The following is a 56,035-nucleotide window of genomic DNA, read 5'->3' on the forward strand; positions in this document are numbered from 1 at the left end:
CAACGCCGCGACCGGTGAGTACGTCGACATGATCGCCGAGGGCATCATCGACCCGGCGAAGGTGACGCGCTCCGCGCTTCAGAACGCGGCGTCCATCGCCGCGCTCTTCCTCACCACCGAGGCCGTCATCGCCGACAAGCCGGAGAAGGCCGCGGCCGGCGCCGGCGCCGGTGGCGGCATGCCGGGCGGTGACATGGACTTCTGATCGACCCCGGTCGATCACCGTCCTTCGTTCCGAGGGCGGCACCCTTCTCCTTACAAGGAGGGTGCCGCCCTCGGGCGTTTGCGGGACCATTGACGGGTGCTGTTCGGGGGAACTGGCGGAAGACGCGGCAGTCGGTACGGAGGGGGACCCGGGGGTCCCGGCCAACCGGGGCCGCCTCCCGAGCCCGCGCCCGAGACGTCGCTGCCGGAGCGGGCGCCGCTCAAGGGGCGGGGGGTTCATACGGCGTTCGTGGGTGGGGGAGTGGGGCTGGCGGGGCTGGTCTTTCTCTTCCTCACGGTGCAGGGGCCGGGTGGGGGCATGTCCGCGGGCGCCCCGCCGGACCCGGGCGGCGGCCCGGCCGTGACCGCTTCGCCGGTGCGGCCGACGGCGGGCGATGGGGCCGGGGGAGCCGGGGGAGCCGGGGTGACGGCTCTGCCGACCGTGGAGGGGACCGGCCGCGACACCGTGGACGCGTCCCCCCGGCCCAGCGGTGAACCGCCTTCTCCCCAGGACCCGGTCCCCGTGACCTGGGTGCCCTTCTTCTCGGGTGACGTGACGCTGGACGAGTCCCCGCTCGACCTCGACCGGGCCCCGCCCCGGCCGGGCAGCGCCGGTGACGCGCTGGCGGGCGTGGCCGAAGGCCAGGTGTACGTCGGGGTCGGGCGGGCCCAGTCGCTGGCGAAAGCGGTGCCCGGCTCGACGGTCTCCTCGCCGGAGGACTGTGTCGACCTGTTCTGGGCGACCAGGCCGACCCCGGACCGCGTACCGGTGGCGGCGGACGACAACCTCTGTCTCGTCACCGACGAGGAGCGCGTCGTTCTCCTCTACATCACGGCCACGTCGGCCCCGGCGGGCACCGTGGCGGCGGCCGTGGAGGTGTGGGAGCAGTCGGCGGACTGACCTCGGTCCCACCCGCGCAGTGGCCCGGATCACAGTGAGTCGTGCCCGGGCGCCGGAATGAGCGGACGCTCAGCGGTAGTTGATGCACATGCATGCACAAGGCGCAGCCATGTGCGTCGACCGCACCTCCGCTCGTTTCCTGTCCCCTCCCCGAGGAGTCCCCACGTGACAGCCCCCGCCTCCACCCACACCTCCCGCGCGGCCCGGATCCTCTCCCGGCCCCTCGCGATCAACGGTCTGACCGTGTCCAACCGGATCGTGATGGCGCCGATGACGCGCAGCTTCTCGCCCGGGGGTGTGCCCGGCGACGACGTGGCCTCGTACTACTCGCGTCGGGCCGGTGCGGGAGTCGGCCTGATCGTCACCGAGGGGACGTACGTCGGGCACGACTCCGCCGGGCAGAGCGACAGCATCCCCCGTTTCCACGGCGAGGAACAGCTCGCGGGGTGGGCGAAGGTCGCCGAGGCCGTGCACGCGGCGGGCGGGAAGATCGTGCCGCAGCTGTGGCACATCGGCATGACCAGGGAGGCCGGGCAGCCCCCGTACGCCGACGCCCCGCCCGTCGGCCCGTCCGGGCTGCGCCTTGACGGCACCCCCGGTACCGGCGGCAAGGCGATGACGCAGGACGACCTGGACGACGTCATCGACGCGTTCGTCGAGGCCGCGGTGGCCGCCGAGCGCATCGGCTTCGACGGGGTCGAACTGCACGGCGCCCACGGCTATCTGATCGACCAGTTCCTGTGGGCCGGCACCAACCGCCGCACGGACGCGTACGGGGGTGACCCGGTCGCCCGTACGAAGTTCGCGGCGGAGATCGTGGCCGCCGTACGCGAGGCCGTGTCCGCGGGCTTCCCGATCATCTTCCGGTACTCCCAGTGGAAGGGCGCCCTCTACGACGCCCGCATCGCCGGGACCCCCGAGGAGCTGGAGTCGATCCTGACCCCGCTCGCGGCGGCCGGTGTCGACGCCTTCCACGCCTCCACGCGCCGTTACTGGCTCCCGGAGTTCGACGGCTCCGACCTCAACCTGGCCGGCTGGACGAAGAAGCTCACCGGCAGGCCGACCGTCACCGTCGGCTCGGTCGGCCTCGACGGCGACTTCATGCGGGGCTTCGCGGGCGAGGGTGCGCCGCTCAAGAGCATCGACGACCTCCTGGACCGCCTGGAGGACGAGGAGTTCGACCTGGTCGCGGTCGGCCGCGCGCTGCTCCAGGACCCGGAGTGGGCGGCGAAGGTGCTGGAGGGCAGGACCGGTGAGCTGAAGGCGTACGACGCGGCGGCGCTGGGTTCGCTGAGCTGAACCAGGCCCGCCCGGCAGGGTGAACCGATCGCCCGCGGAGACGGTCCGATACCGTCCGCAAGATTCCGCCAAAATTGCTGACAATTTTGTGGGCGATTGGTTCGCTTTGCTGGCCGCTTGTCGGCCACCCGCCTCCCCCTTCACCGGAGACACACAGAAAACCTTAAGAAACGGCTGTTGAACTGTGCGGCGTCCGAACGAGCCGCGAAGACAGGAGACAGCGATGAAGCGCAGGTCAGTGGTCATGGGAGTCACCGCTGCGGCCGCCGCGATCCCCACGGTCGGATTCGCTTCCAGTGCCCGTGCCGCGTCCGTGGCAGCCGCGTCCCTGGTCTTCGACCCGGCCGCCCACACCGAGCAGACGGTCACCGTCACCGACACCACCGGTACCGCCCACGAGGTGGTCTACCGCTTCTACAAGGTCGCCTCCTACGTGGCGAACCCCGTCGACGCGACCTACCAGTCCCTGAACGTCTGCGAGCCGGTGCGGATAGACGGCGCGGCGGTCGACGCGAGCGGGGCTCCGATCCTCCTCGCCAACGCCGTCGGCGGCTACATGCCGTCCTCGGTGTCGGCCAGGACCGGGATCACCGCCACCGGAATGGGCGGCACCACCACCCGCCAGGCGCTCGCGCTGGCCGCCGGGTACGTGGTCGTGGAACCGGGTGCGCGGGGCCGTACCCTCGTCGACGCGACGACGGGCGTCTACTACGGTGTCGCGCCGGCCGCGATCGTCGATCTCAAGGCCGCCGTACGGTACTTGAAGTCCAACAAGGGCCGGGTGCCCGGGAACGTGCACCGGATCTTCTCGTCGGGTGTCAGCGCGGGCGGGGCGTTGTCGTCACTGCTGGGCGCGTCCGGGGACAGCCCGCTGTACGAGCCGTACCTGGAGGCGATCGGGGCGGCCGACGCGAGCGACGCGATCTTCGGGACCGGGGCGTGGTGTCCGATCACGGACCTCGAACACGCGGACATGGCGTACGAGTGGTGCTGGGGGACGAATCCGCTGGGCAGCGGAGCCCAGGTGGACCAGACGCTGTCGGCCGAGCTGAGGACGGCGTCCGGCGAGCATGTGGCGTCGCTGGGCCTGCGGGCGAAGGGGTACGGCAGACTCACCGCCCGCAACCTCGACGACTACCTCCTCAGGACGTTCATGGAACCGTCGGCGACGAAGTACCTGACGGCCCTGTCGGACGAGGCCCGCGCGGCCTATCTGGCCGCGAACCCGTTCATCACCTGGTCCGGGGGCAGGGCCCGCTTCACCTGGGCGGACTTCCTCACCCACGTGGGCGCGCGGAAGAAGAACGTGCCCTCCTTCGACACCTTCGACATGGCCAGCCCCGAGAACAACCTCTTCGGTACGGGAACCACCCGGGCCCGCCACTTCACCCTCTGGAGCCTCCGTCACGAGAGCGGCGACAGTGCCCGCCTCGACGCGGACATCCCCGAGAAGCTCGCCCTGATGAACCCGATGCACCACCTCGCCGACAAAGCCAACGACAAGCGCTCCAAGCACTGGTGGATCCGCCTCGGCACGAACGACACGGACACGTCCCACACGGTCGCGGGCAACCTGCACGCACGGCTGGAGCAGCTGGGGGACGACGTCGACACGTCGTACTACTGGGACGCGGGGCATGGGGCGGATCAGGATCCGGGGGACTTCGTGACGTGGATCGGGGAGGTGTCGGGTTACTCGAAGGGGCGGGGCGCCGGGGCGAGTTGAGGAAGCGGGCTCAGTAGGTTCGACAGGCCCGTCGTCGGTCGGCCGCCCGCCCTGCTGATGCGCGGGGCCGGATCAGCGTCGCAGCCACTCGTCGAGAAGCGCGGCCTCGCCTTTGCTGAGGCTGGGCAGTTCCGGCAGGAGGGTGCGGAAGGCCGCGACGACGGCCGCCGGGTCCTGGGTGGGGACGGCGGGCTCGTCCGTGAGGATGGCGCGGGCGATCGCGTCGAAGGCGGCGTCGGCCAGGTGCGGGTCGCCTTGCTCCGGTGGCAGGGTCAGCAGGGTGTGGACGGTTCCGATGCCCGCCGAGCGGATGAGGTTGACGGCGCGTTCCTCGCTCACGCGAAGCCGCCCGGCGGCGGCGATTCTGTGGACACGCTCGGCGAGGATCAGCACACCCTTGGCCTGTGCCGGGGTGTCGCGTGCGCGGGCCGGGTCGAGCAACAGGCCGTAGACGTACGGGTTGGCCAGGCCGAAACTGATCTGCGTGTTCCAGCCGGCGCGGAGATCTTCCACAGGGTCGTCCGAGGGCGCGGTGGTCTGCTTGCTCGCCACATGTTCGGCGAAGAGACGCTCCGCGGTGGCGTTCAGCAGGTCGTCCTTGTCCTGGAAGAAGCGGTAGAGGGCGGGAGGCTGTAGCCCGGCCTCCTGGGCCACGCGGCGGGTGGTCACCGCGGCCGGCCCCTGGTCGCGCAGCAGGTCGGCCGCGGTCTTCAGGATGCGGTCCCGGGTGATGTCCCGCCGCTGCGTGGTCGATGCCATGGAGACGATGGTATCGCTGATACCGGCAAGCCTTCCTCGGTCAACCCATGGATGAGTGTACGCCGATGCATCCAATGGAACTATCAGTGTTACCGTTATTTCCGTTCCGTTGGAAACAACCTCCTGGAGTCACCGATGCTGATCGTCACGGGAGCCACCGGCCACCTCGGGTCGCTGATCGTCAACCGTCTGCTCAAGCGGGTACCGGCCGACAGGATCGGCGTCAGCGTGCGCGACGTGGGCAAGGCCGCCGACCTTGCCGAGCGCGGCGTCCGGGTCCGAGCGGGAGACTTCACCGAACCCGACAGCCTGAAGCACGCCTTCGAGGATGCCGAGCGTGTCCTGGTCGTCTCCGCGGCCATTCGAGGCGACGGCGCGCCGGCCGCCAACAGGGCCGCCATCGACGCGGCACGGGAAGCGGGCGCCCGACGCATCCTGTACACCAGCCACCAGGCCGCCTCTCCCGTGTCGCTCTTCCCGCCGCAGAAGGTCCACGCGGCCACCGAGGAGCACCTCAAGCGGCAAGGAGTCCCCTACACCGCTCTTCGCAACGGGTTCTACGCCTCCACCCTGGGCCACTACATCGGCGCGGCGCTGGAGACCGGCACGCTCGCCGTGCCGCAGGACGGCCCGGTGTCCTGGACGGCCCACGAGGACCTGGCGGAAGCCGCGGCCCTCGCCCTGACCGAGGACGGAGCACTCGACGGGATCACGCCGCCGCTGACAGCGCCCCACACACTGGACTTCGCCGACGTCGCCGAAATCCTCAGCCGCATCACCGGCCGGACCATCACCCGGGTCGTCATGGACGACGACGAGTGGACATCGGCGGCGGTCGCCGGCGGGATGCCGCGGCCGGCTGCGGAGTTCTCCTTGACGATGTTCGCGGCATCGCGCACAGGCGAGTTCAACGCCACCGATCCCACCCTGGAAACCGTCATCGGTCACCCCGCGAAGACCGTCCACGAGGTCTTGGAGGCCGCCTTGCGCTCCCGGTGAACGTTCCTGGTCAAGGTGCTGGCGGCCAGTCAGTCGGCATAGTTCTTGAGCTGCTCGGTGTGCAGGGTGATGCCAACGGGGTGGGGGATCGCCGCGGTGGCTCCCCAGGGGTAGGACGGGGCCTGCTGGTACCGGCCGTCCTTCGGGTCGCTGAACACGGTGACGGTGTTGTTGCCGCGGTCGATGAGGAGGTACACGGGGATGTCGGCCGCCGCGTAGCCGGGGGGCTTGTCGATGCGGTCGCGCTGGTCGGTGTTCCTGTCGTGGGAGGTGATTTCCACGGCCATGAGGGCGCCGTCGGGGTTGGACCACTCGCGGTGGCCCGTGAAGTGGTCCACGGGAGCCAGGAAACCGTCGGTGCGGGCGCGGCCCTTGCGGTAGGCCTCGGCTTTGACGCCCCGTTCGGGCGCGAGGTCGAGGTCGGGGCGCTGCTGCATGCACTGGCGGAGCAGCCACATGAAGATCGACGTGTGGGTGCCGTCGGGTATGGCCTTGACCTTTACTTTTCCGTTGATGTACTCCAGCCGCACGGTTTCGGGAGCGACGGCGGCAAGCTCCTCGAATTCGTCCACGTCGAGCGGGCCGTGGCGGATGCACAGCCTCCCGCCGAGGAACTCCAGCCGGTTCCGCAGCTCTCGCGGGGCCCTGCGGACGAGTTCTTCGAAGTCCTCGACGGACATCTGCGGGCGGTCAGCGGTGTCAGGGGTCATGGCGTTGCCTCCTTCCTCACATCGTGCCCTGGAGTGACCTTGGCGGACCGTTGGAGCCGTCATGCGAGTGTCCTTTCTTGCCGCTTATGGGCCATCGCAGCGCGGATTTCCGCAGCACGGGCGTGGATTGCCGGTGCGGGCAGGGGCGCATCGCGGTGAGCGGGAGCGTACTCGCCCCGGCACTCCCCGCACACGCCCCCGGCCAGCACCTCCGCCCGCCCCGGCACCCTGCACTTCGCGCACTCCAGCATCCGCAGCGGCGGCCGTACGGCGGTGGGTTCCGGGGGCATCTTGGTGGTGAGGCGTCTGCGGATCAGGGCGGCCGGGTGGTGGACCGGGGTCGGCAGGCCTGCGGTCAGGGCGTGTCGTACGGAATCCTCGTCCGCGCCTCGCTCGAACCACTCCGCGACCAGCGGGGCCAGCGACGCGCAGTCCGCCTCGGGGAGGGACAGGGCGGGGGTGCTACGGCCGAGAGCGGCGAGCAGGATGAACGCGCGGGAGCGGATTGGGCGGCCCTGCCGCTCCGGGGACTCCTTCGGTACGTCTCCCCGTGTGAACGTCGCCCACCAGTCGTCGTCCCGTGCCGTGCGCGTGAACCACGTTCGGGTGATCCAGAGTTGGCTTCCTGTGCCGGTCAGGTGTTCGCGGCCCCGGCGCAGGTGGCCTGCTCGCTGGAGGTTGTTGAGGGCCGTGCGGAGGGCGCATTGGCCGTACGGGAGGTGCTTGGCCAGCGTCTTCACGCTGACGTCGGCCCCGCTGGGCAGCCGGTCGATGTACGCGGCCACCGCTGCCTCGCGGGGCGGGAGATGCGCGAAGTCGTGGTTCGTGCGGGGGCGTTGGTCGGGGGCGTCGCGTTTGCCGTACCCCGGATTGGCCATCGGGTGGGGCGGGGTCGCGTGCGCGGGCGGGACGGCAGCACTAAAGTTGGCTTCAGCCACGGGATCGCCTGTTTCCGATCTCGAAGGTCAGGCCCCCGCAGGTGTTCCAGCACCTAGCGGGGGTTCGTTATTTGGGCACGCTAGCTCCTCGTGACTCTGCGTGGCAAGCCGAACGCGTCAAGTCAACACGCGGGGTGGGAGGGCGGGTTGAGGCCCGCCTCCCATTCCTCAGAAAGAGGGCTCGGGGCTCGCCGTTTGAGCTTCGGGGCGGCGGAAGGTCAGGCGTGCTTGAGATTCTCGACGAAGGCTGTCCATGGCTCCGCCCGGAACGCGAGCTTCGGGCCTTGGGGGTTCTTGGAGTCGCGGACGGGGACGAGGGTGGGGTGGCCGTCCGCGACTTCCAGGCAGTCGCCGCCGCTGCCGCCGCTGTGCGTCGACTTGCGCCAGCGGGCCATTTCCAGGCAGTTGCCGCCATCGCCGCCGCTGTACGACGACTTGTGCCAGCGGGCGACCTCAAGGCAATCCCCGCCCTGGCCGCCGCTGTACGACGACTTGTGCCAGGTGGCCGTGCTCAGGGCGTGCTCAAGCGTGCTCTTCTCCATGTTCGTAATCGTGCGCCACCGATTCGATGAGGGCCAGTGAATCTTGAGGCGAAAGTGCTGTGGCCTGGAGGAGGTTGAACAACAGGGTGTGTCGGCTGACCGTTGCCGGGTCGTCCAGCAGCTTCCCCATGTCCGGCGCCTCGACGAAGGAGAGCGGAGGGGCGTCCTCGAACTCCATGATTTTCAGGGGGCCGTCCATCGCCGCATGCGCCCCGGCGCCGAACGGCAGCACCTGCACGATGATCCGGTGCCGTCGGATCAGCGCGGCCACGTGCCGCAATGCCTCCGCCATCACCGCCGGGCTGCCGACCACTCGCCGGAGCACCGCCTCGTCCAGAACCGACCACAACAACGGGGTTGTTGGGTTGTCGAGGAGACGGGCTCGGTCGAGCCGGTTCGTCACGTCCTCGTCGATCTCGGCGTCCTGCGCCAGTGGCTTGTACGCGCGGAACACCGCCTCCGCGTACGCCTTGGTCTGGAGCAGCCCTGGGATGAGGAGTTGGGCGTACTGCCTGATGGCCGTCGCGATCGCTTCCGCCTCCGCCGCCTCGGCGAAGTGGTCGGGATACTTCGACTTGGCGAGAGCCGCACAGTTGCGCTCGAAGAAGTCCTTCGTGTCCAGGATCCTGTCGAACTGGACGGCGTACTCGTGCATCATCCGCCGTGTACCGGCCTCCAGTTGGCCGATGAACGAGCCGCTCACGAAGAGCGGTCCGCCCAGTTCCTCCTGGCTCAGGCCCGCCGCCTCGCGGGCGTGGCGCAGCTCGGAGCCTAGGAAGGCGCGGGGTGAGGAGGAGGGGTCGAGGTCCTTCGGTCCTGCCATGGCAGCAACTCCCTCTTGAACACATGGGGTTGTTGGGGGTCCGGCTCTGGCCAGGTTAGACACCCGCCCGCCACGCTGTGTGGAGAACGCGAACACTCAGAGTGGAGAGGAACGGGCACGATGGAGCTGCTGTCGACCGAGGAAATCGTGGTGCGATTGCGGGCGGCCTTGAAAGGCGTCGGCGTCGCCCTGCCGTCGCTGGGCGTCGACCCCGTGAGCGGTGCGAGCGACGAACCCTTCGCGCTGGTGCTCCTCGGGCGCTGCAACGTCCGTACGGCGACGCGGCTGGCCGCCGTGCTGGAGGGCCTGGCCTCGGGTGGCGACGAAACGTGAGTGACGTGTCGTACGCCCTTGATGTGCGCGACGGGCGCGTCGGCGAGGTCATGGGGCGCGAGGGCGGGTACGTGCAGCTGCGGCCCGTGGGCGGTGGGCGCGAGTGGGACTGTCCGCCGGAGGCGTTGGAGGAGGCGGCACCCGGGGATGTGTTGCGGGCGCGGGTGCGGCGGGTGAATCGGGAGGGGCGGTTGCCCTGAAGCGGTCGGCCCGGGTGAGGCCGGGCCGACCGGCTCAGGTCGGGGTCAGCAGAGGCGGCCGACGTAGAACGCGCCGTCGATCTTGCTGCTGCTGCCGAGCCAGGTGTCGCCGGGGCCCACGCACTTCTCGTAGTTCGGGCCGAACACCTCCACCTCGATGACGATGCGGGAGCCGTCGCTCGTGCAGTGGTTGTAGTACGCGTCGCTGCCCGTCTCGTAGAACCCGCAGGGGTTCGCGGCGGCGGTGGCCGCCGGTGCGGCGACGGCGAGGAGGAGGGCGCTGGTCAGGGGGGTGATGGCGGCGAGGGTGGTGGTGAGGACGCGGCGGACGTTCAAGGCCTTCAAGGACGTTCTCCCGGAGAAGGAAAGGAAGGGATCGGACATCGGCAGCATTGACGATCAAGGCGTGGCGATCCGGCACTTTCCCCGGACGGGGTGCGTGGTTCACCCGGTCGTGTGGATCAAGGTTTGCGGGCGGGGCCGCATGGTCATTGCTGGCTGACCCGGTAGCGCAGGTGCAGTACCCGGTCGCCCTGGATCACCGTGTGCGGGTCGTCCAGGAGGTGCTGGGTGTCCGTCGATCCGAAGTAGCGCTTGCCCGCGCCGAAGACGACCGGTACGACGTCCATCGCCACCTCGTCCACCAGGCCGAGCGCGAACGCCTGGCCGCCGACCTCGCCCGCCGCCACGCCGACATTGCGGTCCCCGGCGAGTTCCCTGGCCTTCGCGATCGCCCGCGTCACGTCGTCGACGAAGTGGAACGGGGCCTCGGGATGCCAGCCGTCGGGCCTGGGCCGGTGCGAGACGACCACGATGTGGTCGCCGGCCGGGGGCTTGCCCTCCCAGCCATTGGTGATGTCGAAGACGTGGCGTCCGACGACCAGCGCGCCGATGCTCGCCAGCATCGGCGCGACGTACGCGGCCGAGACCTTCGAGACCTTGGCGTACTCGTTGAGTTCCGTGTCGCCGTTGCCGTACCAGTCGAACAGGGGGCCGACCTGGTCGTCCGCGTCGGCGATGAAGCCGTCCACGGAAACGACGTTGTGCATCACCACGGTGGTCATCACAGCTCCTGGGGGTGTCCGGGGCGCGTGCTCCTCGTATCCGTACCTCTCCATAGACCTGGCGCGGTCCCGAAACTCATCGCGGGATCCGCGCATGGGTCTCCTGGAGCATGTTCCGCATCGCCATGCGGAAGATCTCGGCCTCGTGGTCGCCGAGGAAGTCGGTGTGGCCGAACACCTGGAGGATGACCAGGCCGTGGAGGTGTCCCCACGCGCTGAGGAAGAGCGCGGTCGCGGGGGGTGGGACGGCTGTTTCCGGGCTGTCCGGCGGCATCTGTTCCAGATGGGCCCGGAGTGCCGGTGAGAGCGGGGGGACGTCGGCCGCGGCGAGCTGTTCCGTGGTGAATCCGCCGAACAGCTCGCGCTGGAAGGTCGCGGCCATCCGGCGGACCGCCTGGGTGGTCGGGCCGTCCTGGGGGGCCTCGTAGTACCGCAACGGCGTTCCGTAGAGGAGCTGGAACCGCTCGGGGTTGTCGAGGGCCCATCGGCGGTAGCCCTCGGCCGCGACCACCGTGCCCGGTAGCGGTGTGCCGTCCGGCTCGGTCGCCCCGGTGTCCACGGCGGTCTGCACGGCGTCGGCCAGGTCGTCGTACGCCTTGGTGATCAGTGCCGTGACCAGGGCGTCCCGGTTCGGGAAGTAGTGGTAGAGCGCCTGCACGGTCATGCCCAGGCTCCGGGCGACCGCGCGCAGGGACAGGGCGTGCGGCCCGTGCTCGGCGAGGTGGACCTCGGCGGCGTCCAGGATCTCCCGGGCTGCTGCCGCCCGGCGCCGCTCCCGCAGGGAGGGAGAAGCCGTTGGGTTGTGTGTGGGCATGAAGAAAATCTAACACTGCCAAATCTTTTTGCCTCCCGCTAACTTCGTCTGTGGCGCGCCAGTCAACTCCTTTCCCTCGCTCTCAACTCCCTTCCTGTCAAAGGAGAACGGTCATGTTCGACCGCATAGCCGAGCTGGCGATCCGCCGGTCCCGGCTGGTCCTCGTCGTCGCCGTCGTGGCCACGGCCCTCATGGGTGTCCTGGGCGCCGGCGCGTTCGGCAAACTGCTCGGGGGCGGCTTCGACGACCCGGCCTCGCAGTCCACCCGGGCCGCGCAGGTCATCGACGAGAAGTTCGGCGGCGAGACGAACCTGGTTCTGCTGGTCCGGGCCTCGGACGGGCGTGTCGATGCCTCGGCCGCCACGCGGAGCGGCCGGGAACTGGTGGCCGACCTGCGGGCGGAGAAGAGCCTCGCGAACGTCGTCTCGTACTGGGACACGGACACCGGCATCGCTGATCTCCGCTCCCGGGACGGCCGCGAGGCCATCGTGCTCGCCCATGTGAAGGGCGACGAGACCGAGCAGCAGGAGAACGCCCGCGCCCTCATCGACGCCTACACGGGGACGTACGAGGACGCGCTCACCGTCCGGGCCGGGGGCGGCGCCGCCGTCGGCGGTGACATGTCGAAGCAGGTGGTCGACGATCTCGTCCTCGCCGAGGCCATCGCCGTGCCGCTGACCCTCGTACTGCTCCTGTTCGTCTTCGGCAGTGTGGTCGCGGCCCTGCTGCCGCTCGTCATCGCGGTCATCGCCATCCTGGGCTCGTTCGCCCAGCTCTCGCTCCTCGGGAGCGTCACCGACGTCTCCGTCTCGGCGACCAACCTCACCACGGCGCTGGGCCTCGGCCTGGGCATCGACTACGCCCTGCTGATGATCAGCCGGTTCCGCGAGCAGCTCGCGACGGGGGCGAGCGTGGACGATGCCGTACGTCGGACGGTGCACACGGCGGGCCGTACGGTCGCGTTCTCCGCCGCGACCGTCGCCGCCGCGCTCGCCGCGCTCCTGGTGTTCCCGCAGTACTTCCTCCGCTCGTTCGGCTACGCCGGAGTCGGCGTCGTCGCCGTCGCGGCCGTCGGCACGCTGTTCGTGATGCCGGCGCTGTTCGTGGTCCTGGGGCACCGGGTGAACAGCGGGCGGCTGCCGTGGTTGAAGGCGAAGCGGGCCACTGCTTGTACGTCCCGTACTTCCATGTGGGGACGGCTGGCCCGTACCGTCATGCGGCGGCCCGCGCTCACCGCGCTGCCCGTGCTCGCGGTCCTGCTGGTCGCGGCGAGCCCGCTGCTGGGCATCACCTTCGGCACCCCGGACGAACGCGTCCTGCCGACGGTCGCTGAGAGCCGCCAGGTCTCCGTGGCCCTGCGCGAGAACTTCAACGGCAACGACGAGTCGGCCCTTCATGTCGTCATCGACGGGCCGGTCGCGCAGGCTCCGTTGAGCGCGTACGCGGCCGAACTGTCCGGACTTGAGGGTGTCGTGCGGGTCGAGAGCAGTGCCGGTACTTATGCGGGTGGGCAGCAGTCTGCCGCCTCCGCCGCCTCCGCCCTCGGGCGGCCCGGTGCCCAACGGATCAGCGTGGTGAGCGACCTGGTGCCTCGGTCGGACGAGGCGCAGGACCTGGTCCGTGAGGTGCGGGCGGTCGACCCGCCCGCCGGATCAGCCCCGCTGGTGGGCGGTGTCGACGCCGTACTGGTCGACTCCAAGGACTCCATCAGCGGCCGGCTCCCGATCGCCGTGGCCCTGGTCGCCCTCACCACCTTCGTCCTGCTCTTCCTGTTCACGGGGAGCGTGGTCCAGCCCCTGCGTGCCCTGCTCCTCAACGTGATCAGCCTGGGCGCGACCCTCGGGGTCATGACCTGGATCTTCCAGGACGGGCACTTCTCCTCGCTGCTCGGCTTCTCGGCGCAGCCGATGGAGGTGTCGATGACCGTGCTGATGTTCTGCATCGCCTTCGGTCTGTCGATGGACTACGAGGTGTTCGTCACCAGCCGCATCAAGGAACTCCACGACCTGGGCGAGGACAACGAGTCCGCCGTGGCCAACGGCCTCGGGCACACCGGCCGTATCGTCACCGCGGCGGCCTGCCTCCTCGCCGTGAGCTTCTTCGCCTTCGGCACGTCCAAGATCAGCTTCATGCAGATGTTCGGCCTGGGGAGTGGGCTGGCGATTCTCATCGACGCTGTGGCTGTACGGGGGGTTCTTGTCCCTGCGGCGATGCGCCTGCTCGGCCGCACGGCCTGGTACGCGCCCGGGTTCCTGCGGACGGTGCATGGGCGGTTCGGCCTCAGCGAGGAGGGACCGGCGGCTGCCTCAGTGGCTGCGCCGGGGGCCGAGGCGGAGTCTCCGTACGCGAAGAACTCGACGGGGGTCTGACCCCGGACCGCGCACGCGAGAGACCACCGGGCTCTGGTGTCAGGGCTCGGGGTTCTCCGCGAGGCCGTCCAGCCTCTCCACGTGCGCCGGAGTCAGCTCGACCCGGCCCGCCGCCACGTTCTCCTCCAGGTGCGGGAGCCTTGCCGTGCCCGGGATCGGGAGGATCGCCGGGGAGTGGTGGAGGAGCCAGGCCAGGGCTATCTGGGTGGGGGTGGCGTCGAGTTCGTGGGCGATGGCGGCGATCGTCGCCTGTTCGCCCGTCGAGCCCCAGGCCACCGGGCGCCACGGCAGGAACGCGATCCCCGCCGCCTCGCAGGCCCTGAGCACGGGCTCGTGCTCGCGGTCGAGCAGGTTGTACCGGTTCTGGACGCTCGCGATGTCGACGATCTCGCGGGCGTCGGCCAGTTCCGCGACCGTCACCTCCGAGAGGCCTATGCGGGCGACCTTGCCCGCCGCCCGCAACTCCCGCAGCGCGCCCAGCTGTTCGGGGAGCGGGACCTCCGGGTCCAGACGGTGGAGCTGGAGGAGTTCGAGGCGTTCGACGCGCAGCCGGCGCAGGGCCTCGTCCACCTGCGTACGGAGGCTGTCCGGGCGGCCGTCGTTGCGCCACTCGCCGGAGGGCTGGGAGCGGGTGAAGCCGACCTTCGTGGTGATCAGCAGGTCGTCAGGGTAGGGGTGCAGGGCCTCGGCGAGCAGCTCCTCGTTGGCCCCTCCGCCGTAGAGGTGGGCCGTGTCGATGAGGGTGACGCCCAGTTCGACCGCCCGCCGGGCCACCGCGAGGGCGTTCGCGCGGTCGGCGGCCGGTTCGGCGGGCAGATGCATGGCGCCGAAGCCGAGCCTGCCGACCTCCAGGGCCCTGCCCCTTTGGCCTCCGCCGATTCGGAACGTGCTGAACGTGCTCACAGGTTGCCCATCGGCTCGATGTCCACCTTCACCGGTGTACCCCAGATTCGCAGCACCTCGTAGTCGGTGAACTCGTGGACCAGGCGGTAGGCGATGCCCGGGCGGGCGCCCCGGCGTTCGGCGGAGAGGTAGCGCTCGGCCTCCAGGCGGTCGCGGCGTGGGGTGCCGCAGAGCTGCCAGACCTGGCCCGTCCAGACCTCGGGGAGCCAGCGCTGCTGGGGCTGGGGGCGGTCGGCGCGGACGCCGTAACGGGACATCGTGCGTTCGGGAGTCGCCGATTCCGGGTCCGTGGGACGGTGGTGCTGCCCGTAGTCGCCGTTCTGCCGGCTGCGGCGGGCGCTGCGGCGGCGCGTCTCGCAGAGCAGGCACAGGTCGACCGCGCTCTCGTCCACCGGGCCGTTCGGATGCTCGCCGCAGCGGGTCGTGGGCGCCGACCCGGACACCGTGTCCTCCAGGATCGCCAGGGCCCGCTTCAGGTCGGCCTTGACCTCCTGAAGTTTCGCGTCGGGGGTGTCGGAGCCGAGCGCGTCCCCGTGCTCGCCGAGGACGCGCAGGGCTCGCCCGAGGGCGGTCAGCTGGGCGTGGTTCACGGTGGTCGTCCCTTCGGTGTACCGGGTACTCCCAACCGTCGCACACGCCACTGACAACGCGGGCGCGAGCGCGGGTATGCCTACGGAGGCGGGCCTACGCCTCGAACTCCGTCAGGTCGATCGCGTGGACGATCAGCTGATGACCGTACACAGGGTGTGTCGTCTGCCGTTCCTCCGTCAGGCCCAGCTTGCGGATGACGTTCTCGGAGGCGTCGTCGCCCGCCCTGCTGATGCTGATCACCCGGTCGAGACCCCGGTCCTGGAGCGCGAACTCCAGGGTCGCGTGGGCGGCCTCGGAGGCGTACCCCTGGCCCCAGAACTGCGAGCCGAGCAGCCAGCCGATCGCCACGTCGGACGCGACCTCCGGCAGGAACTCGGGCACGGACAGGCCGACCGCGCCCGCCAGTTCGCCCGAGGCGAGCAGTTCGACGGCGAAGATGCCGAAGCCCTCCTCGTCCCACTCCTCCTCCCACCGCTCGATCGCCTCGGCCGTGTACTCCAGGTCGCGCACCGAGCCGTCGTCGATCCAGCGCATCACCTGGGAGTCCGCGTGGATCTCCGACAGGGGCACGAGGTCGTCGTCGGTCCAGCGGCGGAGGAGGAGGCGGGGGGTGTGGATCTCGGTCATGGCGCCCATCCTGCCCGACGGCCGAGCCCCTCAGTACCTCAGTGGTACCTCAGTCGTACCTCAGCGGGGTGCTGCTGACAGGGCCGCCCGCAGATGGCCGTCGTTCTCCGCGAGGAGCCGGGCCGCCGTCGGGCCGTCCACCCCGCCCAGCACGACGAGGATCGCGTTCTTCGTCTCCCCGTCCGTCGCCGCGAGCGCCGCCTCGATCTCCTCGTCGCCCGCCCCGGTCGCCAGGGCGACGATCCGCCGCGAACGGGCCCGCAGCTTCTCGTTCGACGCCCGTACGTCGACCATCAGATTCCCGTACGTCTTGCCGAGCCGGATCATCGTGATCGTCGACAGCATGTTGAGGACGAGTTTCTGTGCCGTGCCCGCCTTGAGGCGGGTGGACCCGGTGAGCAACTCGGGTCCTACGACGATCTCGATGCCGTGGTCGGCGGCGGACGCGAGCGCGCTGTGCGCGTTGCAGGACAGCCCGATCGTCAACGCGCCCTGCGCGCGGGCGTGTTCGACGGCACCGATCGCGTACGGCGTACGGCCCGACGCCGAGACGCCGACCACCGTGTCCAGGGCGGTGACACCGAGCGCGTCGAGGTCTGCGGCGGCCAGCTCCTTGGAGTCCTCGGCGCCCTCGACCGAGGTGACCATGGCCTCGGGGCCGCCCGCGATCACGCCCGTGACCTGCGCGGGGTCGGTGTTGAAGGTGGGCGGGCACTCGGACGCGTCCAGCACACCGAGCCGGCCGGGCGTCCCCGCGCCCGCGTAGACCAGCCGTCCGCCGCGTGCCATACGGGCCGCCACGGCGTCGATCGCGGCGGCGATCTCCGGGATCCGTTCGGCGACGGCGGCCGGGACGGTGGTGTCCTCGGCGTTCATCAGCCGGGCGATGTCGAGGGTGGGCAGCTGGTCGATGTCGGCCAGCTCCGGGCGGAACGCCTCGGTCGTCAGCGACTCCAACTCCTCTTTCAGGGCGCGGTTGTTGGAGGAGGCGTCAGCGGTGGAGGTCATGGCGTGCTGCTCTTTCCGATCTAACGGTCCAACGGTCTTTCGGTCCAACGGTCTTTCGGCGCTATCGGCGAGATGTCGTGCTGCTGTTGCTGCTGCGGGGGGTGTGGCGGTGGGCCAGGGCCTCGTAGGAGGCGGAGAGGGCGGGCGCGGCGGTCTCGTACGTCTTCTGCGCCACGCCTATGAACAGGCAGTCCACGACGAGGAGCTGGCTGGTACGGGACGACATGGCCGCCGGGCGCAGCTCGCTCTCGCGGGCCGTGGAGGTGGTCAGGATGTGGTCGGCGTATTGGGTGACCGGGCCGTCGGGGCGTCCGGTGATCGCGACGGTGGTGGCCCCCCGTTCGAACGCGACCCTGAGTGGCTCGATCACATCACCCGTGGACCCCGAGTGCGTGATCGCGATGGCGACGTCCTTCGCGCGCAGCTGCACGGCGTTGGTGACGGCGAGATGCGGGTCGCTGTGGGCGTGCGCTATCAGCCCTATGCGCAGCAGCTTCTGGGTGAGGTCCTGGGCGACCAGACCGGAGGCACCGACGCCGTAGATGTCGATGCGACGGGCGGCGGCGAGCGCGCTGACGGCGGCCGACAGCTGGACGACATCGAGCCCGGCGGCCGTGTCGACGAGGGTCTGCTGCTCGTCGTACGCCAGTTTCGCCACCACGTCGGCGAGCGGGTCGTCGACGGCGATGTCGGCGGTCACGGCGGGGGAGCGCCCCGACTGCTGCTGGGCGGCGAGCCCGGCGAGCGCGAGGCGCAGATCGCGGTACCCGGGGTAGCCGAGCAGCCGCGCCGTACGGACGACCGTCGCCTCGCTCGTGCCGGTCAGTTCGGCGAGGCCGGTGACCGTGAGGGCCGCGCAGCCGGCCGGATCGGCGGCGACCGCCTCGGCGACACGCTGCATGGAGCGGGTCATCGAGGGCGCCAGCGTCCGCACCTTGGCGGCGAGGGCGGCGGGCGCGGGTGGGGTGACACCGAGTCCACCGGGCACGGCGGCCGCTGATCCGAAAATTTCCTTCACGTCTTGGGTCACATGATGAAAGATATTTTCCATTCGGACGTACGGTCAAGAGTGCGCACAATGGGTGCATGACCCCCATCACCCCCTTGGAGCAGGCGCTGCACTCGGCCCGCGCCCTCGTGCTCGCCGACCTGGTCGCGGGCGAGGTCGCCGAGGCGGATGTGGTCTCGATGGTCGAGGAGTCGGTCGTACAGCGCCGGTGGTGGGTCGAGCAGTGGCCGGAGGGTTCCGGGTACGTGGCGGGCCTGGTCGCCCAGGACGTTCAGGACGCCCTCCTGGAGAGCTACGGCCGCTGGCCCCTGTGCCCGGTCTGCGGCGCAGGCGATCCACACGCCCTGGAGGTGGAGCCCGAGTTGGGCCCCGACCCGCACTGGGTGTGCCACAAGGCGGGGGTACGGGTGGCGGAGCTGGGCTCGCTGGGCGGCGCCACGGGCGGGACCGTCTCGTCGTGACCGTCTACATAGACCCGCCGGTCTGGCCGGGGCACGGGCGGCTGTGGTCCCACCTCGTGAGCGACGTCTCGTACGACGAACTGCACGCGTTCGCCGATGAGTTGGGGGTGCCTCGGCGGGCCTTCGAGCGCGACCACTACGACATTCCGTCGCATCGGTACGGGGATGTGGTGGCGGCCGGGGCGGTGGAGGTCAGCAGCCGCGAGGTCGTACGGCTGCTGCACGGGGCGGGGCTGCGCAGACGGAAGGCGCCGGGCCGGACCGACAGTCCGGGGCGTCAGCCGCGCAACTCGTAGGCCTGGAGCCCCTCTTCGTCGAGTTCCTCGCTGACGCGCACGAATCCGGCGCGGGCGATCACCGCCTGGGACGGGGTGTTGCCCGGCTCGATGGTCGCGAACAGGGACCGTACGTCGTCCCGGGCCCCCAGCGCCCACTCCTTCAGGGCGAGCAGCGCCTCCGTCGCGTAGCCGTTGCCGCGAGCCGCCTCCGCGAGGTCGTAGCCGACCTCGGCCTTGCCGTCCTCGTCGGGGACGCCGTGGAAGCCGATGCCGCCGACCGCGCGGTCGTCCTCACGGCGTACGAGGACGTACAGGCCGAACTCCGGGCGGTGTACGCCCGCTTCGTACGACTTGACCACCATCCCGGCGGCCTCGCGCGTGCCGTCGAAGGGGCCGCCCTCGATCCAGTCGAAGCCGCCGGTGCCGCCCGTGCTCAGGTCGGCCGCGGCGGCCGGGGTGACGCCCTCCAGACGGAGGCGTTCGGTGTCGAGGACGTGGTTGTTCGTCCATTGCCACTCGGTGAGCCGGGCGCGGCCGGGGAGGTCGGCGCGGCCGGTCGCCCAGAGCAGGTTCCGCCAGTGGTCGGGGCCCGGCCGGACCTCCGGGAAGATCCGGGCGAGGACGAACTCGGCCAGCTGCGCGGGTGGTTCGTACGGCAGCCCGAGTCCCTCGGCGATGTCGTGGGTGTGCAGCAGTACTTCGGCGATGCCCATCGCGGCGAAGCCCTCACGGTTCGCGCTGCGGAAGGGGAGCGGGTGGAAGGCCCGTGTGTCGCGGGGTGCGGTGCGGATGGCGGCGCCGAGCAGGGCGCCGGTCGCGGCGATGACGTCGAGGAGGTCCGTGTTGTCGGCGGCGTTCAGGCCGTCCTCGCTCGTGAAGCTGATCCTGAGGGGGAGGTAGCCGTGCTCTGCCCGGCCCGCCAGCCGGGTGGCGTACGCGACGAAGTCGGCGACGATGTGCTCGGCGGTCCGCCGGCAACTCCACTCCAGCCCACCGGCGTTGACGCCTGTCCAGTCCCGGTCCACGGCCGGCCGCAGCAGCGCCACCACGCTCGCGACGGCCTCGTCCAGTTCGTCCGCACCCATGCTCAGCATGCGGCGAGGATAGGTGGTCGGGTGGGAGTACGGACACGGAATTAAAGGGGATCAAAGCGGCCCGGGTGCGGCTTCGAGCCGCTTCAGCTCCGCCGCGACATTGGCCCGCGCCGGCTCCTCCCACACCTGTGCTCCGTACGGCGTCCGGAACAGCCGTGGCAGGGCGAGGAGTTGGCGCAGTACCGCTGCCCGGCCCTCCCGGAAGGCGTCCTCCGGGACGAAGCCGTACTCCTCGCGGACGGCGGCCGTGTAGGCGGCGTACGTCTCCTGGGGCGCGGCCAGGATCGCGAGGTCCGCGTCGCACAGGGTCTGGCCGTTGTGGTCGTGGGGCGCCGGGGCGTGGGTGACGGTCAGGCGGACCAGGCGGGCCACCTCGGCCGTGTCCGTCGCCGATACGCCGGCCTCGGGGAGCGCGCGCTCGGCGAGACGGGCGGAGCGCTCCTCGTTCTCGGAGCGGTCGGGGGCGTACACGGCGTCGTGGAACCAGGCGGCGAGGCGGACCAGGCCGGGGTCGGGGGCGTACCCGGCCTCGGCCTGCTCCAGGACGTCGATGTGGTCCAGGACCGCGGTGAGGTGGGTGAGGGTGTGGTAGCGGCGCTGGGGTTCCTGGTAGCGGGTGAGGAGGTTGTCGGCGTAGGGGGTGGGGTCGGCGGGGGGCCGGTGGGAGGTGGTGGCTTGGGCTGATTTCAGGGCTTGGGCCCAGCGGGTGCGGAGGGCGTCGAGGGCGCCGAGGGTGTCTGGATCGGCTTGATCGGGCATGGGGGCATTCTCCCGGTCGGCCGCTTCCGCCCCTAGCGTGGGAGGCATGACGTCTTCTGCCGATGTAAGTGATGTACGTGACCCCGAGCTGCCCGGGCGGCTCCTGATCGTTGAGCGCGACGCGCTGATACCGCTGTTGCGGGCCCGGTCCGAGTCCGACTTCGGGATCGTGACCGCGGGGTGTCCGGAGTGGACCGTGCGGGATGTGCTCGCGCACTGTTCGGCCGTGCTGCTGAGGGTGGTGGAGGGGCGGCTGGAGAAGGGGGCCTTCTCGCCCGAGTCCAACGCCCGGGACATCGCCGAGCGGGGCGACTGGACGAACGCGCAGGTCGTGGACGAGCTGGAGCGGGTGATGGGTGAGGCGGGGGATGCGATCGCCAGGGCCGGCGGGAGGCTGGACGGGGCCGCGCTGGGGGAGTGGGTGCACGCCGGTGACGTACGGGAGGCCCTTGGCGAGCCGGGGGCGTACGAGGGGCCCGGGCTGGCGTACGCGCTGCCGCTGCTCGCGCGGCTGAGCCGGGAGCGTGGGCTGGTGCCGCTGCATGCCGATGTCGATGAGCTGGACGAGCCCTTGCGGTTGGGGGATGCGTCGGGGGTGCGGACGCCGGGGCGGTTCATCGGGGGTGCGGCTTCGCTTGTACGGCTGTATGCGGGGCGGTCGGTGTCAGGGGCGGGGGCCGGGGAGTTCGAACTGGTGGGGGTGGAGGCGGGGGAGCTGAACATGTTCGGGGGGTGAGGGACGGGGGCGGACCTCATGGGCGTACGCTTGGATTGGACTAGACCTGTAGTGCTCCAAGGGCGACCAAGGGAAGGGGTCCGATGGGCCAGCGTGCAGTCCTGGAGGTGATCGCCCTCGGTGTCGAGGACGCCGTCGCCGCCCAGGCCGGAGGTGCGGACCGGCTGGAACTGGTCACCGACATGGCGGCCGACGGGCTCACCCCGACGGTCGCGGCCTTCGCGGAGATCCGGGCGGCTGTCGACATTCCGTTGCGGGTGATGCTGCGGTTGGCGGACGGGTTTGCCGCCGGGGACGTCGACCGGGTGGTGCGGGTGGCTCGGGAGCTGCGGGGGGCCGGGGCCGATCAGTTCGTGCTCGGGTTTCTCGACGCCGAGGGCGGGGTCGATCTCCGTGCCGTCGAGCGGGTCGTCGGTGTGCTCGACGGGTGCCCGTGGACGTTTCACCGGGCGCTCGACCATGCCGTCGACCGGGACGCCGTGCGCAAGCAGCTCGACGGTCTGCCCGGGCTCGACACCTACCTCACCGCCGGCTCGCCTGTCGGCGTCGACGACGGGCTCGCCACGTTGCTCGCCGAGGCGGCGAGGTGTGGGGAGCCCGGGTATGAGCAGCGGCTTCTTGTGGGTGGGGGGTTGCGGCTCGACCATGTGCCGGGGTTGCGGGCGGCTGGGGTGGACGCGTTTCACATCGGTGGGGCGGCTCGGCCGGAGGGGTGGGGGCGGCCGGTGTCTGCGGGGGCGGTGGAGGGGTGGCGGGAGGCGTTGGACGCGGGCTGAGCGCGGTTTTCCTTCGCCCCCGCCGCCCCTACCCGTCCCATCCCTGAGGGCTGCGCCCCCAGACCCCCTTTGTCCTCAAACGCCGGACGGGCTGAAAAACCTAGCCTCTCCGGCGTTTGAGGAGCGGGGGTTCGGGGGCGGAGCCCCCGAGGGACGGGAACGGGTAGGGGCGGCGGGGGCGAGAAACCTTCCCGCGCCGACGTCAGGCCAGTTCCTCCGGCAATGGCGCCGCATGCGTCACGATCAACCCCGACACCGCCCGGGTCAGGCCCACGTACAGGCGCCGCAGGCCCGTGCGTTCGTCGGGCTCGCCGTCCACCACCGCCCGGGGCTCGTCCAGGACCACGTAGTCGTACTCCAGGCCCTTCGCCAACGACGCCGGGACCAGGGTCAGGCGGGTCTCCTGTGTCGTCTCCTCGCCGGGGGACAGGAACCCGATGCCCGCCTCCCCCAGCGCCTCCGCCAGCGCCGGGATTCGCGCGTCCGCCGCGATCAGGCCCGTCGAGCCCTCGTTGCGCAGCAACTCCTCGCAGGCGCTCACCACTTCGGGCGTATCGCCGATCTCCCTCACCTCGAAGAAGCCCGGGTTCTCGCGGACCGACGCCACCGGGGTCAGGCCCGGTGCGATGTGCGGGAGCAGGCGGGAGGCGTACGTGATCACGTCCGTCGGGACTCGGAAGCCCGCCGTCAGCTCCTCCACCACCGCGTCACCCTTGCCCAAGTGACCGAGCGCCTCCTCCCAACTCCGCGTCGCCCAGGGCGTGGTGCCCTGTGCCAGGTCGCCCAGGACCGTCGCCGAGCCCGTCGTGCAGCGGCGGCCCACCGCCCGGTACTGCATCGGCGAGAGGTCCTGCGCCTCGTCCAGGACGACATGCCCGAGCGAGTGCGTGCGCTGGACCAGGTCGGTCGTCTCGTCGATCAACACGGCGTCCGCGGCTGACCACTTGGCCGACTTCACCGACCGGACCGGCTTCGCCCAGAGGATCTCCTTCTGCTCGTCCTCGTCGAGGATCCCCGCCGCGTGGACGGCCAGGAAATCGGCGTCGGTCAGGAGGCGCAGGACCAGTTTCGCGGGGTCGACCGGCGGCCAGAGCGTCTTCACCGCCGCCTTCACCGCCGTGTTGCGGGCCACGGCGTCCTGGACACGGTCGTCGGGCGCCTCACCCGACCGTTCCATCTGCACCAGCACCGCGTGCGCGATGCGCTGTGGCAGGGCCTCGCGGGCGGCGCCGTACCGGATGCCCCGGTCCAGCAACTCCCGGACGATGACTTCGAGTTCGTATGCCGGGACTCGCCAGCGGCGTGAGCCCCGTACCACGACCACGGGTTCCGTCGGCAGGCTCACATGGGAGTACACCGCTCTGCGGAGCACCTCCGCCATCCTCGCGTCGCCCTTGATGACGGCCGCCGTCGCGTCGTCCGTGCCGCGCACCTCCACGTGGGCCACCAGGTCGTCGACCGTCGCCTGCTTGACCTCCAACTCGCCCAGGGCGGGCAGTACTTGCTCGATGTAGTGGAGGAAGGAGCTGTTCGGGCCGATGACGAGGGTGCCGGTGCGGGCCAGTCGCTCGCGATGGGCGTACAACAGGTATGCGACTCGGTGCAGGCCGACGGCCGTCTTCCCCGTACCCGGACCCCCCTGCACGCACACCGAGCCGCTCAGCCCGCTGCGTACGATCTCGTCCTGCTCGGGCTGGATGGTCGCCACGATGTCGCGCATCGGGCCCACGCGCGGGCGCTCGATCTCCTGCTGGAGCAGCTTGCTGGTGGCCGCCGCCTCGGCGGGGTCGGAGAGGTGTTCGTCCTCGTAGGCCGTGAGGTCGCCGCCGGTGTACCCGAAACGGCGGCGCAGTCCGATGTCCATCGGGGCGTTCTTGGACGCCCGGTAGAACGGCTGGGACACCGGGGCACGCCAGTCGATGACCATGGGGTCGCCGTCGGCGTCGTGGACGTGCCGGCGCCCGATGTAGAACCGTTCCCCGTCCGCGCCCTCGGCCTGCTCGGCGCCGGGAGCGTGGAGGTAGTCGAGGCGGCCGAAGAACAGGGGGGTGTGGCTCAGGTCGGCGAGGGCCTTGATCCGCTCCTCGATCTGGTGGGAGAGCACCGCCGCGTTGACCCAGTTCGCGGTGACGTCCTTGATGTCGAGGGCCTCCGCGTCCTCACGCATGGCCCGGAGGGCCGCCCGGGAGTCGGAGAGATGGGAACGTTCGCGGCCCAGGGGGTCGTCGGTGGAGCTGGACAAGGGGGTGCCTCCGGATACCTGCTGCGTATCTGCTGCTGGGGTGTGACATCGAGAGCCACCCGGTTTCCGTCCGGGCGGCGGCACTCCGTGAGCGGGAGGCGGGCAAGAGCGGAGATTTTAGGGGAGGTGAGGAGGCGGAGGCCAATCAATTTCGACGCCTCCGGCACGCGCGCCCCCGGCTACGTCATCCGCAGTCCCCTAGGGGGCAGGCTCCACCTTCTTATAGAGGAGACGTCCACCCGGAGTCGTACGGCGATACGACCGAGGTTCGCCCCGCAGACCGATGGCATCGCGGGCCCCGGCGGCAACCATGGATACATGAGCGCAGCAACCTTCACCCCCGCGTCCGTGTCCTCCAGCCGCCCCGGCGCCACCGCCGCGAAGGGCGGCCACAGCCACCGCCTCGGCGACGCCCTCCGCGCCGTCAAGGTCTTCACCGGCGCCGCCCTGAGCGTCGTACTCCTCGGCGAATACGGGGAGGAGGCGGGCGTGCGCCGCAGGTGAGCGGCGCTCCGCCAGGAGCACCGGTCAGCCCGTCAGCTCTCGTCCGAAGCCAACAGCTCGTCCGCGTCCACGATCCGGTACGCGTACCCCTGCTCCGCCAGGAACCGCTGGCGGTGTGCCGCGAAGTCCTGGTCGATCGTGTCCCGGGCGACCACCGAGTAGAAGTGCGCCTTGTGGCCGTCGGCCTTCGGGCGCAGTACCCGGCCCAGGCGCTGGGCCTCCTCCTGGCGTGAACCGAACGTGCCCGAGACCTGGATGGCGACCGTCGCCTCCGGCAGGTCGATCGAGAAGTTCGCGACCTTCGACACCACCAGCACGCTGATCTCGCCCTGCCGGAACGCCTCGAAGAGCTTCTCGCGCTGCGAGTTCGGGGTCTCGCCCTTGATGACGGGCGCGTTCAGGTGCTCGCCCAGTTCGTCCAGTTGGTCGATGTACTGGCCGATGACGAGGATCTGCTGCCCGGCGAAGCGGCGCACGATCGCCTCCGTGACCTTGCGCTTGGTCGCGGTGGTCGCACAGAAGCGGTACTTCTCCTCCGTCTCGGCGGTGGCGTACGCGAGCCGCTCCGACTCGGTCAGGTTCACCCGCACCTCCACGCAGTCCGCCGGCGCGATGTAGCCCTGCGCCTCGATCTCCTTCCACGGCGCGTCGAAACGCTTCGGGCCGATGAGGGAGAACACGTCCGACTCGCGGCCGTCCTCGCGGACCAGGGTCGCCGTGAGACCGAGTCGTCGCCTCGCCTGTAGGTCCGCCGTGAACTTGAAGACCGGGGCCGGCAGCAGGTGCACCTCGTCGTACACGATCAGGCCCCAGTCGCGGGAGTCGAACAGCTCCAGGTGCGGGTAGACGCCCTTCCGGCGGGTCGTCAGCACCTGGTACGTCGCGATCGTGACCGGGCGGATCTCCTTCTTCGTGCCGCTGTACTCGCCGATCTCCTCCTCGGTCAGCGACGTCCGCTTCACCAGCTCGTGCTTCCACTGGCGGGCCGAGACCGTGTTCGTGACGAGGATCAGCGTCGTCGCCTTCGCCTCGGCCATCGCACCGGCTCCGACCAGCGTCTTTCCCGCGCCGCAGGGGAGGACCACCACTCCGCTGCCGCCGTGCCAGAAGTTCTCCACGGCCTGCTGCTGGTACGGGCGCAGCGCCCAGCCGTCCTCCGCCAGCTCGATCGGGTGTGCCTCGCCGTCGACGTACCCGGCGAGGTCCTCGGCCGGCCAGCCCAGCTTCAGCAGCACCTGCTTGATCTGCCCGCGCTCGGAGGGGTGCACGGCCACGGTGTCCGGGTCGAGGCGGGCGCCGACGAGCGGGGTGATCCGCTTCGACCGCAGGATCTCTTCGAGGATCGGACGGTCGGTGGTCGTGAGGACCAGCCCGTGCGCCGGATGCTTGCTCAGCGTCAGCCGTCCGTAGCGGTCCATCGTCTCGGCGATGTCGACGAGCAGCGCGTGCGGCACGGGATAGCGGCTGTACTGCACGAGCGCGTCGACGACCTGCTCGGCGTCGTGCCCCGCCGCCCGCGCGTTCCACAGGCCCAGCGGGGTCACCCGGTAGGTGTGGATGTGCTCGGGGGCGCGCTCCAGCTCGGCGAACGGCGCGATGGCCCGACGGCAGTCGCCGGCCTGCTCGTGGTCGACCTCCAGGAGCAGGGTCTTGTCCGACTGGACGATGAGTGGACCATTCACGTACGTACACATCCCTTCCGTACGGTCAAACGTCCAGTGTGCCCCATCGCGGGGGTGACCCCGGGGGCGGCGTCGGCTACGAAAGGCTGTGCGGAGGTTACGGAGTGGGGGGTTGTTCTGGATCAGGCGTCCCAGTCCCGATACGCTGCGTCCGGTTTCGCGTGCCATGGACCTCGACAGCGCACGCGTATGTGCGAAGGATGCCGATGGACGCTAGCGCCCGGATCGACTCATGTCTGCTCGACGTCTCAGACCTGAGTATGGACGCGCTGGACGAACTGCTCGAAAAGCTGCCGGACAACGTGCTGGGAGCGATGCTGCGACGTGTGGCCGACGAGGCGGTCAATCCGGTCGGGGTGCCGTACGCGGCCTTCGAATCCTCGATCTGACATCGGAGCGGTATTCGGGATCGGGTCGGGCAGCTTGAGCCGGTACCGCTCTGGGTATGACCATGACCCGGACGTGCACCGGCATACAGGCGGCATGCCGTCAAGTCGGCCCGGGAGGTATCGGGGGGCGCTTTGGTTCAGGAGCCGTACTTCTTCCTCAGCTATGCGCGGAAGGACGATCGCGACGAGTTCGTGAAGCGGTTCTACGACGATCTCGCACTGGAGCTGCGCCGCATCGGCGCCGATCCGTCCGCACAGCCGCCGTTCCGGGACGTCGAGCGCCTCGGCCTCGGCGCGGACTGGGCGCGGGTGCTCGGCGGGGCCGTCGGGCACTGCCGTGCGTTCGTCGCGCTGTACTCCCCCTCCTATCTGAGCAGCGAGTACTGCGGCAAGGAGTGGACGGCGTTCCGGGAGCGGCTGGACAAGTACCGCCAGGAGACCGAGATCGACGTGCCGGCCCTCGTCCCGGTGCTGTGGGCTCCCATGGAGGGCGAGCTGCCCGACGGGATCGCCCGTTATCAGTACAACGAGGCCGGGATGGGTCAGGACTACGCCACCCACGGGCTGATGCACATCCTGCGCACCGACCCGACGGGCCCGGTGTACCGCACGGTCGTCGAGAAGGTCGCCGCCCGGGTGCGGATGGCCGCGGACCGCTTCCGGCTGCCGCTCACCCCCGGCCTCGATCTGAGTGAGGTGCGCGGGCTGTTCCCGGTGGCCGAGCAGCAGCGGCCCGCGGAACCCGGCACCGGGCACGTCCAGGTCTTCCTGGCCGCCGGGGTCGCCGACCCGCTGCCGGAGGGGCGGCAGCGGCCCGAGTACTACGGGCGCTCCCCGCGCGAGTGGACGCCGTACCACCCGCCCAAGTACCCCACGGTCGCCCACCGGGCGCAGAAGGTGATCGTGGAGGAGGGGTACACCAGCAACATCGAGGTCGTCGACGCCGGTCTGAGCGGGCGCCTCGACGAGACGATGGTGAACAACCAGACGAGCATCCTGCTGGTCGACCCGTGGGCCGTGCGCTCCGAGGCCTACCGGGACGTGCTCGCCGAGTACGACGGCCAGTACCGCCCGGCCACCGGCGTCCTGGTGCCCTGCCACGACGCCGACGAGGAGTCCGTCGGCGAGGGCATATGGCAGGACCTGAGCCAGGTGCTGTGGCGCAACTGGCGTCGGCGCAACGACCCGCACGACCCGCTGTTCCGGGTGCGTGTGGACGCCGACGAGTTCGACGACCGGCTCGCCGTGATGCTGACGGTGGCGCAGAACCGGCTGATGGAGATGGAGAGCGTCACCCCCTTCCGGCTCCCGGTGGGCCCGCCCCCGCCGCCGCTGCACGGCCTCACCATCCCGGGCCCGGCGCCCTCGGCTCCGCAGGAGCCGCCCCGGGACTTCGGCGGACACGACCCCGACGACCCCTACGACTCCGAGGAACCCGGCGGACCGCCCGCGCCTCGCTACTAAGGACACACGACGATGACCACTAGGCCTACCGGACCGGGCAAGATCGTCACGTTCTACTCGTACAAGGGCGGCACCGGTCGCACCATGGCGCTGGCCAACGTCGGCTGGATCCTCGCCAGCGCCGGCCACCGGGTCCTGCTGGTCGACTGGGACCTGGAGGCGCCCGGCCTGCACCGCTATCTGCACCCGCTGCTGGTCGACCCCGAGCTGCGCTCCTCCAACGGTCTGATCAACATGGTGCAGTCGTACGTACGGACCGTGCTGAGCCCCCAGGAGCCGGCCGTCCGTGCCACGCCCGCCGGGGGCGGTCCGGAGCAGCCCCGCCCGGCCGCCACCGCCACGGCCGACGACTGGCTGCGGACCGCCGCCGACCTGTCGCCGTACACGATCGGACTGCTCCTGGAGCTGCCCTCCGGCGGCCGGCTCGACTTCGTGCCCGCCGGGCGCCAGTCGGCCGCCTACTCCGCCGCCGTCACCAGCTTCAACTGGCACACCTTCTACGACCAGCGCGGCGGCGGGCACTTCCTCCAGGCCCTGCGCGAGGAGATGATCTCCAAGTACGACTATGTGCTGATCGACAGCCGGACCGGTGTCAGTGACACCTCCGGCATCTGTACGATCCTGCTCCCCGACATCCTCGTCGACTGCTTCACCATGAGCGTCCAGAGCATCCGGGGCGGGGTCGACGCGGCAGCCGCCGTACAGCGCACCGCGCCCCGGCCCATCAGGGTGCTGCCGGTACCCATGCGGGTCGAGGAGGCCGAGACCGAACGGCTTGAGGCAGGACGGGACTTCTGCCGCACCGAGTTCGGGCCCTTCCTGTCCTGGCTGGGCGAGGAGGAGCACGCCCGCTACTGGGGCGAGATCGAGATCCCGTACAAGGCGTTCTACGCCTACGAGGAGATACCCGCCACGGTCGCCGACCGGCCGCGCCAGGAACGCTCGCTGCTCACCGCGTTCGAGCGGCTCACCGAATGGATCTCGGAGGGCCAGGTGCGCCGCCTCGCCCCGCTGCCCCCGGAGCGCCGCGCCGAACTGCGCAGCGCCTATCTGCGCGTCCCCCGCGCCCTGCCCACCCAGATCTACGTCAGCTACGCACCGCTGGGCCGTATGTGGGCCGAGTGGGCGGCGGAGGCCCTGGAGTCGGTCGGCTACCAGGTCTCCCTGCACAGCACCGTCGGCCCGGTCGGCGGCGTGCTTCCCGAGGTGGCCGGCACCCTGAACGGCCAGGGGCGCCTGCTGGCCCTGCTGTCCCCCGAGTACGCGGCCCAGCCCCGGGCCGCCGCGATCCGCTTCCAGCTCGCCGGGCACGAGACCGTCGACGGCCCCGGCATGCTCGCGGTCCGCATCCAGGACCTCGAACCGGCCGCCGCCGAGGCCTACCTCGACACCACGGCCGCCGACCTCGGCCGCAGCGGCCCGGCCGAGGCCTTCGACCAGCTCGTCGCCGTACTCGGAGTGCCCCCGGGCCGCCGACTCCCGGACGGCTCGACCCCGGCCGTCGGCACCACCCTGCCCAGCTTCCCCGGCTCCATACCGGGGGCCCAGCGCCTGCCCTCCCGCAACCTCACCTTCACCGGACGCGGCCCCCTCCTGGAACGGCTGCGCGACCACTTCACCGCCGGACCCGCCGCCGCCGTACCCAGCCAGGTGCTGTACGGCCTCGGCGGCATGGGCAAGACCCAGACCGCCCTGGAGTACGCCCACCGCTACAAGTCCGCCTACGACGTGGTCTGGTGGATCGACGCCGCCCAGCCCGGCTACATCCGCTCCGCCCTCGCCGACCTCGCCCCCTACCTCGACCTGGAGGAGGGCGAGGACGTGCGCGGCACCGCCGAGGCCGTGCTGCGCGCGCTCGGACAGGGACGGCCGTACAAACGCTGGCTGCTGGTGTACGACAACGCGGGCAGCCCCACCGAACTGGAGGGCCTGCTGCCCGAGGGGCCGCCCGGCGGGCATGTGCTCGTCACCTCCCGCGACCGGGCCTGGGTCAACAGCGTCGGCCGGGCCGAGGTGGAGGTGTTCACCCGCGCGGAGAGCGTCGAACTCCTCAACAGGTTCAGCCCGTTGCTCGCCGTCGAGGACGCCGAGCAGGTCGCCCACGAACTCGGCGACCTGCCGCTCGCGGTCGGCCAGGCGGCGGTCTGGCTCAGCCAGAGCAGCATGCCCGTCGAGATGTACCTCGCCCGGCTGCGCGACCGGCCCACCGACATCCTCGACGACACCTCGCTGCCGCCCAGGGAGTACCCCACCTCCGCCGCCATGACCTGGAAGCTGGCGGTGGACGAGCTGCGCGAGCGCAACCAGGCGGCCGTCGAGATGCTGGAGATCTGCTCCTTCTTCGGCCCCGACCCGATTCCCATGCGGCTGCTCTACAGCCGTGCCGTCACCAGCGCCCTCACCATGGACGCCGACGACCCCCGCGACGAGATGGTCGTCGCCAAGCTGCTGCGTGCTCTCAGCAGGTTCGGGCTGGCCCGCAGCGACCAGGGCAGCGAGACCCTGACCGTCCACCGGCTGGTCCAGGCGGTCATCCGGGACGGCGTCGGCGCACAGCGCTGGAAGGAGCTGCGCGGGGTGGTGCACACGGCACTGGCGGACGCCAACCCCGGCAAGCCGGAAGCCACCAGCGACTGGGACGAGTACGACGAACTCCTGCCGCACCTGGAACCGTCGCGCGCCTCGGCCGACCCCAACCCCGAGGTCCGCAGACTGATCATCGACTCGGTGCGCTACCTGTGGAAGCGCAGTCTCTACCCCACGGCCCACGATCTCGCCGTCCGCACCCTGGAACGCTGGGGGCGGCCGGGCTTCCCGGGCAGCGGCTCCGACGACGTGCTCACCCTGCAACTCCGCACCCAGCTGGGCAACGTACTGCGCTCGCAGGGCAGACTCGCGGAGGCGTACGAACTCGACTCCGACGTGCTGCGGAGGTTCACCGCGACCAAGGGCGCCGAGTTCCCCGCCACCCTTGCCGCGGCCGGCAACGTCGGCGCCGACCTGAGGGCCCTCGGCCGCTACCAGGAGGCCCGCGAACTCGACCGGAACACCTGCGAGGTGGCGCTCCGGGAACTCGGCGAGGACCATCAGCGGACCCTGATGTACATCAACAACCTCGGTATGTCCGAGTATCTGGCCGGCGACCGCCGGGCCGCCCTGGAACTGCACCGGTCGGCCTACGAACGGCAGCGCCAGAACCAGGGCAGCATGAAGCCGCTCACCCTGAGCATGGCCAACAACTACGCCCGCGACCTGCGCGAGGCAGGCGAACTGGCGGAGGCGCTGCGCCTGTTGGAGACGACCACCCGCCTCTACCAGCAGATCCTCGGCGACGGACACAGCGACACCCTGCGGGCCCGCAAGAACCTGGCCGTCGCCCTGCGCCGGGACGGCCGCTACGGCGAGGCCCACGACATCGACCAGGACATCTACAACCGCCTCCTCCTCGCCCATGGCGCCGACCACTACGACACCCTCGCCGCCGCCTGCAACCTGGCCAGCGACTTCGCCGCGCTCGGCGAGATCGGCCAGGCGCTGGAGCTGGCCGAGCGGGCGCTGGGCCGCTACAAGGACTACCTGGGGGAGGAGCACCCGGTCACGCTGGTCTGCGCCAGCAACATGGCGGTGTACCTGCGGCTGCTGGGCCGCGTGGAGGAGGCGCTCGCGTTCTCGGGCCGCACCACGGAGCAACTCCGGGCCGTGCTCGGGGAGTCGCACCTGTACACGTACAGCTGCATGCTCAACCACGCCAACGACCTGGTGACGGCGGGCCGGACCGAGGAGGCCGTCGCCCTGGAGACCGCCGTACGGGACGGACTGCTGCCGGTCCTCGGGCCCGACCACTACGACGTCATCGGCTGCACCTCCAACCTGTCACTGAGCCTGCGCGCCCTGAACCGCACGACGGAGGCGGACGACCTGCACAACGACGCGCTGGAGAGGGCCAGGCGAACCCTGGGCCCGGACCATCCGACGGCCCGGGCGATCGCGGAGGGGATACGCCTGGACTCGGACATCGAGCCGCCGACGACGTGAGCGGGCGTCAGGTGACCGGGTCCGCCCGGCAACTGACAGACGGTAGGCTGCGGCCACCCGCAAGCCGCACCCCCTGATCCAGCGAGGCCGGACCATGGTTCCCTTCCGGCAGTTCCTGCTGAAGATCCACAGCCGTTGCAATCTCGCGTGCGACTACTGCTACGTCTACGAGTCGGCCGACCAGAGCTGGCGCGACCGCCCCCGGACCATGGACCTGGCGACGGTCCGCCGCGCCGCCGCCCTCATCGCCGAGCACGCCCGCGCCCACGCCCTGGCCGAGGTCCAGGTCATCCTGCACGGCGGCGAGCCCCTGCTGGTGGGCGCGGCGCGGCTGGAGGCCCTGCTGCGGGTGCTGGTCGACGCCCTGGACGGGGTGGCGGCCCTCCGGCTCACGCTCCAGACGAACGGCCTGCGACTGGCGGAGGACCCGGCGCTGTTACCGGTCCTGGCCCGGTACGGCGTACGGATCGGCGTCAGCCTGGACGGCACCCCGGCCAGCCACGACAGACACCGCAGGCGCCCGGACGGCCGCGGCAGCCACGCGGGAGTCGCCAGGGCGCTGCGCCTCCTCGCCGACGGCCCGTACCGCCCCCTGTACGCGGGCGTACTGTGCGCGATCGACCTGACGGCCGACCCGGTGGAGACGTACGAGGCACTGCTGGAGTTCGCCCCGCCCCGCCTGGACCTGCTCCTGCCGCACGCCACCTGGCACACCCCGCCACCCGGTCTGCCCGGCCGCACCACCCCGCCCTCGGCTCCGCCCGGCGTGGACCCCGAGGAGCCGGTGCCGTACGCGCGCTGGCTCTGCACGGTGTTCGACCACTGGTACGAAGCCCCGAGCCGGCGGACCGGCATCCGGCTCTTCGAGGAGATCTCGGTCCTGCTGCTGGGCGGCACGGCCCGCAGCGAGTCGGTCGGACTCGCCCCGGTGGACCTGGTGGTGGTGGAAACCGACGGCACGATCGAACAGGCAGACTCCCTCAAGGTCACCTACCCGGGCGCCCCGGCCACCGGCCTGGACGTCTTCGCCCACACCTTCGCGGACGCGGCCCGCCACGAGGCGTTCCGGGCCCGCCAGCGCGGCAGGGCCGGCCTCGCCCCGGTCTGCACGGCCTGCCCCCGAGCAGAGGTCTGCGGCGGCGGCCTGTACGCCCACCGCTACCGCCCCGGCGCGACACCGACCCCCTTCGCGGCCCCGTCCGTCTACTGCCCGGACCTGGCAGTCCTCGTCGACCACATCGCCGCCCGCCTGAGCCGTGATGTCCCGGCCGTCGTGGCGTCGGCGCGGTCGGTGTCGGGGTGAGGGCGGGACGGCCGGTGCGGGGATGTTGGCGGCCACGGCCGGTTCCGAGATGACGGCGGCGCCCCGCGCCCGCCTCGACCCGCGAGGAGCAAGCCCCCGTGTCCGACCCAGCCCCGCTCCGGCCTTCCGGCCCGCCTCCTGACACCCCCTCCGCCCTCAGCCCCCTCGCCCCCCACGACCTCGACCCCGACCTGTTCGACGCCATCGCCCGCGCCCGGGGCGGTGCCGACGCCGTCGCGGTGTTGCGCCGGGGCCAGTTGGGCAAGCGGATGTTGCTGGCGGTGGCCGTGCGTCGGGCGTTGCCCCCCGATGCCGGCTTCGAGGAGCCGTACCGGCGGCTGTCCGAGATGCACCGTGAGGATCCGGAGCGTTGGCGGCGGACGATGCTCTATCCCTACCTGGACGAGGGGCTGGCCCGTGCGTTGGGTGAGTCGGCTCAGGGTGGGCGGCCCGATCTTGGCTGGTTCGGTGAACTGGTTCGGGGTGGGGCGGACGTGCTGTCCGGGGCGCGGGTGCTGTCCGCCGAGTGTGACGGCTTCGTACTGCGTGTCCGGCTGGATGACCGTGGGCCGTTCCGGGCCGTCCACGGTCATCTGCCCGCCGGGCCGCAGACCGGGGACGAGGTCCGTGAGTGGCAGCGGTTGCTGGACGGTGCCTGGCGGGTTCTCGTGCGCCGGCATCCCTGGCATGCCCGGGCCGTCGCCGCCTGTCTGACCACCCTGGTGCCGCTGCACCCCGCCCCCGGCGGTACGGCGGTCAGTTCGGCCGCCCGCCGGGCCTACGGCGCCGTCGCCCTCTCCCCGCCCGGCGACCCCGTGCTCCTCGCGCTGACCCTGGTCCACGAGTTCCTGCACGTCCAGCTCGGCGCCCTGCTCGACCTGGTCCCGCTGTACGGCCCGCCCTCCCCGGCCCGCTACGACGCCCCCTGGCGCCCCGACCCGCGGCCGCTCGACGCGCTCCTCCAGGGGACCTACGCCCACCTGGGCGTCTGCGACTTCTGGCACACCGAACGGGCCGCCGCTCCGCCCGACCCCCGGGCCGAGCAGGAGCACACCACCTGGTACGGCCACACCCGCCGCGCCGTCGACACGCTCCTCGGCAGCGGCGAACTCCTGCCCCCCGGCCGCCGCTTCACCGAGGAGATGCGCCGCGCCCTCGCACGCTCGCGCGAATTCCCCGGCAACCTTGGGCACCTTCCGACCGTCTGAACGGGCGGACCCGCGCGGTGCGCACGGGCCGGAAGGAGTCGGCGGTGACGTCCACACGCTTCTGGGCATCCGGTGTCGGAGCCGCGGCGGTACTGGTGGCCACGGGGGCGTGGGTGCTGTGGCCGACGGGGGTCGATGCCCGCCTGTGGGGCGAGGTACGGCCCGTGATCGAGAGCCGGCTCGTGGCCGACTCCCGGGGCAGCGGTTACGAGGAGACCGTGCCCGGCAGCGGGGTGCGGTGGTTCTGCCGGGCGGAGCCGCTCGAACTCCGTGCGGACGGCGACGGATTCGTACGGGCCGGTGTCAACACCCTGTGCATGGCGTACGGGACCCGCGCGGGCGCTCTCGTGGAGTGCGGCGGCTCCAGCCACCCGCAGGTCGTGCGGCTGGAGCGGGACGACGACGCCCCCGGCGGCTACCGCGTCGTGTCGCGGGAGGAGCCGCCGGACGGCGCGGGCCACGCGGAGTGGACGGAGGACCACTTCAGCTTCCTCACCGAGTCCGACGCCGACGACACCCTCTCGTCCACCGCCCTGGAGACCGCCGCCCGAGCCCACTTCGGCCTGCCCTCGGACGCCCGGATCGCGGCCTGCTGACCCGCCCGGCTACTTCAGGAGCGGCAGGTTGAGGTTGTTGACCAGCGGTCCTTCGATGGTGACGCCCTCGGTGACCAGGGACTCGACACCCGGCAACGGCAGCGGGAGCACGGACGTCGCCGCCGAGGACTCGGGCGCGAGTACGGCGACGAGGGCCGCCGCGGAGAGCAGCACGGCGGCGGCGGTCAGGACGACGACGGAACGGGTGCGGGCGGGGGGTTTGGCACGCATGGGGACTTCGGAAGCCTTTCCGGCAGAGATAGAGATCAGAGATAGGGATGCAGCAAGGGGGGAGGGGCGGGCCGGGCCCGGGGCGGGCCCGGCGCCCGCGTCAGATGGCCGGGGTCTCGATGACCAGGCCGGCGATGTCGATGCCGATGGCCGCGGCCTGGGTGGTGAAGGCGCCGAGCAGCAGGGCGGTGGCGGCCAGGAGGGTGGCGACACGACGGGCAGAACGCATGGGACGGGACTTCCTTCCACTGCACTTGATCAGGACGTTCCGTGGCTGCCCAGCGGTCCGTTCAGGGATGCGGAACAGGCCCGAAGCTCCCTCGTGCGTGGGAAGTCTCCGGCGTGGCGCGCATGGATTCGGGGCGCCACCCGTACGAGTGACGGCGGCGGTCACGGCTGGTCGTCCGCCAGCTCCGCCACGCCCGTGACCCGGTGCAACGGGTACGTCCGTACCTCGTCCGCGGTGTGGTCGTACGCCGTCACGAAGCCGCCCTCCACGCGGATCGGCGCGATGACGCGTTGACTGGCGGAGCCCTCCGCGTTGACGTACCCGATCCACACCGCCTCGCCGGTCATCACGGCGGCCTGCATGGTGGCCAGGGTCTCGGCGGAGCTGGTGCGCGGGAGGTCGCCGTTCGAGGCCGGGGTCTCCGTCGGCTTGCGCGGGGCCGTCGAGGCCAGGTCGCCCGCCCTGATCGCCCGGATCGCCGCCGAGAGGAGCGTGCCGTCGGGCGCCGGCGGGCCGTCCGGCACCGGGTCCGGGGCCGTGCGCGGCGGGGTGCGGTGGGCGTGGGCCCGGGTGATCAGGACGTCGCCCTCGGCGGACTCGGCGGCCGGCGCGAAGCCCATCGCGCGCAGGCCGTCGAGGAGCGAGGCCGGGTCGGTCTGGGCCGCCAGCACCGTCGGCGCCAGGCGCCGCAGCCGCAGATTCGCGGACCGCTTGTCGGCGAGGATCTCGCTGAGCACCGCGTCGTCGTCGCAGCGCACGTACGCCGAGGCCGCGCCGATCCGCAGATGCCCGTGTCTGCGGGCCACGTCGTCGATGAGGTAGGCGAGGGGCTGCGGGACCGGCGTACGGGAGTGGGCGGTCAGGAAGTCGTGCAGGTCGGAGGCGGAGCGGCCGGCGTCCAGGGCACGGCGTACGGAGCCCGGGGTGAAGCGGTAGACCGTCGCGCCGCCCTTCGACTCGACGTCCGCGAGCACGTCGAGCATCTCGGCCAGCGGGCGCTTGAGCGGGCCCGGGGCCACCGCCGTCAGGTCCGCCTGGAGCAGGACGTGGTCGAGCGGCTCGGGGAGGAGCGGGGCGAGGAGACGGGCGGCCGTCGCGGAGGCGGTGGCCTGTTCGGGGGCGGTGAGGGGTTCCGGGGCGGGATGCCGGTGATGGTGCACCGGGAGCTTGTCGCCGGGGCCCGTCGGCTCGGGCGCCTTCGACGGAGCCGCGGGGAGGCCCAGCAGGGCCCGGCCCTGTGCGGAGAGCGCGCCCCGGCCCGTGACGCCCAGCGACTCGGCCTCGGAGAGGGTCCAGCGGGCGAGCCGGGTACGCAGATCCTCGTCACCGCCGTCCCTCTCCTGCTGCGGGCCGCGCGTCGGACGCTCCCAGTGCAGCCGGGCCAGCACCGACTCGACGGTCGGTGAGGTGCCCTCCGGGAGGGCCGCCAGCAGGATCAGCACCCGGTGCCGTACCTCCGGCGCCGCCGACCGGTCCAGGCCGGGCCCGAGCGCGGACAGCGTCCGGTCCTTGGTGTCCCGGCCGCCGATCACCCCGGCCGTCCGGGTCGCCGTCAGCCACGCCTCCGCGAGCCGCGCCCAGCGTGTGGCGGCGGGCAGCTCCAGCCACTCGTCGTACGCCGGGGTCGCCGCGTACCGCTCGTCGGCCTCGCCGTCGGACGCCAACAGGCCCGCCGCGTAGGCGAGTTCGACCCAGAAGGCGGCCACCGGCTCGGAGAGGTCGAGGGCGACGGCGGTCCGCTTGAGATCACGGACACTCAGCCCACCGGCCCGCAACACCGCCGGGCCGCCCTCGTCCCACTCCTTCAGCAGCTCTTCGACGGTCGCGAGCGCGGTGTACGCCTGCCCGGCCGCCGCGTTGTCCACAACCTGTGGACGATGCGTCGCGGCCGGCTCGACACCCGGCGGCAACGGCTCGGTCGTACGGTGCGCCCGGCCCTCGCGCAGATGCAGGGCCACTTCGCGCGGCAGTACGACGGTGCCGGGCGCCGTGGGCAGCAGGAGCCCCCGGTCCAGCAACAGGCGCAGATGCGCGGCCGGTTCGGCGGTGACCTGGCCGTACGGCGGCCCCCAGACCAGCCGCCGCAGTACGTCGACGGAGTCCGGGGAGGTGGAGTCGAGCAGCGCGGCCATCCGCTTGCGGTCCGTGAACAGCGCGGTCAGCGAGGCCACCGCGCTCACCGAGTCGTGCGTCGACGTGAGCCCCGCCGCCGTCACGATCTCCTGGATCCGCCCCGGCGACATGCCCGCCGTCGCCTCCGCGACCGTCGGGCCGAGTCCCGTCGGGGACGGATGCTGCGGCGAGGGCGAGAGAAGTTCACGCGCGGTACGGACGAGGCGGAGGCGGTCCGTCCCGCCCCACACCAGGGCCTGCTCGCGCAGCACGGTCAGGGCACGCGGGAGGGCGGCGGCGACGGCGGGATCGGCCGCGTCGCCGGCGAGCAGCGCCAGCAGATCCTCGTACGCCGCCGGGTCCGGGGCGACGGCCAGCGCCTGTGCGGTCTGGAGGGTGAACCTGTCCAGGCGCTCCAGGGCGCGTACGACCGACGCGCGCGTGCCCGCCCGGGTGGCCAGCTGGGTGAGGTCGGTCGGGACGGGGGTGATGAGGTCGGGACGGCTGCGCAGCAGCGCGGCCAGGGACGCGTCGTCCCGCGCGCGAAGCGCTTCCGCGAGCGAACGCGGCGCCGGTGTCTCCTCGGTGCTCATCCTGACCACGGTAGCGGGTGGTGCGGGTGGGCGGGGGTGCGCGCCGTTGGGGTTCGCCCCCGCCGCCCCTACCCGTCCCATCCCTGGGGGCTGTGCCCCCAGACCCCCCTTTGTCCTCAAACGCCGGACGGGCTGACTATCCAGCCTCTCCGGCGTTTGAGGAGCGGGGGTTCGGGGGCGGAGCCCCCGAGGATGGGACGGGTAGGGGCGGCGGGGGCGAGGAAAGGTGGTCCGGCCGGTAACGTCTGGGTTCGTGGGTATCGAGAGCGATCAGGTCGTCTACGAGTATCTGAGCAAGGTCGGAGACCTGGCCCAGCAGCGCCAGTTGCCGTCCGGCGACCGCATGCGCCTCGTCTCGGGGCTGCGGGACGAGATCGACCGCCGCCGCGCCAAGGCCCCGGTCGACAGCCCCGCCTCCGTACGCCGCATCCTCGACCGCATCGGCACCCCCGACGAGGTCGTCGCAGGCATCGGCGGCGGCGCCCCCGAAGCACCGCGCGCCTCCGTCCCCGTACAACGCGATCGCGACGAGCCCCAGCGCAAGGGCAAGGGGCTCGGCCGCCTCGTACCGCGCCCGCGCCCCGCGGAGACGGGGACCGAGACCGAGACCGAGGTGTTCGCTCCCTTTCCCTCCGAAGGAGACCCCGCCCCGCTCCAGCTCACCGGCACCGACGAACCCGGCGACACGGACTGGTGGTTGGCAGGCAGCGGTAGCGGCAGGGGCTCGCTCACGGACACCGACAGCCTCCCGGCAGGCTTCGTCGGCGGCGTCGAGATCCCCGACCTGCTCAAGCCATCGCGACCAAGACTCGACAAGCCGCAGGCCAAGCCCGCCGACGAGCCCGTCGCGCAGGCGGTCGAGTCCGACGAGGCCGAGAAGGGCGCTCCCCGGCGGCGTCTCCGGCTGCGCCTCCCCGTCCCCTCCGGCCGCTGGACCAACCCCCTGCTCCTCCTCGCCGCCGGCCTCCTCGTCGCGGGAGCGGTCCTCGGCAACCTCTACGCCCTGCTCATCGGGTGGGCCATCGCCTACGCCTCGCGCCGGCTCTCCCAGGCCGAGACCAAGTGGGCGGTCGTCTACCTCCCGGGCGCGGCGGTCGCCGCCGGTGCCGGGTGGCTGTGGGGGCGTACGCAGGGCCGCTGGGGCGATCCCATCGCCGAGGGGCACATGAACGAGGCCATCGGCCAGACCTGGCCCTGGGTCGTCCGGGGAGCCGCCGTCGCCTCCGCCCTCTTCCTGGTCTGGCGGTCCCAGCGCCCCCGCTGAGGGCTCCCGCACAATGGTGCATATGACATCCACACCCCCCGGCCCGCCCACCGTCGGGTTCGACCTCGACATGACCCTCATCGACTCCCGGCCCGGCATCCACGCCTGCTATGTGGCGCTTGCCGAGCGGACGGGCACGTTCATCGACGCCGATCTGGCCATCACGCGCCTCGGACCGCCGCTCGCGGACGAACTCGTGCACTGGTTTCCGGCCGATCGCATCGCGGAGATGAGCGACCTCTACCGGGAGATGTATCCGGCCATCGCCATCACCGCGACCCCCGCGATGACCGGCGCCCGTGAGGCGATAGCGGCCGTACGGGAGTCCGGTGGGCGCGCGATCGTCGTCACCGCGAAGTACGAACCGAACGCCAAGCTGCACCTCGCGCACCTCGGGATCGAGCCCGACGCGGTCATCGGGAACCTCTGGGCCGAGCAGAAGGCGGTGGCGCTGCGCGAGCACGGCGCGAGCGTGTACGTCGGCGACCACGTGGGGGACGTACGCGGCGCACGCACCGCGGGTGCCCTGTCCGTGGCCGTGCCCACCGGGCCCTGCGACGCCGCTGAGCTGCGCGAGGCGGGCGCGGACGTCGTCCTCGACGACCTCACCCACTTCCCGGCCTGGCTGGCCGCCTACAGCGGCGTGGACGCGCGCGCCTGACGGCGGCCCTCGGCCACCGACCGGAGGACGCCCGCGGCCGCGACGAGGAAGCCGACGCCCATCAGCATGCTCAAACCGAACATGTATGTCGGGAATGGCGTCGTCCCGAGGAGGAATGGGGCCACGGTGACCAAAGTGGCCACCGCACCGACGAAGAACACGATGGCACCGACACGGATCAGCCGATCTCCGGCCGCGGCGGAATTCGTTTGGGTTTTGTCACGCACTCGACCAGGGTAGTTCCCTGCCCGAAGGAACAACCCGGCGACGTCTTGTCACCTGCCTGTCGACCATTAGCCTTGGTACCGGCGGGTCCAGCGACCCGCCCAAGTGCTATCAGCGCTCGTTTTCCTCCAGCAGCCCGAAGCAGTTTTCCGACGAGTACGAGGACGAGGAACAGACGTGCCCACCGGCAAGGTCAAGTGGTTCAACAGTGAGAAGGGCTTCGGCTTTCTCTCCCGCGACGACGGCGGTGACGTCTTCGTCCATTCCTCGGTCCTGCCCGCCGGAGTCGATGCCCTCAAGCCCGGCCAGCGCGTCGAGTTCGGAGTTGTCGCCGGCCAACGCGGTGACCAGGCACTTTCGGTCGTGATCCTGGACCCGACCCCGTCGGTAGCGGCGGCCCAGCGCAAGAAGCCCGACGAACTGGCGTCCATCGTCCAGGACTTGACGACCGTCCTGGAGAACATCACCCCGATGCTGGAAAGGGGCCGTTACCCGGAGAAGACCTCGGGCAAGAAGATCGCGGGCCTCCTGCGGGCGGTCGCCGACCAGTTGGACGTGTGACGTGTAAGGCGGCTCTGGAGATTTCGCAGAGTTCTAGGGGAAATCGAGTGCGTTCGGACCGAGGGGCGGCACCAGCCCCTCGGCCGCCGCGCGCGTCAACAGTCCCCTGACCGCCGCATAGCCGTCCTCGCCGAGGTCGGCGGTGAACTCGTTGACGTACAGACCGATGTGCTGGTCGGCGACCTTCGGGTCCATCTCCTGGGCGTGCTCCAGGACATAGGCCCTGGAGGCCTCCGGATCGTCCCAGGCGGCTCGTACGGACGTCCGGGCGGACTGGGCGAGGAGTTGCAGTGTCTCCGTCCCCAGGGAGCGTTTGGCGATGATCGCGCCGAGCGGGATCGGCAGGCCGGTCGTCGACTCCCAGTGTTCGCCCATGTCCGCGAGCTTGTGCAGGCCGTAGTTCTGGTGCGTGAAGCGGGCCTCGTGGATGACCAGCCCGGCGTCGACCTTCCCGTCCCGTACGGCGGGCATGATCTCGTGGAACGGCATCACGACCACCCGTCCGACTCCGCCGGGGATCGTGTCCGCCGCCCACAGACGGAACAGCAGATACGCCGTCGACCGCTCGCTCGGCACGGCGACCGTACGGCCCGTCAGGTCCGCCCCCGCCTCCCGCGTGAGCACCAGCGGGCCGCAGCCCCGGCCCAGCGCGCCCCCGCAGGGCAGCAGCGCGTACTCGTCGAGGACGTACGGCAGCACGGCGTACGACACCTTCAGCACGTCGAACTCGCCGCGCTCGGCCATGCCGTTGGTGATGTCGATGTCCGCGAAGGTCACGTCGAGCGCGGGCGCGCCCGGCACCCGGCCATGGGCCCAGGCGTCGAAGACGAAGGTGTCGTTCGGGCAGGGCGAGTACGCGATCTGGAGCGGCTGTTCGGGCTGCTCAGGCTGTTCAGGCTTTGGGCTCATGTGGGTTCCAACTCTCCAGTACCGGTCCGAGCTTCCCGAAGGCCTCCGTCAGGGCCGTGAGCGCCTCGCCGATGCGCCAGGCGGCTCGGTCCCGGGGGCCCACGGGGTTCGACACCGCCCTGATCTCCAGTACCGGTACGTCGTGCGCCGCGGCGGCCTCGGCCACGCCGAAGCCCTCCATCGCCTCTGCCAGCGCGCCGGGGTGCCGGGCGCGCAGCTCGGCGGCGCGTTCGGCGCTGCCGGTGACGGTGGAGACGGTCAGGACGGTGCCGGTGCGGGCGCCTGTCACGGCCGTGAGATCCCGTACGAGTGATTCCGGCGGACGGTGGGTGACGGTGCCGAAGCCGAGACCGGTGACCGGAACGAACCCGTCCGGGGTCTCGGCGCCCAGGTCCGCGACGGTGATCTCGTCGGCGACGACCAGCGAGCCGACCGGCGCCTCCGGCTGGAAACCGCCGGCGATGCCCGCCGAGACGACCAGGCCGTACGGGGTGCCGCGGAGGGCGGCCGTGGTGAGCGCGGTGGCGGTGGACGCGGCGGAGGCGGCGGGGCCGACTCCCACGGCGATGATGTCCACCGGTCCGTCATGCCCTGGGAACGCCTGTGCCACCGCGTCCCGTTCGGCGGGGACCGCGGTGGCGATCAGGACTCGTACCCCTGACGGCGTCAGGAGTCCTTCTTCAGCCGGAACGACCACAGGCCGTTGACCTCGTTCTCGCCCTCCTTGACGGAGACGAGCGTCGAGTTTCCCTGGGCGCCGTACTGGGCGTTGAAGAAGACGCTGCCGGGGATCGTGCGGTACGTCTTGGTGCTGGAGTCGGTCAGCGGCTGACCGTTCATCAGGATCGTCCAGCCCTTGTCGGCGATCTCCGGGTCGACACCGAAGCGCACGGTCTCGTCCGGGTCCACCTTGATGCTCTTGATGTCCGTGTCCTTGAGGCACGCGGCCACGTCGGCGGTCTTCAGCTCCTTGCCGTCGTCGTAGCAGGAGGCCTCCGAGTTCACCGAGGAACGGCCGACGGTGATCGTGGAGATCGGGGTCGGCTTGTCGCAGGCGGACAGGACGAGCAGTCCGGCACCAACGGCGGCGACGGCGGCAACAGCGCGGCGACGGCGCGCAGTGGAAGCGGAACGCAACGAGGTCATGGCCGAAGGCTATCGGGCGCCCGGGGCGCGGTTGTCACGTGGGTACGGCGTGCCGGGCCCCGGTGAGTGGTGTCAGGCGACGCGGGGGTGGGCCCGGCCGCCGTGGCGGGCCGAGCCGATCAGGCCCTTGGCCGTGGTCAGCCAGCCCGTGGCGACGATCGCGGCGGCCACCCCGAGGCCCAGGGTGCCGTCCAGGGGCAGTGCGATACCGATCGCGCCGCCGAGCACCCAGGCCATCTGGAGCAGTGTCTCCGAGCGGGCGAACGCGGAGGAGCGGACCAGTTCGGGGACGTCCCGCTGGATCAGCGCGTCCAGGGACAGCTTGGCGAGGGCCTGGCAGAAGCCGGCGACCGCCGCGAGGCAGGCCACCAGGGCGGCGCCGAAGAAGATCGCGGTGATGATCGAGGCGCCGAGGACCACGCCGACGACCGTCACGACGATCAGTTCGGGCGCGCGCTGCTTCACGGCCGCCCCGACCGCCGTACCGAGCGCGTTGCCGACGCCCGCCGCGACGGCGACCATGCCCAGCGACCAGGCGGCGCTCTCGCCGGTCAGCGGGTGCTCGCGGAGCAGGAAGGCGAGGAAGAAGGTCAGGAAGCCCGAGAGGCAGCGCAGGGCGGCGTTGGCGCCGAGGGCGTGGGTGACGGCCGTACCGACCGTGCGCAGTCCGGGCCGCTTCACGGGGTGCAGGTGCGGGCCGTGCAGATGATCCGGGTCCGCCGCCAGCAGGGCGGTGTCCTCGCCCTTGGCGGAGTCCACCTTGGCCGGGAGCGTGAAGGACAGGAACGTACCCGCGATGAAGATGACGAAGGCGCCGTAGAGCGGCCAGCGCGGACCGAGGACCTGGAGCCCGGCGCCGATGGGGGCCGCGATGCCGGTGGCGAGCAGGCCGCTCAGCGTGACCCGCGAATTGGCTTTGACCAGGGAGAAACGGGGTGGGAGGAGGCGGGGGACGACCGCGCTGCGGACGACCCCGTACGCCTTCGAGGCGACCAGGACGCCCAGTGCGGCCGGGTACAGCTCCAGGCTGCCCGTCGCGACCGCGCCCGCCAGGAGCAGGGCGAGCATCGCGCGGGCGAGCATCGCGCCGGCCATCGCGGCGCGGCGGCCGTGCGGGAGGCGGTCGAGGAGGGGGCCGATCACGGGGGCGAGGAGGGTGAAGGGCGCCATGGTGATGCCGAGATAGATGGCGACGCGCCCGCGTGCCTCGTCGGTGGGGACGGAGAAGAAGACGGTGGAGGCGAGGGCGATGGTGATCATGACATCGCCGGCGCCGTTCACGGCGTGCAGTTCGATGAGCTTGCCGAGCCCGGACTCACCGGCCCCGTGCGCGTGCGTGGCCTTGCGGATGCCCCGGGCGGTGCCGGTGACGGGGAAATGCAGGGCACGCCCGACAGCGCGCACGGACCCGTTCACCCGGTCACGTGCGCCACGCCGGTTGCTCCCCTGGACCCCACCGACCCCGGTGGCGCCGTGGGGCGACCTCTCGCTTGCCACCCCGCCATAGTGCCCCGAGAAGGGCGTACCTAGTGCGGTTACCGCGCGTATGGGGCCGAGTGGGGTGGGGAAGGTGTGGGAGAGCGGGGTCCTGCGGGGTGTTTTCCGGCCATCGGGGGCTGGGAAGGGTGGCGTGAGAGGCGCGTCGGAACGGTGTTTGAGAGGGGTCGGAGTTGCCACAGTTGGATGTCGGTCGTCGCGAACCGTCCCGTCGGTGTGGGCCCCGGGCTCTGGAGAAGGTAGCGTGCGTAGCGCGCAGTGGCGGTTGTTCTCGGCCGCGCGCCTCTCGGCCATCCCGCAGAATGGATGACGTAGGTGCGCCCGAGCGCGATCGGGCGCGGACGTCGACGCGGCCCTCTGGTCCGCTCCGTTCGCAACCGTTCGCACCCCGTCGGGACGGGCGCACTCGTGAGACGGCGTAGGAGAGAAGCGATACCTGTGAGCGCAGCGACAACGCGAAGCCGCACCCCCGACCGCCTGTGCGCCGAGGCCGTCGACCTCGCCCGGTCAGCGGCGGAGGAGGCGGCGGCACCCGGCGTGGTGGGCGAGCACTCGGGCCTGATGTCCGAGGGCGACCGCGTCGTGACGCACTTCTTCGAGTGCAAGGAGTTCGGCTACCGGGGCTGGCGCTGGGCGGTGACGGTCGCCCGGGCGTCCCGGGCCAAGCTGGTCACCCTGGACGAGGTGGTCCTCCTCCCCGGACCGGACGCCCTCCAGGCACCGGAATGGGTGCCGTGGAGCGAGCGCCTGCGCCCCGGCGACATGGGCCCCGGCGACCTGCTCCCGACGGACGCGGAGGATCTGCGTCTGGAGCCGGGTTACTCGGGCGAGGACGAGCCCCTGCCCAACTCGGTGGTCTCGGCGGCCGGTTCGGCGACGGCCGCGGCCTCCGTGGAACTGGCGGCGGATCTGGCGGACGCCGAGGACGCGGACATCACGGCGGGCTCACCGTCCGCCTTCACGGTGGTGCCGGCCCGCGGTTCGATCGCGGCGGTGGCGGAGGAACTGGGCATGCGCCGGGCGCGCGTCCTGTCCCGGTACGGCCTCCACAGCGCCGCCGACCGCTGGGAGGACGCCTACGGCCCCAAGACCCCCATGGCCCAGGCCGCCCCGGCGACCTGCGTGAGCTGCGGGTTCCTGGTGGCCATCGGCGGCTCGCTCGGACAGGCGTTCGGCGTCTGCACGAACGAGTTCGCCCCGGCGGACGGCCGCGTGGTGTCCCTGGCGTACGGCTGCGGCGGCCACTCGGAAGCAGCGATCATGCCGAAACCTCCGGTTCCGCCGCCGCACGTGATCGACGAGACGATCGTGGACCCGTTCCCGCTGCGGCCCGCGGCGGACTCGGGTTCGGTGGGCACGGACACGGACGAGGCTGCGGCGGATCTGGGTCACTCGTAGGCGTGCGGTGGGGGTGTGTCTTTTAGGGGCGCGGGGAACTGCGCGACAAGCCCCCACCGGCCCGCAGCCAACGAACTACCGACTAGTTCTTACTGCTGTCCACAATCACCGACGTCCCATTCGCCCCCGTCCCACACGGCACCGCATACACCGGATTAGCCGCAGCCGCCTCCTTGTAAGCCTCCAGGCACTGGTTGTACAGCACCTTGTCGCTCAGCGACTTAGCCAGGATCTCGTTGGCCCGGGCAATACCCTCCGCCTCGATCCGCTTGCGCTCCGCCTCCGCCTTGGCCGTACGCGCCGCCTCCACCGCCCGCTCGGTGTCCTGCTCCTGCTGGATCTTCTTGTCGATCTGGTCCTGGAGCTTGTCCGACGGCTTCACGTTGCGCAGGTTCACGTTGGTGACGTCGATCCCGCGCGGAGCCAGCCGCTCCTTGACGAGCGCCGCGATCTCCGAGCCGATCTGCTCGCGCGCGGAGGCGTAACCCTCCTCGCTGGTGTGCTTCGCGAAGACGTTACGGATGATCTCCCGGCTGTCCGGCAGCACCAGCCGCTCCTCGACCGCCTCCTCACTGCCCGCCAGCCGGTACAGCTCGACCGCCTTGGCGGGGATGACGGCCCACTTGATGGTGACGTCGGCGTACAGCACCCCGCCCTGCGAGGAGCGGACCTCGACCACGTCCTTGTCGTACAGGTTGAGGTCCACGGGACGCGTGGAGAAGGACGTGACCTCGGTGAACGGCGACCTGAACTGGACGCCGGAGTTCAGCGGCTTCCCGATCTTCCCGAAGGTCACCGGCACCCCGACCTCGTAGGCGCTCACGACATGGACGCAGGCGAAGACACCGGCCAGCACGGCCCCGACGACGCTGAGCGCGGCCCCGATCCGCCAGCCGCCGGCGTCCCGGCCACGGCCGACGAGAAAGAGCACGACTGCCGCTATGAGCAGCAGGATGGACAGCACGAACACAGAGCCCCCCTGAGCAACAAGTACCTGCTACCAGGTACCGGATTCATGGATCCGCGCCGCCTCGGGCGTGATCCGGAGCGCATCGTAAGGGGTGTCCGGTTTCCCGGGTGTCGCGGAGCAGGGTGGCGGCACGGATCACGCGCCACCAGGTGAGGTACGTCATCGGCGGGCGGCCGACCAGGGCGGTGAACCGGCGGGCCGGGGTGGGCCGGGAGACGCCCGCCTCCGTGGCCAGGCGGTCGTTGCTCCACGGCGCGGCCGGGTCCGCGTGCATGGCCCGCAGGGCGACGGCCGTCACCGGGTCGCACTACGGGCCGGACAACGCTTCTACGAGGACAGCGTCGCGCCCGTCCACCGGGCCGGACAGGCCGTGCTCTGGGACGGCCTGCACCGCATCGACGAACACCTCACCCTGGAGTCCGCGCCCGGCCACACTCCCGGCTCGTCCGTGCTGCGCCTCGCGTCCGGGAGCGACCGGGCGGTCTTCGTCGGGGATCTGCTGCACAGCCCGACGCAGATCCTCGACCCCTGCTGCAACAGCAGCGCCTGCCTGGACCCGGAACAGGCGGTGGCCGGCCGCCGCCGGATTCTCGGGCGGGCGGCCGACGAACGGGAACTGCTCGTGCCCGCGCACTTCGGGGGTGCGGGTGCGCTGGAGGTGCGGCGGGACGGTGCCGGGTTCGCCCTCGGCGCGTGGACGGCGGCCGGTGCGACGGCGGGTGGCGGGCGCCCTGTCCGGCGCGCGGTACCTTCTTGCTCACGCCGATGAGGAGAGTGAACGTACGTGAGCAAGTTCGTGCGGCCAGCAGCTGAGGGCGCGGACCCTTTCGGTACGGCCCGTCTGCGCCGGGGTGTTCTGGACGCCTGGGCGACCAGCCCCGCCAGGTTCCGTGAGGACGCCAACGCCGAGGAGGATCTCGTCCTCGGTGGGTACCGGGACCGGCTCGTCGTCGAGCTCGCCCAGAACGCCGCCGATGCCGCGGCCAGGGCAGGCGTACCCGGACGGCTCCGCCTCACCCTCCGCGACGGCGTCCTCGTCGCCGCCAACACCGGTGCCCCGCTGGACGCCACCGGCGTCGAGTCCCTCTCCACGCTGCGCGCCTCCGCCAAGCGGGACGCCCAGGACGGCGAGGAGACGGGCGCCGTCGGGCGGTTCGGTGTCGGCTTCGCCGCCGTGCTCGCCGTGAGCGACGAGCCCGCCGTCGTCGGACGGCACGGGGGCGTGCGGTGGTCGCTGGCCGAGGCCCGCGAGCTGGCCGCCGAGACCGCCCGGCACAGCCCCGGGCTCGGTGACGAGATCCGCCGCCGCGACGGCCATGTGCCGCTGCTCCGGCTGCCGTTCGCCGCCGAGGGCACCGCCCCCGACCCGTACGACACGGCCGTCATCCTCCCCCTGCGCGACACCGCCGCCGAGGATCTCGCGGAGCGGCTGCTGAGCGGCGTCGACGACGCGCTGCTCCTGACGTTGCCGGGTCTGGAGGAGGTCGTCATCGAGGTGGGGGAGCAGGCGCGCACCCTCACTCGCCGCACCGACGACGCCCTGACCCTCGTGGAGGACTCGCGGGACGGTACGAGCCGTTGGCGTACCGTCTCGGCTCACGGGCCACTGGAATCCGCCCTGTTGGCGGGGCGGCCGGTCGAGGAGCGGCTGCGTCCCTTCTGGTCGGTCACCTGGGCCGTGCCCGTCGACGCCGACGGCACTCCCGTACCGCCCCGGACGAGCCCCGTCGTGCACGCGCCCACACCGAGCGACGAGCCGCTGGGCGTACCGGCGTTGCTCATCGCCTCGCTGCCGCTGGACACCGCCCGACGGCATGCCGCGCCCGGCCCGCTCACCGACTTCCTGGTGCAGCGTGCCGCCGACGCGTACGCCGAACTCCTCGCCGACTGGCACCCGGTGGGCGAGGGCATCATCGCCCTCGTGCCCGGCTCGCTCGGCAAGGGCGAGCTGGACGGGCAGCTGCGGCACGCGATCCTCGAGCGGCTGCCGCGAACCGCCTTCCTGCCGCCCGCACTTGACCCGGGCGACGACGACGAGCTGCCCTCCGCTCTCCGTCCCCGTGACGCGGAGGTCGTCGAGGGCGCCGGGGCCGAGACGGTCCGTGTCCTCGCCGAGGTGCTGCCCACGCTGCTGCCCGCCGGGCTCGAACGCCGGGTGGAACTGCGGACGTTGGGCGTCGCCCGCGTCCCCCTGACCGACGCCGTCGACCGGCTCGCCGGCCTGGAGAAGGCGCCCGAGTGGTGGCACCGGCTGTACGACAGCCTGGCCGGCGTCGACCCCGACCGGCTGACCGGGCTGCCCGTGCCGCTCGCCGACGGCCGTACGACCATCGGCCCCCGCCAGGTTCTGCTGCCCACGAGTGGGGAGGGGCAGGGCGCGCCCGCACCCGAGACGCTCGCCCGGCTCGGCCTCAAGGTCGCCCACCCGGACGCCGCCCACCCTCTGTTGGAGAAGCTGGGCGCCCTCCCGGCCACCCCGCGAGCCGTCCTCACCACTCCCCAGGTACGGGCCGCCGTCGCCTCCTCCCTCGACGAGGACGCCGCCGGTATGGCGTGGGACGACGAAGGCGCCCCGGACGCCGAGGAGTTGGCCGACGCGGTCCTCGCCCTGGTCCGGGACGCGGGCCTCGAACCCGGCGACGAGCCCTGGCTCGGCGCCCTCGCCCTCCCCGACGAGGACGGCGAGCTGGCCCCCGCCGGTGAACTCGTCCTCCCCGGCAGCCCGTTCGCCGAGGTGATCAGGGAGGGTGAACTGGCGGCGGTGGACGCCGAGTTGGCGGACAGGTGGGGCGAACAGCCGCTGGCGGCGTGCGGAGTCCTGGCCAACTTCGCGCTGGTGAGGGCGACCGACGTCGTCCTCGACCCGGACGAACTGGAGCCCCGGGACAGCGACTTCGCCGAACCCGACGACCCGGGTCTGCTCGACGCCGTGGACGTGTGGAGCGAGGACATCCTCGACCGTTTCCCTGACTCGCCGGTGCCTCCGGTCGCCACGGAACTGGTAGCGGTACGGGACCTGGACCTGGTGGACGAGGACCGCTGGCCCCAGGCCCTGGCGCTGTTGGCCCAGCCGCCGCTCCGGGACGCGATCGTCCAGCCGGTGCGCGTCCTGCTGCCCGACGGCACGCATGAACTCGTACGCCCGTACACGGCTTGGTGGTTGCGCGGAAACCCGGTGCTGGACGGGCGCAGGCCGGCCGGTCTCCTCGCGGCGGGCGGCGACCCGCTCCTGCGCGGCCTGTACGAGGAGGCCGACGCGACCGGGTTCGACGACGAGCAGGTGCTGCGGGCGCTGGGTGTACGGACGTCGGTGGCCGCTCTCCTCGACGAGCCGGGCGGCGCGGCCGAACTGCTCGACCGCCTCGCCGACCCCGACCGGGACGTGAGCGGCGCCCAACTACACGCCCTCTACGGGGCGTTGGCCGACCTCGACCCCGAACAGGTCACGCTGCCCGACGACTTGCGGGCGGTGGTCGACGGTCACGTGGAGGTGGTGGACGCGGCCGACGCCGTGGTCGTCGACTCACCCGACCTGCTGCCCTTCACGGCGGGGGTGCCGCTGCTCCCCGTACGCCCCGCGCGGGCGGCCGAGCTGGCGGAGCTGTTCCAGGTGCGGCGGCTCAGCGAGTCGGTGACCGGCGAGGTGACCTCGGAGGGGGCGGAGCACGACGTACCGGAGTCGGTACGGGTGCTGCTGGGACCGGGGACTCCGGCGACGTACGTCGAGCACGAGGAGCTGGTCGTCGACGGCGTGGAGCTGGACTGGCGGCGGACGCGGGACGGGGTGCTGCACGCCTCGACGCTGGAGGGCGTCGCGGCGGGCCTCGCCTGGGCGGCCGGCCAGTGGCCACGCCGGTTCGAGGTGGCGGCACTGCTGGAGGATCCGTCGAGGACGACGGAGCTGGCACGGGACCGCTGGTTCGACTGAGGCAGTGAGGTACGGGAGGGCTGAGGTAATCCGTACGTAAAATCTGCGCGGTCTCCAAAACTTCCGCAACTTCCGTACAACCATTCCCATCCGTCACGGATCTGAGCGAGCGAGTCAACAGACTCCAAGATCATTTGGGTCCAGGTGCGACCGCGATCCGTGACGGATGGATTCCGTACGGACGGCCACCGTCGGACCCCCTTTCTCCACTTGGGGAAACGCATGCGCATACGTGCCACTGTGGCCGCCGTGTCCGGCGCCCTGGCCCTCTCCGCCTTTGCCGTGCCCGCCGCGCACGCCGCCTCGGCGCCCGACGTCACCTTCACCAAGGTGACGGTCAACAACGGCAAGCCGATCGTGGCCAAGGCCACCGGGACCGCGACCGTCCCGGTGACGTACACGTTCAAGCACGCCGCCGGTCTCGACATCAGCTCGGACAAGCTCGCCACGGGTCCGGTCCTCTACGTCGGTTCCTCCTTCGGCCTGGAGAACATCCGCCTCGCCGGTGACGAGCCGGGCACCTGCGCGGCCACCTCGACGACCACCGCCAGCTGCAAGGGCTTCATCAACCTGCACACGAGTGGCTCGGACGGCAGGCTCCGGAACACCGACGCGCGTACGTGGAACGTGGGCGCCGTCGCCATCACGGACGAGGGCGACTACAAGACCCAGGCCGGCCTCGGCACCACCCAGATCAAGTTCCACTCCAAGCTCAACACCGACGCCACCCCGGAGCCGGTCAGGAAGGGCGCGACCATCACGGTCAAGGGCACCCTGACCCGCGCCAACTGGAACACCAACAAGTACGGGGGCTACGTCAACGCCCCGGTGACCCTCCAGTTCAAGAAGACGGGCGCCACCACCTTCACCACCGTCAAGACGGTCAAGGCGGGTGCCGCGGGCGCCCTGAAGACGACCGTCAAGGCGTCGGTCGACGGCACCTACCGCTTCGCCTTCGCGGGCTCGACGACCACCGCGCCGATCACGGCCATCGGTGACGTCATCGACGTGAAGTAGAGAAAAGGAACACGCATGCGTATACGTGCCACCGTGGCCGCCGTCTCCGGCGCCCTGGCTCTCTCCGCCCTCGCCGTGCCGGCCGCGCAGGCCGACGGCTCGGTGTCCCGGGCCGATGTCGCCAAGGTCCGTGAGGCCGGGCAGGCCGGCTCCGGCAAGTCCGCGTTCAGTGCCTCGGCCGCCGCTGTCGCCGAGCCGTACGTCCTGGACGCCTCCTTCTCCAACATCAAGGTCAACAACGGCAGGTCGATCGTTGCGGGCATCAGCGGCAAGCTGACCGTGCCGATCACCTACACGCTGACCCACGGTGCCGATGTCGACATCGCCGCCGAGGACTTCTTCACCGACGTCGAGCTGTACTACGGCACGACGTACGCCGACTCCGAGTTCGGGCTGTTCGGCGACGACTGGGCCAGCTGCAAGGCCGTCTCGGCGACCGTCGCCAACTGCACCCAGTCCATCGTGATCAGCCCGAGCGAAGACCTGTTCAACGAGACCGCCGGGAAGTGGAAGGCGTACGCGTACGCCGTCGCCTTCAACGGCCAGGACTTCGGCAGCGACGACTTCGACGTCACGAAGGTCGGATACGTCGAGAAGGACGGCCTCGCCGGCCCCAACCTCCTGCGTCACTCCCGGCTGACGGCCAACGCCACCCCGGAGCCGGTGAAGAAGGGCAAGACCATCACCGTCACCGGCAAGCTGACCCGCGCCAACTGGGACGCCGGCAACTACACCGGGTACGCCAGCCAGCCGGTGAAGTTGCAGTTCCGTAAGAACGGCACCAGCACCTACACCACCCTGAAGACCATCAAGACGACCACCACGGGTGACCTGAAGACGACCGTCAAGGCGAACGTCGACGGGTACTTCCGGTACGTCTTCGCGGGCACCGCGACGACCGCCGCCCTCGGTTCCGCGACCGACTTCATCGATGTGAAGTAGCCGCCACGCAGTGTGTGTACCGCCGCCGGCTCCTGCGTTCCCGGGGCCGGCGGCGGGCGTGTGTGTAAGGGGTGCGCAAAATTACGTCACCCCCGCGCAACCAACCACCCCCGCAAGGGATCTGATCATGGGGGCCAACAGGCTCCACGATCACTTTCTCCTACTTGGGGAACACGCATGCGTATACGTGCCACTGTGGCCGCCGTCTCCGGCGCCCTGGCCCTCTCCGCCCTCGCCGTGCCGGCCGCGCAGGCCGATGTCCACGCCTCCGGTGCCGACTCCGGCTACCACGCGGCCGCCGCGAAGATCCTGGCGGGCGGCAAGTCCGCGTTCATCACGTCGCCCGTCGCCGCCGACGAGCCGTACAAGCTGAACGTCAGCTTCTCCAACTTCAAGGTCGCCAAGTCGATCAACGCCGGTGCCGGTGGACACCTCGTCGTCCCGGTCACCTACACGCTGACCCACGGCACTGAGGTCGACATCAAGGCCGCCGACTTCGACAGCGGGCCGTATCTGTACCGGGGCGACTTCGCGACGCCGGACAACGTGATCTTCGGTGAGAAGGCCGGCACCTGCACGGCGACGTCGACCACGACCGCCAACTGCAAGGCCAACCTCGACATCTACCCGGGCGAGGGCGACCTGACCAACACCGACGCCGGGGCCACCTGGACGGCCGGCGGGCTCGCCATCGCCTTCAACGGGCAGGACCCCGAGAGCGACAGCTTCGACCCCTCCAAGGTCGGCATCGCCCAGCAGGGCGACCTCGGCACCACGACCGTGCGGCGCGTCTCCAAGCTGACGGTCAACGCCACCCCGGAGCCGGTGAAGAAGGGCAAGACCATCACCGTCACCGGCAAGCTGACCCGCGCCAACTGGGACGGGCCCAACTACACCGGGTACGCGACCCAGCCGGTGCAGCTCCAGTTCCGTAAGAACGGCACCACCGCCTACACCGTCGTCAAGACCATCAAGACGACCACCACGGGCGACCTGAAGACCACCGTCAAGGCGACCGCCGACGGGTTCTTCAAGTACGTCTTCGCGGGGACCAGGACCACCGTGGGCGCCAGCGCCGCCGCCGACTTCATCGACGTGAAGTAGGCGCACCCGTACGAACTACGCCGGGAAGCGGCGGTCCACCCACCTCCACAGGATCTCCAGGATGGCCGCCGCCACCGTCGCGATACCCACCGCGATCCACGGCATCGTCGTCCCCACCAGCTTCAGCGCGAAGAACTCCTGGAGCGGCGGTACGACCAGCACCAGCAGGAACCCCGCGCCCATCGACGCGACCAGGGCGATCCGCCACCAGGTGTACGGGCGGGCGATGATCGCCAGCACCCACATCGAGATCAGGAACAGGGTCAACGTCGCCGCGCTTGTTTCCGCGTCCAACGCGCCCTCTCCTGTGTAGTGGTGACGGGCTATCAGGTACGTGGCGAAGGTTGCCACTCCTGCAAGTACGCCGCCCGGGATCGAGTAGCGCATGACCCGGCGTACGAAGTGGGGCCTCGCGCGTTCCTTGTTGGGGGCCAGCGCCAGGAAGAACGCCGGGACGCCGATCGTCAGCGTGGAGAGCAGCGTCAAGTGGCGGGGCAGGAAGGGGTATTCGACCTGCCAGCAGACCACCAGGACGGCCAGGAGGACCGAATAGACCGTCTTGACCAGGAACAGGGTCGCTACTCGGGTGATGTTGCCGATGACCCTGCGGCCCTCGGCCACCACCGAAGGCAGCGTCGCGAAGCTGTTGTTGAGCAGGACGATCTGGGCCACCGCCCGCGTCGCCTCCGAGCCCGAACCCATCGCCACGCCGATGTCGGCGTCCTTCAGGGCCAGTACGTCGTTCACGCCGTCGCCCGTCATCGCCACCGTGTGCCCGCGTGACTGCAACGCGCCCACCATGTCCCGCTTCTGCTGCGGGGTTACCCGGCCGAAGACTGTTCCTTCGTCCAGTGCCTGCGCCATCTCCGTTGCCTCGGTGGGGAGTTGGCGGGCGTCCACCGTCGTCCCGGTCAGGCCCAGTTTGCTTGCCACCGCGCCGACCGACACCGCGTTGTCGCCCGAGATGACCTTCGCGTCGACGTCCTGCTCGGCGAAGTAGCGGAGGGTGTCGGCGGCGTCGGGGCGCAGGCGCTGCTCCAGGACGACCAGGGCCGTGGGGGATGTGTCGGTGGCCACCTCCGGGTGGTCGAGGTCGCGGGTGGTGCGGGTGAGGAGGAGGACGCGCAGACCGGCCTGGTTCAGGCGGTCCGTCTCGGCGAGGGCCGGGTCCTGGGGGGAGAGCAACACGTCCGGGGCGCCCAGGAGCCACGTACTCGTTTCGCCGTTGCCCTCGCTGAACGACGCCCCGCTGTACTTGCGCGCCGAGGAAAACGGCAGCGACTCCGTGCAGCGCCAGTCCTCGCTGTCCGGGTAGGCGTCGATGATCGCCTGGAGGGAGGCGTTCGGGCGGGGGTCCGATTCGCCGAGGGCGCCCAGGACCCGGCGTACGTATGTCTCGTCGCTGCCGTTGAGGGAGCGCAGCTCGGTCACGTCCATGCCGCCCTCGGTCAGCGTGCCCGTCTTGTCCAGGCAGACCGTGTCCACGCGGGCGAGGCCCTCGATCGCGGGCAGCTCCTGTACGAGGCACTGCTTCCGGCCGAGCCGGATGACACCGATCGCGAAGGCGACGGAGGTCAGGAGGACCAGGCCCTCCGGGACCATCGGGACGATGCCGCCCACCGTGCGGGCGATCGAGTCCTTCAAGTCGTTGTCCTTGACGACCAGTTGGGTGATGACCAGGCCGATCGCGGCCGGAACCATCATCCAGGTCACGTACTTGAGGATCGTCGAGATGCCCGTACGGAGTTCCGAGTGGACGAGCGTGAAGCGGGAGGCCTCTTCGGCCAGTTGGGCCGCGTACGCCTCGCGGCCGACCTTCGTCGCCGTGAACGCGCCGCCGCCCGCGACCACGAAACTGCCCGACATGACCTGGTCGCCGGGCTGCTTGACGACGGGGTCGGC

General features: G+C 71.2%; 54 protein-coding genes and 2 pseudogenes (2 of these 56 running past the window's edge). 28 read left to right on the forward strand and 28 right to left on the reverse strand.

Translation table 11 applies throughout. From position 1 onward, the window contains the following. The 4 genes from groL to OG787_RS26555 form a co-directional block, all read left to right on the forward strand. Positions 1-205: the final stretch of a chaperonin GroEL gene (gene groL / locus OG787_RS26540; RefSeq protein WP_369037196.1), read on the forward strand. Its footprint begins 1,424 nt before the window's first position; 205 of the gene's 1,629 nt are visible here — the last part of the coding sequence; its start codon lies off the left edge, out of view; the stop codon is at positions 203-205. 318 nt (positions 206-523) lie between these two features. Then, positions 524-1,105 (forward strand): hypothetical protein, encoded by a 582-nt coding sequence (locus tag OG787_RS26545; RefSeq protein ID WP_405536586.1) that lies wholly within the window; start codon positions 524-526, stop codon positions 1,103-1,105. Positions 1,106-1,270: 165 nt separating this feature from the next. Beyond that, on the forward strand, positions 1,271-2,404 hold the full coding sequence (locus OG787_RS26550; protein WP_405536587.1) for an NADH:flavin oxidoreductase: 1,134 nt from the start codon (positions 1,271-1,273) through the stop codon (positions 2,402-2,404). A 223-nt stretch (positions 2,405-2,627) separates the two neighbouring features. Continuing rightward, the gene (locus OG787_RS26555; protein WP_405536588.1) at positions 2,628-4,130 is read left to right on the forward strand and encodes a subtype B tannase; all 1,503 of its coding nucleotides are present in this window, start codon (positions 2,628-2,630) and stop codon (positions 4,128-4,130) included. 72 nt (positions 4,131-4,202) lie between these two features. Here the strand turns inward: OG787_RS26555 and OG787_RS26560 are convergent, their stop codons facing one another. Next, the gene (locus tag OG787_RS26560) at positions 4,203-4,889 is read right to left on the reverse strand and encodes a TetR/AcrR family transcriptional regulator (RefSeq protein WP_369037192.1); all 687 of its coding nucleotides are present in this window, start codon (positions 4,887-4,889) and stop codon (positions 4,203-4,205) included. A 135-nt stretch (positions 4,890-5,024) separates the two neighbouring features. On the opposite strand from OG787_RS26560, the gene OG787_RS26565 reads away from it, so the two are divergent. After that, entirely contained in the window at positions 5,025-5,888 is an 864-nt protein-coding gene (locus OG787_RS26565) for an NAD(P)H-binding protein (protein WP_405536590.1), read from the forward strand. A 29-nt stretch (positions 5,889-5,917) separates the two neighbouring features. On the opposite strand, the gene OG787_RS26570 is transcribed toward OG787_RS26565, so the two are convergent. From OG787_RS26570 to OG787_RS26585, 4 genes are all read right to left on the reverse strand, one after another. Beyond that, positions 5,918-6,598: a Uma2 family endonuclease gene (locus OG787_RS26570; protein WP_405536592.1), complete on the reverse strand. Its 681-nt coding sequence runs from the start codon at positions 6,596-6,598 to the stop codon at positions 5,918-5,920. Positions 6,599-6,657: 59 nt separating this feature from the next. Next, a complete protein-coding gene (locus tag OG787_RS26575) occupies positions 6,658-7,476 on the reverse strand; it encodes a hypothetical protein (protein ID WP_405536594.1) in 819 nt (272 codons plus the stop codon). Between the two features lie 278 nt (positions 7,477-7,754). Continuing rightward, complete coding sequence (locus tag OG787_RS26580) at positions 7,755-8,078, reverse strand: DUF397 domain-containing protein (protein ID WP_405536596.1); 324 nt, start codon at positions 8,076-8,078, stop codon at positions 7,755-7,757. After that, positions 8,059-8,901: a Scr1 family TA system antitoxin-like transcriptional regulator gene (locus OG787_RS26585; RefSeq protein WP_405536598.1), complete on the reverse strand. Its 843-nt coding sequence runs from the start codon at positions 8,899-8,901 to the stop codon at positions 8,059-8,061. Before OG787_RS26585 ends, OG787_RS26580 begins: the two co-directional genes overlap by 20 nt. A gap of 120 nt (positions 8,902-9,021) precedes the next feature. Here OG787_RS26585 and OG787_RS26590 point away from each other — a divergent pair, with 120 nt between their 5' ends. Together OG787_RS26590 and OG787_RS26595 are read left to right on the forward strand one after the other, a co-directional pair. Further along, a complete protein-coding gene (locus tag OG787_RS26590; protein WP_405536600.1) occupies positions 9,022-9,234 on the forward strand; it encodes a hypothetical protein in 213 nt (70 codons plus the stop codon). Next, positions 9,231-9,434 (forward strand): hypothetical protein, encoded by a 204-nt coding sequence (locus tag OG787_RS26595; RefSeq protein ID WP_405540828.1) that lies wholly within the window; start codon positions 9,231-9,233, stop codon positions 9,432-9,434. The genes OG787_RS26590 and OG787_RS26595 overlap by 4 nt, the downstream gene beginning before the upstream one ends. Before the next feature lie 45 nt (positions 9,435-9,479). Here OG787_RS26595 and OG787_RS26600 read toward each other — a convergent pair whose 3' ends face one another. From OG787_RS26600 to OG787_RS26610, 3 genes are all read right to left on the reverse strand, one after another. Beyond that, positions 9,480-9,770: a DUF6355 family natural product biosynthesis protein gene (locus OG787_RS26600; protein ID WP_405540593.1), complete on the reverse strand. Its 291-nt coding sequence runs from the start codon at positions 9,768-9,770 to the stop codon at positions 9,480-9,482. A gap of 152 nt (positions 9,771-9,922) precedes the next feature. After that, positions 9,923-10,498, reverse strand: a complete 576-nt coding sequence (locus OG787_RS26605) for a dihydrofolate reductase family protein (RefSeq protein ID WP_405536602.1) — start codon at positions 10,496-10,498, stop codon at positions 9,923-9,925. 76 nt (positions 10,499-10,574) lie between these two features. Further along, on the reverse strand, positions 10,575-11,312 hold the full coding sequence (locus tag OG787_RS26610) for a TetR/AcrR family transcriptional regulator (RefSeq protein WP_405536603.1): 738 nt from the start codon (positions 11,310-11,312) through the stop codon (positions 10,575-10,577). Between the two features lie 113 nt (positions 11,313-11,425). Between OG787_RS26610 and OG787_RS26615 the strand changes: the two genes are divergently transcribed. Continuing rightward, positions 11,426-13,681 (forward strand): MMPL family transporter, encoded by a 2,256-nt coding sequence (locus OG787_RS26615; RefSeq protein WP_405536605.1) that lies wholly within the window; start codon positions 11,426-11,428, stop codon positions 13,679-13,681. A 39-nt stretch (positions 13,682-13,720) separates the two neighbouring features. Here the strand turns inward: OG787_RS26615 and OG787_RS26620 are convergent, their stop codons facing one another. From OG787_RS26620 to OG787_RS26640, 5 genes are all read right to left on the reverse strand, one after another. Continuing rightward, positions 13,721-14,584, reverse strand: coding sequence for an aldo/keto reductase (locus OG787_RS26620; protein ID WP_369037182.1), 864 nt, complete (start codon positions 14,582-14,584; stop codon positions 13,721-13,723). After that, positions 14,581-15,174 (reverse strand): hypothetical protein, encoded by a 594-nt coding sequence (locus OG787_RS26625; RefSeq protein WP_369037181.1) that lies wholly within the window; start codon positions 15,172-15,174, stop codon positions 14,581-14,583. Before OG787_RS26625 ends, OG787_RS26620 begins: the two co-directional genes overlap by 4 nt. A 94-nt stretch (positions 15,175-15,268) precedes the next feature. Then, positions 15,269-15,802 (reverse strand): GNAT family N-acetyltransferase, encoded by a 534-nt coding sequence (locus OG787_RS26630; protein ID WP_369037180.1) that lies wholly within the window; start codon positions 15,800-15,802, stop codon positions 15,269-15,271. Between the two features lie 60 nt (positions 15,803-15,862). After that, positions 15,863-16,810 (reverse strand): N-acetylmuramic acid 6-phosphate etherase, encoded by a 948-nt coding sequence (gene murQ / locus OG787_RS26635; protein WP_369037179.1) that lies wholly within the window; start codon positions 16,808-16,810, stop codon positions 15,863-15,865. A 61-nt stretch (positions 16,811-16,871) separates the two neighbouring features. After that, positions 16,872-17,840: a MurR/RpiR family transcriptional regulator gene (locus OG787_RS26640; RefSeq protein WP_405536607.1), complete on the reverse strand. Its 969-nt coding sequence runs from the start codon at positions 17,838-17,840 to the stop codon at positions 16,872-16,874. 56 nt (positions 17,841-17,896) lie between these two features. On the opposite strand from OG787_RS26640, the gene OG787_RS26645 reads away from it, so the two are divergent. Together OG787_RS26645 and OG787_RS26650 are read left to right on the forward strand one after the other, a co-directional pair. Continuing rightward, a complete protein-coding gene (locus tag OG787_RS26645) occupies positions 17,897-18,280 on the forward strand; it encodes a hypothetical protein (RefSeq protein ID WP_369037177.1) in 384 nt (127 codons plus the stop codon). After that, positions 18,277-18,576 (forward strand): DUF4031 domain-containing protein, encoded by a 300-nt coding sequence (locus OG787_RS26650; protein ID WP_369037176.1) that lies wholly within the window; start codon positions 18,277-18,279, stop codon positions 18,574-18,576. The genes OG787_RS26645 and OG787_RS26650 overlap by 4 nt, the downstream gene beginning before the upstream one ends. On the opposite strand, the gene OG787_RS26655 is transcribed toward OG787_RS26650, so the two are convergent. Beyond that, positions 18,558-19,652 (reverse strand): GNAT family N-acetyltransferase, encoded by a 1,095-nt coding sequence (locus OG787_RS26655; RefSeq protein WP_405536609.1) that lies wholly within the window; start codon positions 19,650-19,652, stop codon positions 18,558-18,560. The genes OG787_RS26650 and OG787_RS26655 overlap by 19 nt on opposite strands. Before the next feature lie 51 nt (positions 19,653-19,703). Beyond that, positions 19,704-20,411 carry a hypothetical protein gene (locus OG787_RS26660; RefSeq protein WP_405536611.1) on the reverse strand — a complete coding sequence of 236 codons (708 nt, stop codon included), beginning with the start codon at positions 20,409-20,411 and terminating at the stop codon, positions 19,704-19,706. A gap of 46 nt (positions 20,412-20,457) precedes the next feature. Here OG787_RS26660 and OG787_RS26665 point away from each other — a divergent pair, with 46 nt between their 5' ends. Beyond that, entirely contained in the window at positions 20,458-21,147 is a 690-nt protein-coding gene (locus OG787_RS26665) for a maleylpyruvate isomerase family mycothiol-dependent enzyme (protein ID WP_405536612.1), read from the forward strand. An 83-nt stretch (positions 21,148-21,230) separates the two neighbouring features. Next, complete coding sequence (locus tag OG787_RS26670) at positions 21,231-21,923, forward strand: copper homeostasis protein CutC (RefSeq protein WP_405536613.1); 693 nt, start codon at positions 21,231-21,233, stop codon at positions 21,921-21,923. Between the two features lie 202 nt (positions 21,924-22,125). Here the strand turns inward: OG787_RS26670 and OG787_RS26675 are convergent, their stop codons facing one another. Continuing rightward, a complete protein-coding gene (locus OG787_RS26675) occupies positions 22,126-24,165 on the reverse strand; it encodes a HelD family protein (protein ID WP_405536615.1) in 2,040 nt (679 codons plus the stop codon). A gap of 318 nt (positions 24,166-24,483) precedes the next feature. On the opposite strand from OG787_RS26675, the gene OG787_RS26680 reads away from it, so the two are divergent. Next, the gene (locus OG787_RS26680) at positions 24,484-24,669 is read left to right on the forward strand and encodes a hypothetical protein (RefSeq protein WP_405536617.1); all 186 of its coding nucleotides are present in this window, start codon (positions 24,484-24,486) and stop codon (positions 24,667-24,669) included. A gap of 32 nt (positions 24,670-24,701) precedes the next feature. Here OG787_RS26680 and OG787_RS26685 read toward each other — a convergent pair whose 3' ends face one another. Next, a complete protein-coding gene (locus tag OG787_RS26685; protein ID WP_369037661.1) occupies positions 24,702-26,351 on the reverse strand; it encodes a DNA repair helicase XPB in 1,650 nt (549 codons plus the stop codon). 206 nt (positions 26,352-26,557) lie between these two features. On the opposite strand from OG787_RS26685, the gene fxsA reads away from it, so the two are divergent. The 6 genes from fxsA (at position 26,558) to OG787_RS26715 (ending at position 35,346) form a co-directional block, all read left to right on the forward strand. Continuing rightward, complete coding sequence (fxsA, locus tag OG787_RS26690; protein WP_405536618.1) at positions 26,558-26,740, forward strand: FxSxx-COOH cyclophane-containing RiPP peptide; 183 nt, start codon at positions 26,558-26,560, stop codon at positions 26,738-26,740. Between the two features lie 132 nt (positions 26,741-26,872). Next, positions 26,873-28,204, forward strand: a complete 1,332-nt coding sequence (gene fsxC, locus OG787_RS26695; RefSeq protein ID WP_405536620.1) for an FxsC protein — start codon at positions 26,873-26,875, stop codon at positions 28,202-28,204. A gap of 12 nt (positions 28,205-28,216) precedes the next feature. Beyond that, complete coding sequence (gene fxsT, locus OG787_RS26700; protein ID WP_405536622.1) at positions 28,217-32,239, forward strand: FxSxx-COOH system tetratricopeptide repeat protein; 4,023 nt, start codon at positions 28,217-28,219, stop codon at positions 32,237-32,239. Between the two features lie 94 nt (positions 32,240-32,333). Beyond that, positions 32,334-33,542 carry an FxsB family cyclophane-forming radical SAM/SPASM peptide maturase gene (locus OG787_RS26705; RefSeq protein ID WP_405536624.1) on the forward strand — a complete coding sequence of 403 codons (1,209 nt, stop codon included), beginning with the start codon at positions 32,334-32,336 and terminating at the stop codon, positions 33,540-33,542. A gap of 98 nt (positions 33,543-33,640) precedes the next feature. Next, the gene (locus OG787_RS26710; RefSeq protein ID WP_405536626.1) at positions 33,641-34,750 is read left to right on the forward strand and encodes an aKG-HExxH-type peptide beta-hydroxylase; all 1,110 of its coding nucleotides are present in this window, start codon (positions 33,641-33,643) and stop codon (positions 34,748-34,750) included. Between the two features lie 44 nt (positions 34,751-34,794). Continuing rightward, positions 34,795-35,346, forward strand: a complete 552-nt coding sequence (locus tag OG787_RS26715) for a hypothetical protein (RefSeq protein ID WP_405536627.1) — start codon at positions 34,795-34,797, stop codon at positions 35,344-35,346. A gap of 9 nt (positions 35,347-35,355) precedes the next feature. Here OG787_RS26715 and OG787_RS26720 read toward each other — a convergent pair whose 3' ends face one another. The 3 genes from OG787_RS26720 to OG787_RS26730 all read right to left on the reverse strand — a co-directional run bounded on the left by OG787_RS26720 (position 35,356) and on the right by OG787_RS26730 (position 38,511). Beyond that, the gene (locus OG787_RS26720) at positions 35,356-35,577 is read right to left on the reverse strand and encodes a hypothetical protein (RefSeq protein ID WP_405536628.1); all 222 of its coding nucleotides are present in this window, start codon (positions 35,575-35,577) and stop codon (positions 35,356-35,358) included. Between the two features lie 100 nt (positions 35,578-35,677). Further along, entirely contained in the window at positions 35,678-35,806 is a 129-nt protein-coding gene (locus tag OG787_RS26725; protein ID WP_369037653.1) for a hypothetical protein, read from the reverse strand. 161 nt (positions 35,807-35,967) lie between these two features. Next, positions 35,968-38,511 (reverse strand): helicase-associated domain-containing protein, encoded by a 2,544-nt coding sequence (locus tag OG787_RS26730; RefSeq protein ID WP_405536630.1) that lies wholly within the window; start codon positions 38,509-38,511, stop codon positions 35,968-35,970. Between the two features lie 253 nt (positions 38,512-38,764). Here OG787_RS26730 and OG787_RS26735 point away from each other — a divergent pair, with 253 nt between their 5' ends. Further along, positions 38,765-39,775 (forward strand): hypothetical protein, encoded by a 1,011-nt coding sequence (locus OG787_RS26735; RefSeq protein WP_405536631.1) that lies wholly within the window; start codon positions 38,765-38,767, stop codon positions 39,773-39,775. Between the two features lie 13 nt (positions 39,776-39,788). After that, entirely contained in the window at positions 39,789-40,436 is a 648-nt protein-coding gene (locus OG787_RS26740; RefSeq protein ID WP_405536632.1) for an HAD family hydrolase, read from the forward strand. Here OG787_RS26740 and OG787_RS26745 read toward each other — a convergent pair. Beyond that, positions 40,409-40,663: a hypothetical protein gene (locus tag OG787_RS26745; RefSeq protein ID WP_369037413.1), complete on the reverse strand. Its 255-nt coding sequence runs from the start codon at positions 40,661-40,663 to the stop codon at positions 40,409-40,411. The two genes, OG787_RS26740 and OG787_RS26745, sit on opposite strands and share 28 nt — an antisense overlap. A 175-nt stretch (positions 40,664-40,838) precedes the next feature. On the opposite strand from OG787_RS26745, the gene OG787_RS26750 reads away from it, so the two are divergent. Further along, positions 40,839-41,222, forward strand: coding sequence for a cold-shock protein (locus OG787_RS26750; protein ID WP_369037412.1), 384 nt, complete (start codon positions 40,839-40,841; stop codon positions 41,220-41,222). 33 nt (positions 41,223-41,255) lie between these two features. Here OG787_RS26750 and OG787_RS26755 read toward each other — a convergent pair whose 3' ends face one another. The 4 genes from OG787_RS26755 to OG787_RS26770 all read right to left on the reverse strand — a co-directional run bounded on the left by OG787_RS26755 (position 41,256) and on the right by OG787_RS26770 (position 44,774). Further along, positions 41,256-42,131, reverse strand: coding sequence for a 1,4-dihydroxy-6-naphthoate synthase (locus OG787_RS26755; RefSeq protein ID WP_405536633.1), 876 nt, complete (start codon positions 42,129-42,131; stop codon positions 41,256-41,258). Beyond that, positions 42,115-42,828 carry a futalosine hydrolase gene (locus OG787_RS26760; protein ID WP_405536634.1) on the reverse strand — a complete coding sequence of 238 codons (714 nt, stop codon included), beginning with the start codon at positions 42,826-42,828 and terminating at the stop codon, positions 42,115-42,117. Before OG787_RS26760 ends, OG787_RS26755 begins: the two co-directional genes overlap by 17 nt. Continuing rightward, the gene (locus tag OG787_RS26765) at positions 42,798-43,277 is read right to left on the reverse strand and encodes a DUF2771 domain-containing protein (protein ID WP_235477312.1); all 480 of its coding nucleotides are present in this window, start codon (positions 43,275-43,277) and stop codon (positions 42,798-42,800) included. The genes OG787_RS26760 and OG787_RS26765 overlap by 31 nt, the downstream gene beginning before the upstream one ends. Before the next feature lie 72 nt (positions 43,278-43,349). After that, positions 43,350-44,774 carry an MFS transporter gene (locus OG787_RS26770; RefSeq protein ID WP_369037409.1) on the reverse strand — a complete coding sequence of 475 codons (1,425 nt, stop codon included), beginning with the start codon at positions 44,772-44,774 and terminating at the stop codon, positions 43,350-43,352. A 438-nt stretch (positions 44,775-45,212) separates the two neighbouring features. Here OG787_RS26770 and OG787_RS26775 point away from each other — a divergent pair, with 438 nt between their 5' ends. Continuing rightward, positions 45,213-46,172, forward strand: coding sequence for a DUF3027 domain-containing protein (locus tag OG787_RS26775; RefSeq protein WP_369037408.1), 960 nt, complete (start codon positions 45,213-45,215; stop codon positions 46,170-46,172). Between the two features lie 82 nt (positions 46,173-46,254). Here OG787_RS26775 and OG787_RS26780 read toward each other — a convergent pair whose 3' ends face one another. Together OG787_RS26780 and OG787_RS26785 are read right to left on the reverse strand one after the other, a co-directional pair. Beyond that, complete coding sequence (locus tag OG787_RS26780; protein WP_369037407.1) at positions 46,255-47,142, reverse strand: prohibitin family protein; 888 nt, start codon at positions 47,140-47,142, stop codon at positions 46,255-46,257. 97 nt (positions 47,143-47,239) lie between these two features. Beyond that, positions 47,240-47,446: pseudogene (locus tag OG787_RS26785) on the reverse strand (AraC family transcriptional regulator); the annotation flags it as partial. An 18-nt stretch (positions 47,447-47,464) separates the two neighbouring features. Between OG787_RS26785 and OG787_RS26790 the strand changes: the two are divergent. From OG787_RS26790 to OG787_RS26810, 5 genes and pseudogenes are all read left to right on the forward strand, one after another. Continuing rightward, positions 47,465-47,911 (forward strand): annotated as a pseudogene (locus OG787_RS26790) (MBL fold metallo-hydrolase); the annotation flags it as partial. Positions 47,912-47,926: 15 nt separating this feature from the next. Further along, positions 47,927-51,070 (forward strand): sacsin N-terminal ATP-binding-like domain-containing protein, encoded by a 3,144-nt coding sequence (locus tag OG787_RS26795; RefSeq protein ID WP_405536635.1) that lies wholly within the window; start codon positions 47,927-47,929, stop codon positions 51,068-51,070. Between the two features lie 222 nt (positions 51,071-51,292). Next, positions 51,293-52,087: a hypothetical protein gene (locus OG787_RS26800; protein WP_369037405.1), complete on the forward strand. Its 795-nt coding sequence runs from the start codon at positions 51,293-51,295 to the stop codon at positions 52,085-52,087. A 15-nt stretch (positions 52,088-52,102) separates the two neighbouring features. Continuing rightward, the gene (locus tag OG787_RS26805; protein ID WP_369037404.1) at positions 52,103-53,029 is read left to right on the forward strand and encodes a hypothetical protein; all 927 of its coding nucleotides are present in this window, start codon (positions 52,103-52,105) and stop codon (positions 53,027-53,029) included. A 177-nt stretch (positions 53,030-53,206) separates the two neighbouring features. Then, positions 53,207-54,133: a hypothetical protein gene (locus tag OG787_RS26810; protein ID WP_369037403.1), complete on the forward strand. Its 927-nt coding sequence runs from the start codon at positions 53,207-53,209 to the stop codon at positions 54,131-54,133. A 15-nt stretch (positions 54,134-54,148) separates the two neighbouring features. On the opposite strand, the gene OG787_RS26815 is transcribed toward OG787_RS26810, so the two are convergent. After that, a protein-coding gene (locus tag OG787_RS26815) for a cation-translocating P-type ATPase (RefSeq protein WP_369037402.1) crosses the window boundary here: on the reverse strand, positions 54,149-56,035 show its 3' portion. It continues 534 nt past the right edge of the window; 1,887 of the gene's 2,421 nt are visible here — the last part of the coding sequence; the start codon falls outside the window, past its right edge — the gene reads right to left on this strand; its stop codon occupies positions 54,149-54,151.

The organism is Streptomyces sp. NBC_00075 (genome assembly GCF_045041225.1).
Lineage (GTDB): Bacteria > Actinomycetota > Actinomycetes > Streptomycetales > Streptomycetaceae > Streptomyces > Streptomyces adonidis.

Excerpts from the sequence above, each read along its gene's own strand:
- OG787_RS26720 (WP_405536628.1), bottom strand. The coding sequence starts at position 35,577 with ATGCGTGCCAAACCCCCCGCCCGCACCCGTTCCGTCGTCGTCCTGACC.
- OG787_RS26680 (WP_405536617.1), top strand. The coding sequence starts at position 24,484 with ATGAGCGCAGCAACCTTCACCCCCGCGTCCGTGTCCTCCAGCCGCCCC.
- OG787_RS26615 (WP_405536605.1), top strand. The coding sequence starts at position 11,426 with ATGTTCGACCGCATAGCCGAGCTGGCGATCCGCCGGTCCCGGCTGGTC.
- fxsT (WP_405536622.1), top strand. The coding sequence starts at position 28,217 with ATGACCACTAGGCCTACCGGACCGGGCAAGATCGTCACGTTCTACTCG.
- OG787_RS26725 (WP_369037653.1), bottom strand. The coding sequence starts at position 35,806 with ATGCGTTCTGCCCGTCGTGTCGCCACCCTCCTGGCCGCCACCGCCCTG.
- OG787_RS26805 (WP_369037404.1), top strand. The coding sequence starts at position 52,103 with ATGCGTATACGTGCCACCGTGGCCGCCGTCTCCGGCGCCCTGGCTCTC.
- OG787_RS26545 (WP_405536586.1), top strand. The coding sequence starts at position 524 with ATGTCCGCGGGCGCCCCGCCGGACCCGGGCGGCGGCCCGGCCGTGACC.
- OG787_RS26610 (WP_405536603.1), bottom strand. The coding sequence starts at position 11,312 with ATGCCCACACACAACCCAACGGCTTCTCCCTCCCTGCGGGAGCGGCGC.
- OG787_RS26705 (WP_405536624.1), top strand. The coding sequence starts at position 32,334 with ATGGTTCCCTTCCGGCAGTTCCTGCTGAAGATCCACAGCCGTTGCAAT.
- murQ (WP_369037179.1), bottom strand. The coding sequence starts at position 16,810 with ATGACCTCCACCGCTGACGCCTCCTCCAACAACCGCGCCCTGAAAGAG.
- OG787_RS26670 (WP_405536613.1), top strand. The coding sequence starts at position 21,231 with ATGGGCCAGCGTGCAGTCCTGGAGGTGATCGCCCTCGGTGTCGAGGAC.
- OG787_RS26730 (WP_405536630.1), bottom strand. The coding sequence starts at position 38,511 with ATGAGCACCGAGGAGACACCGGCGCCGCGTTCGCTCGCGGAAGCGCTT.
- OG787_RS26555 (WP_405536588.1), top strand. The coding sequence starts at position 2,628 with ATGAAGCGCAGGTCAGTGGTCATGGGAGTCACCGCTGCGGCCGCCGCG.
- OG787_RS26740 (WP_405536632.1), top strand. The coding sequence starts at position 39,789 with ATGGTGCATATGACATCCACACCCCCCGGCCCGCCCACCGTCGGGTTC.
- OG787_RS26605 (WP_405536602.1), bottom strand. The coding sequence starts at position 10,498 with ATGACCACCGTGGTGATGCACAACGTCGTTTCCGTGGACGGCTTCATC.
- OG787_RS26585 (WP_405536598.1), bottom strand. The coding sequence starts at position 8,901 with ATGGCAGGACCGAAGGACCTCGACCCCTCCTCCTCACCCCGCGCCTTC.
- OG787_RS26575 (WP_405536594.1), bottom strand. The coding sequence starts at position 7,476 with ATGGCCAATCCGGGGTACGGCAAACGCGACGCCCCCGACCAACGCCCC.
- OG787_RS26630 (WP_369037180.1), bottom strand. The coding sequence starts at position 15,802 with ATGACCGAGATCCACACCCCCCGCCTCCTCCTCCGCCGCTGGACCGAC.
- OG787_RS26560 (WP_369037192.1), bottom strand. The coding sequence starts at position 4,889 with ATGGCATCGACCACGCAGCGGCGGGACATCACCCGGGACCGCATCCTG.
- OG787_RS26755 (WP_405536633.1), bottom strand. The coding sequence starts at position 42,131 with ATGAGCCCAAAGCCTGAACAGCCTGAGCAGCCCGAACAGCCGCTCCAG.
- OG787_RS26810 (WP_369037403.1), top strand. The coding sequence starts at position 53,207 with ATGCGTATACGTGCCACTGTGGCCGCCGTCTCCGGCGCCCTGGCCCTC.
- OG787_RS26580 (WP_405536596.1), bottom strand. The coding sequence starts at position 8,078 with ATGGAGAAGAGCACGCTTGAGCACGCCCTGAGCACGGCCACCTGGCAC.
- OG787_RS26590 (WP_405536600.1), top strand. The coding sequence starts at position 9,022 with ATGGAGCTGCTGTCGACCGAGGAAATCGTGGTGCGATTGCGGGCGGCC.
- OG787_RS26655 (WP_405536609.1), bottom strand. The coding sequence starts at position 19,652 with ATGCTGAGCATGGGTGCGGACGAACTGGACGAGGCCGTCGCGAGCGTG.
- OG787_RS26800 (WP_369037405.1), top strand. The coding sequence starts at position 51,293 with ATGCGCATACGTGCCACTGTGGCCGCCGTGTCCGGCGCCCTGGCCCTC.
- OG787_RS26570 (WP_405536592.1), bottom strand. The coding sequence starts at position 6,598 with ATGACCCCTGACACCGCTGACCGCCCGCAGATGTCCGTCGAGGACTTC.
- OG787_RS26565 (WP_405536590.1), top strand. The coding sequence starts at position 5,025 with ATGCTGATCGTCACGGGAGCCACCGGCCACCTCGGGTCGCTGATCGTC.
- fxsA (WP_405536618.1), top strand. The coding sequence starts at position 26,558 with ATGGACGCTAGCGCCCGGATCGACTCATGTCTGCTCGACGTCTCAGAC.
- OG787_RS26660 (WP_405536611.1), bottom strand. The coding sequence starts at position 20,411 with ATGCCCGATCAAGCCGATCCAGACACCCTCGGCGCCCTCGACGCCCTC.
- OG787_RS26765 (WP_235477312.1), bottom strand. The coding sequence starts at position 43,277 with ATGACCTCGTTGCGTTCCGCTTCCACTGCGCGCCGTCGCCGCGCTGTT.
- OG787_RS26665 (WP_405536612.1), top strand. The coding sequence starts at position 20,458 with ATGACGTCTTCTGCCGATGTAAGTGATGTACGTGACCCCGAGCTGCCC.
- OG787_RS26645 (WP_369037177.1), top strand. The coding sequence starts at position 17,897 with ATGACCCCCATCACCCCCTTGGAGCAGGCGCTGCACTCGGCCCGCGCC.